We start from the raw sequence: 56,870 nt of genomic DNA on the forward strand, positions 1-56,870 counted from the left end.
GATGACCAGGGTCGGGGCCTGGATGCGGGGCAGCGCGGCGCGGATGTCCACCTTCAGGTCGGCGTCGATCTGGCGGAGCAGGTTCGCGCTCGGACGCATGCCGGTCGCCAGCTCCTCCACGGCCTCGCGGTCGATCGAGTTGAGGTAGGAGCGGCTGAAGGCCGTCAGCATGGCGTAGCGCGCGAAGGCCGTCGGGTTGTCGGCCAGCGTGCGCCACACGCTGAGGCCGTTCTGGATGTACGGGTCCTCCGGACTGCACCACCCGGAGAGCGTGATCAGGCGGCGCACCAGCTCCGGGTGCTGCGCGGCGAGCAGGGCGACGACGGGTGCGCCCAGCGAGTAGCCCAGGACGTCCACCGGGCTGCGCCCCAGGTCCGCCACCACGGCGGCCAGTTGGGCGGCGAGCACTTCGACGGTCAGCTCGCCGCCGTCGTCCTCGGCCGCGTCGCTGCCGGACAGATCCGGGAGGACGACGGTGTGCGCGCCGGTGAAGTACCCGAGCGCCGACTCCCAGGTCACCGACCCCCTGCCGGAGCCGTGTACCAGCACGAGGACGGGACCCGAGCCTTCCAGGCGGTAGGGGATGCGGGCGCCGTCGACGGTCACTGCGGGCATCGTTCCTCTTTCCGTAGAGGGTGGGGTCCGTGGAACACCGCCAACGATGCGATGCTCCGGCCCGGATGAGGAGCGGACCGCTCTGCCTAGGACCGGCGATCCCAGGGTCCGCAGGTTCTCGTGGCCTGCCGGTGCCGGATCATGGGGGCATGCCGAGCGAACTGAACCGCCGTGAACTCGCCGACTTCCTTCGCCGGTCGCGGGAGCGGCTGCGCCCGCACGACGTCGGGCTGGCCTCCGGGCCCCGGCGACGGACGCCCGGGCTGCGCCGCGAGGAGGTGGCCCAGCTGGCCGGGATGTCCGCCGACTACCTGATGCGCCTGGAGCAGGCACGCAGTCCGCAGCCTTCCACCCAGATGCTCGGCGCCCTGGCACGCGCGCTGCGGCTCACCGAGGACGAGCGCGACCACCTGTTCGTGCTGGCGGGGCACCGCCCGCCGGAAGGCCGCCGGGCCGGCAGCCATGTGCGTCCCGGGCTGCTGTACCTCCTCGACCAGCTGGCGCGCACTCCCGCGCAGATCCTCGGCGACCTGGGCGATCTGCTGGCGCAGAACGCCATGGCCGAGGCCCTGTTCGGCTGTGTGTGCACCGTGGAGGAGCCCGACCGGAACGTGGTGTGGCGGTGGTTCACCGACCCCTTCGTCCGCGAGGCGTACCCGGAGGACGAGCATGAGCGGCGTGGCCGGCTGGTCGTCGCCGACCTGCGCACGGCGGTGGCCCGCCGCGGATCCGGCGACGCCGAGGCGGCGGCGCTCGTCGCCCGGCTACGGGAGGCGAGCGAGGAGTTCGCCGCAATATGGGACCGCCACGAGGTGGCCGTCCGGCGGCAGAGCCGGCTGCGGGTGCGGCACCCGGAGGTCGGGCTGATCGAGTTCGACTACGAGGCACTCCTCAGCCCGGCCGAGGACCAGCGGCTGCTGCTCTTCACACCCCCGCCCGGCACACCGAGCGCCGAGGCCCTCGACCTGCTGCGCGTCGTCGGGCCCGAGACGGCGCACCGCAGCCACCGCTGATCAGGACCCGAGGGCCCACCTGCGGGGGTGGTGCGCGTGAGGAGCACCGCGTCGGTGCCGCCCACAGCCGTCCCCCAAACGGGCGAACGTTGTCCGATGCGGGCACTAGTGACATGGACGCGCACAGTTGCTTGGATGTGACAAGCGCTTTCCGGCCGAACCTTGGAGCGTGCCCGTGCAGCCTTCGCGTCGTGCTCTGTTGTCGGTGTTCCCCGCGGCGACCCTGCTGGCAGCGGCCCAGCCGCTGAGAGCATGGGGCGTGCCCCGGCCGGACGGGACCGGCGCCGACGCGGCCGCCGACCATGCCGTACTGATCGGTAACGTCGTTGCGATGTTCGCCGGCACCGCGGATTCCAACGCGCGGCCCGAGGTGGGCCCCAAGCTCGCGTCCATCGACTCGACCGCCCGGGCCCGGCTGACCGCGATGGACGGCGCCGGGCAGGGCGAGCTCTTCCGGGGCGTTGCCCTCGGCACGAGTGACGCGAACCTGACGACGTCGTTCCAGTACCTCTACGAGATCGCCCTCGCGACCCGCACGCCCGGCGCCACGGCGTCCGATCTCCGCGACAACGTGACCGTCCAGAGACGGGTCATCGACGGCCTGGCGCGGCTCTACGACGACTACTACGGCACCCAGTCGAAGGGCTACTACGGCAACTGGTTCAACTGGGAGATAGGCATCTCCTCCCACGTGAGCAAGACCCTCGTCCTGCTCGAGGACCAGCTCGCGGAACACCGGCCCGACCTCACCGCCGCCTACGTCGCCTCCATGGACGCCTATCTGCGCAACGGCAAGAACGGCGACGTCGACCTCGACTCACGCTTCCACACCGGCGCCAACCTCGCCGACATCACGACGAACCGGATCCTGCAGGGGGCCGTGCTCGACGACGGCGCCCGCATCGGCAAGGCCATAGCCGACCAGCTGACCGTCTTCGCGACCGTCGACCCGTATCACCCCCAGCACGGCGTCACCGACGGCTTCTACTCCGACGGTTCGTTCGTCCAGCACGCCTCCGTCGCCTACACCGGCTCCTACGGCACGGGACTGCTGACCCGCGTCGTCCAGACCCTCAAGATCCTCGAAGGCACGAGCTACGCCCAGGACATCGGCGGCCTCGTCGACACCGTGCAGCGATGGGTGGTCGACGGCTTCGCTCCGCTGATCTTCGAGGGCTGGATGATGGAGATCGTCAAGGGCCGCGCGGTGTCCAGGACCGCCACCGGGTACGACTCCGTCGCCTCCGTCGTCGAGGCCGTCGTCGACCTCTCCGGCTATGCGACCGGTGCCGACGCCACGGCACTGAAGGGCTACGTCAAGCACATACGGCAGACGTCGAAGGCCGTACTCGACCCGAAGAGCTTCGTCTCCCCGGTGAGCATCGCCCGCTACGCCGCCCTCTTCGCCGACACGTCGGTCCCGGCGAAGGACCTCAACCCCGCCGAACGGAACGTGGCGTTCAACGCGATGGACAGGACCGTCCACCGTCGCCCCGGCTACGCCTTCGCCCTGGCCCGCAGTTCCACGAGGATCAGCAAGTACGAGTACATGAGCGGCGAGAACCTCATGCCGTGGTTCCAGGGCGACGGTGCCCACTACCTCTACCTCTCCGGTCAGGACCAGACCCAGGCCTTCGGTGTCGACTACTTCACGGCCGTCTCGCCCTACCGTCTCGCCGGCGTCACCGCTCCCGTGGAAAGCCGCAAGACGATTCCCGAGCTCTACGGCACTCAGTGGTACGACAACCCGGAACGCGGGTTCACGTCCTCCTCCGAGTCGCAGAACACCTACGTGTATTTCCCCCGCGGCACCAACACCTTCTCCGGCGGCGCCGGCCTCGGCGCGTACGGCGCGGTCGGACTCGTCCAGGCCGACGACGCCGCGTACGCCGCGAAGCAGGCCGGCGACCTTCCCGACGACTTCGTCGCCTACCGCAACGCCCAGGCCACGAAGTCGTGGTTCATGTTCGACGACGAGATCGTCGTCCTCGCCGCGGGAGTGGGTGACGCCGCGGGGCGCCCGGTGACGACGACCATCGACAGCCGGATCGCCGGCCCGTCGGACGTCGTCACCCTCACCGGGGAGCTCCGGAACGGCAGGGCCTGGTCCGGCCCGGGTACGGCCCCGCTGGCCTGGCTGCGTTATGCCGATGCCGGCCAAGGCACCGCGGTCGGATACGTCTTCCTGGACGAGCAGCAACCGACCGTCGCGCTCGATGCGGTCAGCCGCAGCCGCCGTATCGTCCGCGCCTCCAATCCCGACACCGTGGTGAGCAAGCAGGTCTTCTCCGTCTCCGTCGAGCAGGCGGCCGGCGCACCGTCCACCTCCATGGCCTACGCCCTCGTCCCGAACGCCTCCGAAAGACGGTTGAGGTCGTACGCCCACGGACCGGTGTCCGTGCTGGTCAACACCCCGGGGATCCAAGCCGTGCAGCATGCGGGACTGCGCATCGTGGCCGTCAACGTCTTCGCACCCGGGACACATCACGCCGGGCCGCTTTCGGTCGACGGCCCGGCATCGGTGATCCTCCAGGAGGCGCGCGACGGCACCACCAGGGTCGCGGTGTCCGACCCGACGACGGAGCGGGATGCGGTCTCGGTCACCGTTCGCGGCCGGACCCTGAAGGCGCTCTCGGTGGACGACGGGGTCAGCGTCAGCCCGACCCGCGGCGGGACGCGCATCGACATCACCACGCGTCACTCCTACGGCCGGAGCTTCACGGCAACGCTGCGTCAGCATCGTGCGCCCACCCCGCTCACGGCAGCCGACCCGACGGCTACGAGTTGAGGTCAGCCGCTGGTTCCGACATAGAACCTCGTGAGCGCAAACAGGATCAGGAGATCGAGTGTCATCATGGGAATGGACCACGCCGGATAGTGCGGCACGAACATGAACTGGGTGATCAGGCTGATCGCTGCCACCGCGGCGCCGGCGCCGCGCCCCCAGCTCTTGTCCGCCAGGACCCCCAGGCCAGTGACGATGAGCACCACTCCGACGACGAGGTGTATGACGCCCCAGCTGGTCAGGTCGAACCAGTAGGCGTAGTCGGACGGGGTGACCAACAGGCTGTCCTGTGCAATGCCGGACACGCCCATGAGGATGCTGAGCGCCCCGCTGAGCGTCATCATGCCCGCAGCAGCCACCGAGGCGCCGCGCGGCGTCTTGACGCCGTCTCCTGGCTGCGTCTTGCCGGATATCGCTGTCATGAGCATCGTCTCCCTCCGAGCGCGGGTCAGCGACGCGCAGGGCACGCACGAAGCCGGCCACGCCTCCCTGCCAGGATCGGCGCAATCATCCGGTGCCGCGACCGCAGTCGAAGGAGGTGACCACCCGGCATCGGCTCCACCACCGCCCCGGAGAAGACCGCCGCTCATGAGGGGATGATCTCTTCCGGCTGGGCGCGGGTCGTGTCGACGCGGTCGAGCTGCCGCAGTGCGAGCAGCCCGCCGACGCCCGGAACGACGGCCAGGACCTTGGCGGTGGTCCGGGCCTGCTCGAGGCGCCAGGTCGCGATCACGACGTACAGGTAGGCGCAGCCATGGGTGGGGCCCGTCAAGGACGAGACGGGTTCGAGGTGGACGGTGAACAGGTTGGACAGCATCACGATGAGCGAGATCAGCTCTGCGTGAGCCGCGATGCGCAGATGGCGCGGAGACCACGGGTGCACGGTCACACCCCCGTCGTGGAGCCGGGACGGATGATCATCAGAACGGTGACGGTGGCCCACAGCAGATTGAAGATGCCGGTGAGCATGGCGAGAGGCCGCTGTGCCAACGGGGTCCGGGCTGACGACGACGGCGAGGCCGAACTCCCCGTTTCGGCCAGTGCGCGGTCCTGAGCAGGCAGGATCAGCAGGGCCAGGACGCCTGCGGCCGCCGCGGTCAGAACGATCGAGGTGATCAGCCAGGCGTCGCCGAGGACACCCAGACTGCTGGCCGTGGCCAAGCCGAAGAGCGGGACCGCGATGCCGATGCCCGCGTAGACCCGGCAGATCCGGTGCAGCGTCCGCAGGGTCGTCAGGGCGTCACCATCGCTGGAGTCGCTCAGGGCCCGGCGCAACGTCGCCGGGAACATGCTCGCGGCGACGGTGACCGGACCGACGGCCACGATGGCGGCCAACACGTGCAGGGACAGGAGGAGCTTGGTCACGCCTGGTGCTCCGGGGCGGTCCGACGCTCACCGATGACCTTTGAGGAAGGCAGCCGGCCGGCCTTGGACGTGCCCTGGAGCGTGTCGCCCTCGACCGTGACGTCGAACGCCAGGTTCAGCCGCATGGGCTTGGTGACGGTCTGCTTCCAGGTGAGCCGGTCGCCGTCGAGGGCGATGTCGTGCAGTGGTACCACCTCGCCGGCTCCGTGGGCGACGCCGGTCAGGATTCCGTCCTGGTCACGGAGTTCGACCGCGGCCTTCATCTTGCCGATGGGGGTGGAGATGGACAGGTTCCAGGTGCCTTCGACGGACATGCTGATGTTCTTCCTGACTGTGCGATGTGGACGGTGGGGTGAATGACCGGCGCCGGGAAAGAGCGCGGGCGGAGAGTTCAGAGGAGGGCGGGGATAGGGCCCTGGGCGCGCCAGACGGTGCCACGGCGCTCGTGAGCGAACAGTTCCTCGACGGCGTGCGCGACGCGGGGACCCACTTCACGCTCCAGCAGGTAGAGGCCCAGATCGAGTCCGGAAGTGACACCGGCGCCGGTGATCAGGTCGCCGTCGTCCACGACGCGGGCGCGGATCGCACGGGCGCCGGTGGCGTCCAGCAGGTCCAGGCCCATGTGGTGCGTGGTGGCGTGGCGTCCTTCCAGCAGACCCGCCAGGGCCAGGACGAGCGAGCCGCCGCAGACGGTGGCCACCGTCATGTCCGGGTCGTCCATCGCCTGCTTCAGGAGCGCGGGCAGCTCGGTGGCCAGTGTGCGGCCGAGAAGCACCGGGATGAACTCGTCCTGCTTCCATTCGCCGGCACCCGCGCCCGCCTCCTCCTCCGGAACCTCGCCGGGTTCTCCGACCCGGCCGGAGGCACCGGGCAACAGGAGCATGTCCGCGCGCTCGAGGTCGAGGGCAGCGGTGGCGCGCAGCGTCAGCCCTCCGGTGCCGCTGGTCACCTCGCGGGGCCCCTCCGCGGAGACCAGCTCCACGGTCACCGCACCCTCGGTTGCCGTGCCGCCGGCGTACAGCACCTCGTAGGGGGCGATGACATCGAGCGGGTCGAAGCCGTCGAACAGGACGACCTGGATGTGCATGGGTGTTCCTTCGGATGTCGATTTCTCTCGGGCGTTCCGAAGTCAACCCGCTGTGACCGTGACGGCCCAGTGGCACGAGTGACAGGTTTCAACGGGATAATGCCAAGCGGTTCCCGGCAGCTCGGACCTGCTGTGACATGGACTTGCCCCGGGTACCGGTCCGGACCCGTCGCACCGACGAGGAGGTACGTTCCGGCCATGCACACCGTCGCCGTACTCGCTCTGGATCAGGTGATCCCGTTCGACCTGGCCACCCCGATCGAAGTCTTCTCCCGGACCCGCCTGCCCGACGGGCGCCCCGGCTACCAGATCCGGGTGTGCGCCGAGTGCGACGAGATCGACGCCGGAGCCTTGACTCTGCGAGCCCCCTGGGGCCTGGACGGCCTCCAGGACGCGGACACGATCATCGTGCCGGGCGTCTCCGATCCCATGGCCCCGCTCCCCGCCGTCGTGCGTGACGCGCTGCGGTCGGCCGCAGCCGACGGCACCCGGATAGCCTCCATCTGCACAGGCACCTTCCCGCTGGCCGCCACCGGACTTCTCGACGGGCTGCGCGTCACGACCCACTGGCGTGCTGCCGGGCTTCTCGCCGCCACCCATCCGGACCTCAACGTCGACCCGGACGTGCTCTACGTCGACAACGGCCAGTTCCTCACCTCGGCGGGCGCGGCCGCCGGCATGGACCTGTGCCTGCACATGATCCGCCGCGACTACGGTTCAGCCGTCGCCGCCGACGCCGCCCGTCTGTCCGTGATGCCCCTCGAACGGGAGGGCGGACAGGCGCAGTTCATCATCTACGATCACACCCCCACGCCGCGGGGCTCCGAGCTGGAAGTGCTGCTCGACTGGTTGCGGGAGAACCTCGCCCGTGACCTCACCCTGGCCGACATCGCCGGACAGGCCGGGACCAGCACCCGAACCCTGATCCGGCGATTTCGCGACCAGACCGGCACCACGCCGCTCCAGTGGCTCCACCGAGCCCGCATCCGCCAGGCACAGCACCTGCTCGAGACCACGGAGCACTCCGTCGAGCGCATCGGCGGCCAGGTCGGCTTCGGCTCCCCCACGGCCTTCCGCGACCGCTTCAAACGCACGGTCGGCGTCAGCCCGCAAACCTACCGGCGCACCTTCAGCTGAGCTCTCGGCCACGCCGACCGCGTCATTTGGCCGGCGGCCGGTCATACGCCATCGCAGCGAGTGGTGGCCGCCGGGTTCTGCGCCCGGTCAGCGGACCGGCGGTCCCTGGTACGCACCGGCCGCGGGGCGTCGCTCCGGGATCGGGAAGCCGAAGTAGTCGTGACGGCCCGCGTCCGGCACGGGCGCACCCAGGCCGAGAGCGGAGGAGGCTTGGGCGATGCGGTAGGAGTCCGGGTCACCGGCGTCCGCGCCGGCCAGGGCTGCGATCAGCTTCGGGTCGGCGGTGCTGCCGCCGGGATTCGTGCCGCTGCCGTCGGTGTTGGCGGGCACTCCGCCCGGGATGCCGTACAGGACGTTGTGGTCGAAACGCAGGTCCGGCGTGGGGTTCTTGAAGCGGTAGCCGTCGGTGGCGGTGTCCCCCGGACCGGCGAAGATGTTATTGCGGACCGTCAGTTCGTGCCGGGTGGTGGCCGGCGAACCGGCGTCGTCCTGCACCAGGTAGGCGGGGACCGATTCCTTGTTGAGGAAAGTGTTGTTGTAGATCTGCGTGTTGAGGATCGGACCCCAGCAGTTCTGCAGCAGCCGGGCGCCGTCGTTGTGGCTGATGTTGTAGCGGGCGACGACATCGACGGTCTTCGCGCCGCTGTACGGGCAGTTCAGCAGGAAGCCGCCCTTGTTGTCGTGGCTGTAGTTGTACTGGAACACGGTGTGGTTCGAGGCGCCGTCGGCGTCGAAGGACATGCCGTCAAGGCTGTTGCCGCCGCCCGACACCTCGTTGTACTGGATGAGGGTGTCGTCGGTGTTGAACGTCCAGATACCGGCGTTGGCGACCTTGGAGCGCAGCTGGAACCCGTCCACCCGGTTGTGCTCCACGACCGCCCCGGAGGTGGTGTCGAGCTTCATCGCGTCACCGGCGATCGACGTCAGCGTGTTGTGGTCGATCCGGACGCGGGTGCTGGGCGTCCACGGGCCCGGGTACGCCGTGGGGTCCTGCTGGTTGCCCACCAGGTCGCGGCGGGAGAACGTCGACTTGAAGTAGATGCCTTCCCGGTCCACGTCCCGGATGTGGTTCCCGGTGATCCGCAGGCCGTCGAACGCGCTCGCGGTCGTCGTGCCGGCGACGTCGATCTGGATACCGCTGGAGCCGGTGAGCGTCTTGAAGTCGCCGCCGCGCACCGCGTGCACGTCCAGGCCGGAGAGCACGTAGTGATGGCCGATGCCGTAGTCGGCCAGCTCCAGCCGCACGCCGTTGCGCTCGGTGCCGGGCGTACCACCGGAGTTGGTGATCTCGAGATCGCGGACCTCGACGTACTCCATGTTGCGCAGCAGCACCGTGTCGTGCGCGCCCCCGCCCTCCAGATGCGGCCGCGTACCGGTGCCGTAGGCGCCGATGCGGATGGGTGCGGCGGCGGAGCCGGCGCCGGACGGGGCGAGGGTGCCGGTGCAGGTCGTGCCCCGGGCTATGCGCAACTGGTCGCCGGGGCCGTAGCGGTGCGCGCCGGCCTGCGCGAGGGAGTTCCAGGGGTGCGCATGGCTGCCGTCGCCGGGTCCGCTGTCCGCGGAGCAGTCGAGGTAGTAGCGGTGCCCGTCAGGGGCGGCGGATGCGAGGGCGGGGGACGCGGTGGCGGCCAGCGCGACTCCCACTGCGCCGGCGAGCACGGCGCGGAAGCGGGCACCGGAGGGGCGGTGGGGCATGTGAGGTCCTCTCTGGGGAGGGAGCGGCGGAGCTCGGCCCGAGCGGTGCCTCACCGTACGGAGACCGACTGATCTCGGTCAAGCAATATGAACAGTTCGCTCACATTGTGATCGAATGCTCAAAAAGGGGTCCCGAAATCAATTCACCGCCCGTCTCCCGTGCCGACGTGACGGGACGCCTGCCTACGGCGTGGTCATGGGCTTCAACCAGGAAACAACAATTCCCCACAGCCCAGAACGCGCCCCTCGATCCCTCCACTGCTTGATCCCGACGGCTCCGACCCAGGGCTGACCGAGGCCGCTGGTCTGAACCAAGAGGTCTAGACATCATGTTCGGTCCTGTGCAACGGTGATGAACAGGCCGCCACTTGCTCAGAACTGTCCGGCAACTCGACAGAGCCCGAGGAGGCTTGACGCGCCGCCGGAGACCCGGCCGCCCGTTCCGGCGCCGGCGGACGGCCGTGCCGTGAGACCCGGTGTCGGCTGCGCGGATCCAGACCTGGACGGCCCGACGGGCCGTCCACTCCTGCAACGGATCGGAGACCTGTGAAGAGATCTCGTTCCCTCATCAGCACATCGGTGCTGGTCGTCGGCCTCGCCGCCGGCCAGCTCGGTCTCGGACCGCTCGCCCACGCCGAATCCGCCCCCGAGGCCACGGCCGGACAGGTCCTCCCCGTGGTCTCCCCCACACCGCAGTCGATCGCCAGAGCGGGCGCGGACGCCGAAGTCACCGAGCGTGCGGTCGTCGTCGCGGACGACCACACCGACCCTGCCGCCCGTGACCGCCTGGCGAGCGAGTTGCGTGCCCACGGCGCCGACCGGGTCGACGTCGTCGCCCCCGGCACCCGGATACCGTCCGGGCTGCTGACGGTGCGTCTGGGACCCGGCGCCCGGGCCGACATCGCCGCGGGCCTCGACGGCACGACCACGCCCGGCCAGGCCGAGGGCTACGCGCTGCGGGTCACCTCGGACGGCTCACAGAAGCAGGTCGCTCTGGGCGGCACGGATGCCTCGGGTCAGTTCTACGCCGTGCAGACGCTGCGGCAGTTGTTCGTCCGAGCGGACGACGGCTGGCGCATCGCGGGAGCCGAGGTCAGTGACCACCCCTCGATGCCCCTGCGCGGAACCATCGAGGGCTTCTACGGCCAGCCCTGGTCCCCGGCCGAGCGCCTCGACCAGATGGACTTCTACGGCGACGTCAAGGCCAACACCTACGTCTACGCTCCCAAGGACGACCCGTACCACCGCGACAAGTGGCGCCAGCCGTACCCGGCTGACAAGCTCACCGAACTCGGGCAGCTGATCAAACGGGCGGCCGCCAACCACGTCCGGTTCACCTTCGCCGTCTCCCCCGGCGGCTCCATCTGCTACTCCGACCCCGCCGACCGGACGGCGCTCAAGGCGAAGCTCCAGGCCGTCTACGACCTGGGCGGGCGCGCGTTCTCCATCCCGCTGGACGACATCAGCTACACCAAGTGGAACTGTGCCGGCGACCAGACGGCATTCGGGGCTCCCGGCCGCACCGCCGCGGCGAAGGCCCAGGTCGACCTGCTCAACGACGTCCAGCGCTCCTTCGTCGCCACCCACCCCGGCACACAGCCGCTGCAGATGGTGCCCACCGAGTACGGAGATCTGACCGACACCACGTACAAGCAGACCATGCGGGCCACACTCGATTCCTCGGTCGTCGTCATGTGGACCGGCACCGACGTCGTCCCGCCCGCCATCACCAACCAGCAGGCGGACGCCGCCTCCCAGCTGTTCGGCCGCAAGGTCTTCGTCTGGGACAACTACCCGGTCAACGACTACGGCCACACCAGCGGCCGGCTGCTGCTCGCACCGTACGACAAGCGCGAGGCCGGGCTGTCCGAGCACCTCAGCGGCATCGTCGCCAACCCCATGAACCAGCCCTACGCCAGCAAGATCGCCGTGTTCGGCTCGGCCGGCTTCGCCTGGAACGACAGTGCCTACGACGCGAACGCCACCTGGCTGCAGGCACTCGCCTACCTGGCCGGTGGCGACCGCGAGGCGGCCGGGGCCCTCCGCGTCTTCGCCGACCTGGAGCACCTCGCCCCCACCTTCGGGGCGACGCCGTGGCAGCCGCAGGCTCCGGAACTGAGCGACCGCCTCGCCCGGTTCTGGACGCAGTGGAAGGCCGGGAAGCGGACCTCGGCCCTGGCGGACCTGCGAGCGTACGCCGTCGCCATCGCACAGGCCCCGGCGGAGATCCGCGGCGGCGCCGTGCAGGCGGGATTCGTCGCGGACTCCGGGCCCTGGCTGGACGCCACCGCGCTGTGGGGCAGGTCGGCGGTGTCCATGGTGGACGCCCTCGCCGCCCGGGTCGACGGTTCGCCGGACCGGTCGCAGGCCCTGCTCGAGGAGTCCCGCACGCTCCGGCAGCAGGCCGAGGCCATGCGCGTCGACCCCTCGCGCAACGCCTGGGGGAAGGCACCGGTCAAGGTCGGTGACGGTGTTCTCGACACCTTCCTCGTGCAGGCCGACACGATGCTGCAGCTGTGGGACTCCGCGGGCGGTGGCGAGAACCTCGCCCTGGCGGGCACCGCGAGCGCGTCCAGCGTGGAGCAGGACCTCGACCGGCTGGCCGCCCGCTACGTCAACGACGGCTCCACCACGACCCGCTGGGCCTCGGGATACGGCGACGACGAGTGGGTCCAGGTCAAGCTCGCCGCACCGGCGAAGGTCGCCGCGGTGACTCTCGCCTGGGAGGACGCCTGCGCGACCGAGTACCGTATCGAGACCTCCGCCGACGGCGTGCACTGGACCACCGCCGCCACCCGGACGCCGACTGTCTGCGGTACCGATGTCATCCGCCTCACCGGCGACCAGCCCGTCGACCACGTCCGCATGCAGGGCGTCAAGCGCCGCACCAGCTGGGGCTACTCCATCTACGAGATGGGGATATACGGCACTGTCGTGAGCAGCTGAACGCGTCAGGCCTCGCGGGGGCGGGACTGCTCTTCGCGACAACCATGACAAGGGGCGGACGGTCTTGCCGACCGTCCGCCCCTCGGCTGCCGGCGAGCCGGCGCAGCCTGCTTGAATGTCCCGGGGTTCGAGCAAGGGCGCGGACGGGTCCGCGCGCGAGGACGGTGGAGATGGACAGCGACCTGCACATCCGCATCGACGCCGTCGACCTGCCCGGCCTCACCTGCCCGCCCGGAGCACCCGCCGACGGCCATGTGCAGACGTACCGCAACGTCCACGTCGCCGTGCAGCGCCGGGCCCGCCGTGACGACCTCCTCGACATCCAGCCCGGAGACGCCACGTCCGCGACCTGGACACTGCCGTGCACCACGACCGCCGTAGCCACCGGCACCGACGTCAAGGGCCCCTATGTCCAGGGTCGCGCAGGTGAACGCTTCGTCCACCTGTCGTGGGGCACCGTCGACGAGCCCGGCACCTTCACCATGTTCCGTCGCGCCAAGCTCCTGCTCGGCGCCGTTCCCGCCGACGTACTCGACGCCGCGGTACGCACCGGCCTGCTCGTCGGGCGCCTCGGCCTGACCGACGCACACGGCTGCCCCCTGTGCGCACGGGTCGTTCCTCCGGCCATCACCTGGACCGCCGAACCGGCCGTCTGAGGGCGGTCACGGTCACGCGACGCTCATCGGGAAGCTGTCCGGCCGGAGAGGGAACGCGCACCGACCTGGGCAACCACGGCTCCAGGCGCCTACGCGGACATGGGGGATGGGCAGGCACACCTATTCGCATGATACATCCCACTGAATGAGCGTCAGGGGAGCTATGCGGAAAACACCCGAGGTTGCTCAGGATGCCGAAACAGTGGGTGCATATCGTCGACCGGGCGTGGCAAGGGACAAAAACCGAGAACGGCCACCATCTTTCTTGCACGGGTGGCCTGCGCCGGCAAGGAGGGAGCGACGTGGGTTGCTCGCACACCGTAGGATGCCCGCTTTTCCCCCTGCTCAGGGCGAGTTTGCAAGGCTGGCGAGACCACTACTGTGACAGCGAGGACCAGTGGCGCGAGTGCGCGCGCTACCAGATGGCCCTCACCGGGGAGCGCGTGCCCATCAGCCTGCTGCCCAACGGCGCCCGCGCCCGGCACCTCGAAGACATGGCCGGCACGGGCCGGTCCGGCGCGGCCGAACCGGGGCAGGCGCCCCGGCAGGCCCCGCCGGACCGGCCCGATGCGTGGTCACCGGACACCGGGTCCTGGTCACAGCCCGCACCGGCCCGGCCACCTGGGCCGTCCGGACCCATGATCGGGACGCCGCGGCCCATGGCCTGGATCGGGTCGGCACCCCCGTCGGCCCCGGTCTGGCCTGACAGACCGTCAGTGCCCGTACACGTGCCGAAGACTTCGGACCGCCCCGCTCGACACGCGCGGCAGGCGCCGGGCTCGAAGCGCGGCTGGTGGAATCGATTCGCCGAGTGGATGAAAGGTCCCGCATGACTACCTACTGGCCCTGGTGGGCGGGCGCCGCCGGCCTCGCTCTGGCCACCATCAACTACACCCTCATCTCCGATCGGTCCTTCGGGGTGTCCTCCGCGTGGGACCGTGTGCTGCACTGGCGCAGTGAACGCCGCCTCGAGCGGATGGAGGAGGAGTTCACCGACGAGCAGGCTCTGACCGAGGCACTCGCCGCGGCCACGGCGGAACACTTCGGCACCGCCGCCGGCACGTCCACCGTGCCCCCGGTTCCCTCCGGGCAGCCACGGCCGCTCGGAACGGAGACCGAACCGGCGGCGAGTGGGCGTCCCGCGGCGACGAGCCTGCGCCCGGCCCCGCTCGTCACCCAGGCGGCCCTTCTGGTGTCGATCTTCCTCGGTGGGTTCATCGCCGCGGTCACCTCCGGGCGGTTCCATCTCCGATACGACATGGGCCCGGGTTTCAAGAACCTGGTCACCGCCGATCCGATCACCATGACGGCCCTGCTGTTCGTGGGAGGCGTACTGGTCGGCTTCGGCACCCGGCTGGCCGGGGGGTGCAACTCCGGACACGGACTCAACGGCTGCGGCCGGCTGCGCCCGGTCAGCATCGTCGCTACCGCCGTGTTCTTCTCCACTGCAGTCGCGGTGTCGTTCCTGCTGTGGAAGGTGATCTGATGCGTACCCGAGGCGCGATCCTGCTGGCCAACATCATCACCGGACTGGTCCTCGGCTTCACCGTCGCCAACATCGGCTACGGCGACTACGCCGAGCTGAACCGCATGTTCACCTTCCAAAGCATGCGCATGTTCTACTCCTTCGCGGGTGCCGTGGTGATCATCGTGTGCGCGTTCGCCGTGCTGCGGGTCCCCCGCACCCCGGGGCGCATCCACGCCGGCGTGGTGCCCGGTGCGGTCCTGTTCGGTACGGGCTGGGCGATCTCAGGCGGATGCCCGGCCATCCCGATCACCCAGGTCGCCGGCGGATACCTGCCCGCCCTGGTCACCATCGCCGGCATCACCGTCGGCATCCGGCTGTGCCGCTGGACCAACGCCCGCTACTTCCACCTCGACCGCGGCTCCTGCGGCCTGTGACCGACACGGCGTCGTCTTCGCGGGGCAGCGGGAGCGCGCGTGGGGAATGACGGGAGCAAAAGTGTCGTTGGCACCTGTCATGCGCGCTCCTTCCCCACGGCCCCCGGCTCCTCGCATGCCGCTCGCCGTCTACGTCCTCGGTCTGTCCGTGTTCGCGCTCGGCACGAGCGAGTTCATGCTCTCCGGGCTGCTGCCGCCCATCGCCGAGGACATGGACGTGTCCATACCGCAGGCCGGCTTGCTGATATCGGCGTTCGCAATCGGCATGGTGATCGGCGCGCCGCTGCTCGCGGCGGCGACGCTGCGCCTGCCCCGCAAGACGACGCTCGTCGCCCTGATCTCGGTGTTCGGCCTCGGCCAGGTCGCGGGCGCGCTGGCGCCGACGTACGAAGTCCTGTTCGTCTCGCGGGTGGTGAGCGCCCTGGCGTGTGCCGGTTTCTGGGCGGTCGGCGCGGCCGTCGCCATCGCGATGGTGCCGGTGACGTCACGGGCCCGGGCGATGGCGGTGATGATCGGCGGGCTGTCGATCGCCAACGTCCTGGGTGTGCCGGCCGGTGCCTTCCTCGGCGAGCACCTGGGGTGGCGGTCGGCGTTCTGGGCGGTGGCCCTGGCGTCCGCGATCGCGCTGGCCGGTGTGCTGACCCGGATCCCACGCATCCCGCTGCCCGAGCGGCGCCCGGCGCTGAAGGGCGAGCTGGCGATCTACCGGGACCGCCAGGTCTGGCTCTCCATCGGGGTGACCGCGCTCGCGGCAGGCGGGGTGTTCTGCGCCTTCTCGTACCTGGCGCCGCTGCTCACCGACGTGGCCGGGCTGGCGGACGGCTGGGTGCCGACGGTGCTGGCGCTCTTCGGCGTCGGGGCGCTGGTCGGTACGACGATCGGCGGCCGGGTCGCCGACGCGCACCTGTTCGGCGTGCTGCTCTCCGGCATCACCACCTCCACCGTGCTGCTGGTCGCCCTGGCGCTGTTCGCGTCGAGCCCGGTGGCCGCGGTCGCCCTGTCGTTCCTGCTCGGCTTCTCCGCGTTCTACACGGCCCCGGCGCTCAACGCGCGCATGTTCAACGTGGCGGGCGCCGCGCCCACACTGGCCGGCGCGACCACGACGGCCGCCTTCAACCTGGGCAACACCGGCGGCCCCTGGCTCGGCGGCACGGTGATCGACGCGGGTCTCGGCTTCGCATCCACCGCTTGGGCGGGCGCGGCCATGGCCTCGGTGGCGATCGCGCTGGCGGCCGTGTCGCTGCGCCTGCACAGCCGGTCCCGCGTCGTACGGACCGGCGCGCCGCGCGGCGTTCGTGCGCGGGCCACGTCCGGTGGAGCGGACGTCGTGGAAGACGACGGCGCGCCGGCGCCGGCGGCGTGCATCGCCGTGTCCGGCGCCGACGGCGGCGACGAGCGGGCGGTTGCGGGGGTGCCCCGCCGCGACTGACGGAGGCGCGCCGCCGGTAGGGAGCGGATCGCCGATACCACGACTCCGGCACGAGCACCGCCACCACCCCTGCCACCGCCACTGTCGCTGTCTCGGCCACCGCCGACGGCGCGGCGATGGCGGGCACAGATGAGGGCGGTCACCGTACCGAGCGCCCCTTGAGCGCGCAGCAGGCCGCTTCGGACGCGCTCCACCGGAAGCGCCCTGAGGGCGCCGGGCAGCCCTCCGCCCTGGGGAGCGGGCCGCCCGGCGCGGACGTGTCCTTCTGTGTCAGTTCTGCCGCAGGGCCGGCATCGGGAGCGGGATGTTGTAGGCCGTCGCGCCTGCGCCGACGCCGCCTTCGCAGGTGTTGGGCGGGGTCGTGCCGGTGCCTCGGGTGGAGGGGCGTTCGGCGGCCCAGAACATGTAGCCGAGCATGCCGGAGGTGGTGCCGGCGCCGTTGGGGGCGACGGTCCGGGTGAACGAGCCGGTGGAGTTCTGCAGGGAGTTGGCGAAGTCCGTGCACTCGGGCAGCGACTTGCTCTGGTCGCTGATGTAGACGGAACCGGTGAACTTGGCCGGTGCCAGCGGTGGCACGGGCGGCGAGTACGTCGGCTTGCCGTCGACGTGCTCCTGCCAGTTGGCGATCGCCGAGCTGGTCGAGGGCTGGCGGGAGGGGACCATCGCGTTGGCGTAGTCGAGCACGGGGGTGTCCGTGCGCAGCCAGTCGGCGGTGGCCTTGCGGTCGAGGTCGATCAGCCACCGGTCACCGGCGGCGACGTCGATGGTCAGACGGGCCGTCGGGTCGGCTCCCGTGGCGTCGTAGGGGTGCACGGCCCGGTAGGCGCTGATGAACGACTGCAGGCCGGTGAGGTCCGGGCCGCTGTTCTGCTCGTAGTCGATCTCGATGCCGACGCCCAGGTCGCTCGCCAGGGCAGCGGCCCGCTGTCCGAGCAGGGTGGGGTTCTCGGCGAGCGCGCTGTCCCAGGAGTCCGTATAGGTGATGCCGCCGATGGAGAGCATCACGCGGATCCCGTGGGAGGTGAAGTACTGCACGATGTCCTTGGTCATGCCCCTGGGCACGCCGTTCAGCGTGGTCGCGTCGGTCGTGCCGTGCAGCAGTTTGAGGGGCTCGACGAAACTGAGCACGACCAGGTTGACGGAGGGCCGGCCGTCCCCGCGGTCGATCAGCCAGTGGTTCTGCGCGTCGAACTCGGCCACCGTGCGGACGGTGCCCCAGACACAGGCGTCGTTCGAGCAGTGCCAGGCGCCGTAGACCTGCGGCGGGGTACCGGTCGCGGCCGAGGCGGAAGCAGCGTGCGGGACGAGCAGGGCACCGAGCAACCCGAGCGCGACGAGCAGACGGTGGCGGAGTCTGTGGCGCATACATGCCTCCGGAGAAGGAGCGGCCTACGGGACGCGGGAGGTGGCGCGGGCAGCGTGGCAGGTTCAGACCAATCCGACAAGAGGGCGGGCAACCGGAGGCGGCACGGCAAGGACCCTTGCATCACCCGGTTCTTGGGGTGGCGTTCGCTTCGCTCCGACTCCTGGTGCTGCTGCTCGGGCCGCTCTACTGTCCTCTCTCATGACGTTTTCGATCGTGGCCCGGTCCGGTGAGGCCTTCGGTGTCGCAGTGGCGAGCAAGTTCTTGGCGGTCGGTGCCGTGGTGCCGGCGGCGGAGGCCGGGGCAGGGGCGGTGGCCACCCAGGCAGCGGCGAACCTGCGCTACCTCCCGCAGGGACTGGCGCTGCTGCGAACGGGCGTGCAGCCCGCGGACGTGGTGGCGGGTCTCGTGGCCATGGACCGGGATCGCGCGCACCGTCAGCTGGGGATCGTGGGCTCCCAGGGCCTCGGAGCGACCTACACGGGTGAGGAGTGCCTGGACTGGGCCGGTGGGACGGCGGGCGACGGCTATGCGATCCAGGGCAACATCCTCACCGGGCCGGAGGTGATCGAGGCGATGGAGTCCGCCTGGCTCTCCTTGCCGGACGTTGCGTTCGACCGGCGGCTGCTCGCGGCGCTGGAGGCGGGCGACGCCGCGGGCGGTGACCGCCGGGGCCGCCAGAGCGCGGCCCTGTATGTGGTGGCTCCGGGTGCCGGGTACGGCGGCGGCAGCGATGTCGCCTGCGACCTGCGCGTGGACGACCATGCTGACCCGGTAGCGGAGCTGAGGCGCCTGCTGGACGTTCACGAGCTGTTGTTCGGCAAGCCCGACCCGGACGCCCTGCTGGAGCTGTCGGGTGACCTCAAGGAGGAGGTCGAGAACCTGGTCACCGCCCGCGGTCACGCCTCCCTGGAGGTGTGGGCGGGGGTGGAGAATCTCGAGAACCGTCTGGTTCCCGGCAAGATCGACCCGGTGGTGCTCGCCTGTCTTCGGAACGGCCATGCCCACGACGAGGCCTGACCCCGGCACGACTCCCGGCTGCGGCAGACCTCCTCCCCCGCATGCTCGCGGCCGAACGTGTCACGGGTGGAAGTGCGTGAGGGACTGGGCGACGCACGCCGGTTTGGCCGCCCCTTCGAGTTCGAAGATGAAGGCACGGTGCATCTGGACACCGCCACGCTTCACCTCGTGCACCTCGGTGATGGAGGCGTGCAGGCGGATACGGCTGCCGAAGCTGAGGATCATGTAACCGTGGGCGATGGTCCGGCCGTAGGGTCCGTACGCGGCTCGCCCGGTGTCGGTGTGGATCCACTGGTGGTCGCCGGAGACATCGGCGAAGGTGTCGATGAGTTGCTGCGTGACCTCCTCCCATGCGGAGTGGCCGAGATCGCGACCGGCAAGCTGCTTGATCTCCGGGATGCCGTGGACCGGTCACTGTCATGCGTGATGTGTCTCCTCGTCAGGCGCCGCGCCCGGTCGAAGGGGGCGGCGCCGGCGGGTGCGTGTGTGCGGTGGGTGGGTCAGGCCGGCACGGCGACCGTGGCGGGAGCCGGCTCGTCCAGGGCCCGCTCGTCGTGGTTGAGGCGCTTGAGCAGCAGAAGCATGCAGCCGAGGGTCAGGGCGACCTGGAAGACGACGTATCCGATGACGACGCTGATCGATCCGGTTCGGTTCAGCAGGAACTGGCCGATGATCAGGGTGGTACCGCCGAGCAACGTGCCGCACGGCTGGTAGCACAGGGAGATGCTCGTGCAGCGCAGGCGGGCCCCGGTGAGGGCAGGGTGAAGTCGACGTCGCCGGACCAGCCGTTGTACCCGACGTACAGCGCGCTGCTGGGATCGGAGAACTCCGTGCCGTCGATGCGCCAGGCCAGCGCGTGGTTGCCGGGATCGGACCAGTACGTGGTGTCCGGGGCGCTCCCGGCCGGCGTGAACCACTGGAGCCGGCCCATGCCGTTCCCGTTGGTGTCGGAGGCGGTGTAGAAGGGGGCCGGACGCAGCGCGGGGTGGGCCTTTCGGAAACCGAAGACCTCCCCGCTCGTGGCCTCAGGGGTTCAATCGGGCCTCGATGCCGTCGAGCAGAAAGGTCAGGCTGATCTCGAACTGCTCGTCCATATCGGGCCCGGAGGGTGCGCTCATCCAACGTGCGAGCAGCTCGCAGCCTGCTTGTTCGGCCAGCCCTTGAGCTGCGGTGACGGCCTCGGTGAGCCGCTGCGGGGTGTCGAGACCGAGCCGACGCCGCATCGCGTGCTCCTCGGCCACCTGTTGTGCGCTGCCCAAGGCGTGACGGTCGAGGACCGCCGCGTAGGCGACGGCCTGGCCGAGTGTGGCGCCTTGGCCCGCGAGGACACGGAGCTGGAACTCGGTGCGGCGCATCGTGTGCGGACCCAGCGGGGGGCGGGTCGGGGCGAGCTGGGCGTACCACAGGTGCCGCTTCGCCATCTCCCAGGTCTCCATGACCACCGCCCGCAGGTCTGCCCGCCAGTCGGGCCCCGGCACCGGGGGCAGCGCGATCTCCGCGGTGGCGGCGTCGAGCATCAGATCGACGAGTCCGTCCTTGCTGAGGACATGTCGATAAAGCGACATAGGCGTGTAGGGGCCCAGCCGTCGGGCCACCGCGGACATCGTCAGCGCTTCCGCGCCGCCCTCGTCGGCGACGGCCATGGCCGCTCGCACGATGTCCTCGCGATCCAGCGGGCTGTGCCGGCGCCTGGGCGCGGGCTGGGTCCAGATCAGCGATACACCGGGCTCCCCGGCCGGCTGTCGTACCTCGTCCACGGCTTCAGTTTACGTCATCAGCTAAAGTATATGGCGTATACGCAAGCGCGAGGAGAGTGTGATGGAGAGGGAAGCGACGCCGCCAGGGATCCGGCTGGGTATCTGCCGCGGAATCAGCTACGGACTGTTCGGTGCGCCGGACGCCTTCGTGCCGCAGATCCGGGCACTGGGTGGCACGCTCGTACGGGTCTATGTGTACTGGGGCCAGGTCGAACCACAGCCCGGCCGCTACGACTGGACGGCGGTGGACGCCGTCCTCGACCAGCTGGACCCGGCCGCCGAGACCTGGATCACGGTCTGCTCCAGTTCGCCGTGGGCCACTCGGACCCCCTCGAAGTTCTTGCCGTCGTCCCCGGCGAACGACAGCGCGCACTACGCACGCTTCATCGATCGCCTGGTCTCCCGCTGCCGGGGCCGTGTCGAGTACTGGCAGTGCGACAACGAACCCAGCAACACCGGCCTGCTCTGGGACGGCACCGCCGACGACTACGTGGCGCAGCTCGCTTCTTTCGCCCGGGCCGTGCGGGAGGCCGAGCCCGGTGCCCGCGTCGTCCTCGGCGGCTGCGGTTACGACGTGCTGTCCAGCCCACAGGACAGCCCCGCCCGGGCCTTCTTCGACCATGTGGTGGAGCAGGCCCATGACGACTACGACCTGTTCTGCGTGAATCTGTACGGCGATCCGCAGGACATCCCGGCGTACGTGGAGGATGCCCGCGCCATGATGCGCAGGCACGGCTATGAACGCCCCGTGGTGGCCGGGGAGTACAACGGCCCGACACTCTTCGAGTTCCCCGAGGCGCAGGCCGCGTTCCAGCAGGAGATGATCGCGGCCTTCACCGCACCCGCCGCGGGTCCGGATGAGGAGCCGCCGGACCGCCGGACCATGCGCGCCCTGTACGAGCGTGTGGCTGAGCTCCCGGACACCCTGCGGATGTTCCTGGCGGACTGCCCGCCGGAGCTGGCCGCGCGGCGGGACCGCATCAACTGCCGCCAGATCGTGACCCGCAACATCCTCGCCCTGGCCGCCGGCGTCAGCCGAACGGTCTGCTGGAACCTCGCCCCGGAGATCCCCGGCTACCGCGACCGGCTCAACCTGATGGACTTCCTCTTCGGCAAGCTGGCACTGCTCGACTACGACGGCACGGACCTGACACTCCGCCGCCCGTCGGCGGACACGTTCGCGCTCCTGGCCGGGCAGCTACAGGGTGTCGCTCATGTGCGGCGCATCCTTGCCGAGCATCGTCCCGATCTCCGCCTCTTCCAGGTGGAGCGGCAGGGGCACGGTCCCCTGGAGGTCATGTGGAGCGCCGGTGACGTATTCGCCGGCGAGGAACAGCCCGTCACGAGCATCGAGCGTCCTTGGCCATACGCGGCCGCCCACGCTGTCGACGCCTTCGGCACACCGGTGCCCGTGGAACGCGACGGCGCACTGGTCCGCCTCCCGGTCTCGGTGACACCGGTGTTCCTGTCCACTGAGCCGACACCGGAGCCGACGGCGATCACGGTCGACCGACGCGCGGGAACCACTCGGTGACAGCGGCCGACGAGAGCTCGATCTTGCGTTCCTCGGCCGTGAGGCCGCGGAGTGTCCGGAGTCCGTACAGAGCCAGGAGCGGTTTGACGATCATCCACTCGCCGGGGCGGTAGTCGTCCGCACGCACGAGTCTCTCGGCAAGGTCGGGGCGCTGCCGCCGCAGGTACGCGCGGGCCTTGAGCGCGTGAGCCGGCTGAGAGGCGATCCTGATGCGGGCGACGCCCTCGAGCAGCGGAGCCACGTTCGTGATGTTCTCCCATGTCGTCCTCGATCGGTCTTCGAGGAGCACTGTGCCGTCGAACCCGAGCACCGATTTGGCGTAGTCAGCCATCAACTGGGCCTCAGTGGCGCCGCCGCCGGCCGCACCGCCGCTGAAGATCACACGTGTGTCACGCGCGCTCTCCGCGGCGATGGAGCGGATTCCCGCCCGGACTCGCCAGCGGTTGATGAAGTTCGCCGTCGCTTGAGGGTTCCGGAAACCCAGCACGACCACGGCCTCGGACGCGCCCCCACTCTCCGCCGTCCTCCCCACGAGAGTTCGGGACCAGCGCCAGTTCAACCACTCGCCCCAGGCCAGGGCCGCTGCCCCGGCTACCGCCAGTACGGTCCTTCGTCGCATGCGGCGACTCTAGGGGGCGTGTCGAGTCGTGATCAATCAGGTCTGGCAGGCGGGGAGCGCACGGGCGCAGCCGGCGCGTCGAGGCCGCCGTCGGTGCGAGAGGGGGAAATACCGCGGCGTCGATCAAGGTTGGATGCGGAGAAGTCAACTGTCCGACCTCTGGAGCGCACATGACCCGCTCGTTCCTCTTTCTCCTCGCCGGCGCGCGATCGGACGGCAACACCGAACAGCTGGCCCGAGCCGCGGCGGAACAGTTGCCGAGCGCCACCGAGCAGCGATGGCTGGACCTGACCCAGCTCCGCCTTCCCGACTTCGTCGACGCGCGGCACGCCGACGCGCCCTGGCCGGAGCAGGAGAACGAGGAGCTGCTGCGGCAGGCGACGCTCGCCGCCACCGACGTCGTGATCGTGTCCCCGTTGTACTGGTACTCCCTGTCGTCGTACGCCAAGCGGTACCTCGACTACTGGTCGAAGTGGCTGACCACCCCGGATCCGGGCTTCAAGGCGAAGATGGCCGGCCGCACCCTGTGGGGCGTGACGGCGATGGCGCACCGCGAGGAGGTGGTGGCTCAGCCGCTGGTGCTCAGTCTGCACCACAGCGCCGCGTACATGGGCATGCGCTTCGGCGGCGTGCTGCTCGGCAACGGCTCCCGGCCGGGGCAGGTACTAGACGACGAGCGGGCCGCCGTCCGGGCCAAGACGTTCTTCAGCAGGGAAGCCCCGCTCGTCCGCTTCCCCTACGAGGAGGACTGACGGGCTCACCCGCCCCGCCCGGTCGAGCGCGTCCCACCGGAAACGAAAGCCGCCGAGCGCTGACCCCGCCCGGCACCCCTGGTTATGCTGCCGACGAAGCGTTCAGCGAAGCGCTCAAACGAACAGCGGGTTGTGAGGGGGCCATCAGCATGCGCGAACCGGTCGATCTCAGGCGCCAGCGGATCCTCGCGGCGGTGCGGTCGCGGGGGGCGACCCGGGTCAGCGATCTCGCCGAGGAACTCGCAGTGTCGGTGGTGACCGTCCGCAGGGACGTGGAGGAGCTGGCCCGCGAGGGCAAGCTGCGCCGCGGTCACGGCGTGGCCCGCCCGGTGCTGCCCGAGACGGAGCAGGTCGCCGCACCCGAGCCGCCGCCGGCCGACGGCGGTCCGGTCGCGGTCGTGGTGCCCGAGCGCCACGCGTATCTGTACGAGGCGCTGCACGGCGCCCGGACCGCGTTCGAAGAGGCCGGGATCCGTATCGCGCTGCACATCGCGCCGACCGGCCCCGGGGCCGAACGGTCTCTTGTGGAGCGGGCGTTGGCGGACGGCGCGCGCGGCCTGCTGATCGCTCCGCGCTGGCGCACCCGCGCCACGGAGGAGGAGGACTACGCCTGGCTGTCGCGCCTGGAGGTGCCCGCGGTGGTGATGGAGCGCAGGCCGCGGCGCGGCAGTGCGCTCCACGCCGTGGACACCGTCTGCACGGACCACTGGTACGGCATCCATCTCGCCGTCGGCCACCTCACGGAACTGGGACATCGGCGCATCGTGCTCGCCGCGCGCGACGACAGTCCGACCGCGCGCGCCATTCGTGCCGCCTTCACCGAGATCGCGGCGGACCACCCGGACGTCGACAAGTGGCTCGTGACGCTCAGCTCGCCGGGTGCGGCGCCCGACCCGACGGCCGGGAGCGCGGCGGCGCCGGTCGAACTCCACTCCTTGATTGCCGAGTTGGGAGCGACCGCGGCCGTGCTGCACGGCGACGTCGACGCTCTGATGCTGGTGCAGTCACTGCGCGACAACGGCGTGCGGGTCCCGGAGGACTGCTCCGTGGTCGCCTACGACGACGTGGTCGCGGCGCTCGGCAGCACTCCCCTGACGGCCGTGTCCCCGCCGAAGGCGGACGTCGGCCGCGCGGCGGCGGAGCTGCTGCTGCGCCGGCTCGACCTGCGGGACCCCGGAGGGGCGGCCGCGCCCGTGCGGCGGGTGGAGCTGCTGCCGGCGCTGAAGGTGCGTGGTTCCACGCAGGCACCGAACACGCCGTCGAGTCCGGAGCCAACCGCCGTCCCGGAATGAGCGTTTGACCGTTTCATTTTCTTCTGATCGATCTATTGACCCGATCGGTTCAGTCGATCAGTATTCCCGTGACTCGAACATGCAGGAGCCGCAGGAGCCGCGGGAGGCGCCCATGCCTGGTCGACAGAGCCGTCGATCCGTGCTCGCCGCGATCACCGCGCTGCCGCTGACGGGTGCCCTGGGCGCCTGCAGCGGGAACGACAGCGCATCCGCCCGATCCGGGAGCAGCAGCAAGTCCGGTACCAAAGGCACGACCACCATCACCTTCTGGTCCGCACTGCGCGGCAGCCAGCAGGTGGTGGACGCGTTCAACAAGACCCACGACCACATCCAGGTCGACTTCGAGCAGATCCCCTCCGGCACGCAGGGTGGATATCTCAAGCTGAGCAACGCGGCACGCGCGGGCAACGCACCCGACGTCGCCACCATCGAGTACCCCCAGCTCCCGGGCTTCGCGATCGACGGCGTCGCCCGCGACATCACCTCGGTGATCAGCGACGAGCTGAGGGCCAAGCTGCTGCCCCAGTCACTGGGCCAGACGACGTTCGAGAAGCGCACGTACAGCGTGCCGCTCGACCTCGAGCCCATGGTGCTGCACTACCGCAAGGACCTGTTCGACAAGTTCGGCTTCGACGTCCCCACCACCTGGGACGAGTACGCCGAGCTGGCCCGCCGGGTGCGCCGCACAGGAGGGGGCCGCAGGATCGCCACGTTCCCCACCGACGGCATGTCGCAGATGGCCGCCTGGTGCTGGCAGGCCGGAGCACAGTGGTTCGACATCTCCAAGGGTGCCTGGAACGTGTCCATGGCGGACGCCCCGACCCGGAAGGTGGCCGCGTACTGGCAGCGGCTCATCGACGAGGGCCTCGTCTACTGCAACTCCTCCACCTCCCGCCTCTACGACGCGCAGATCGGCAACGGCCTGGTCCTGACCCGGCTCAGCGGCGCCTGGGACGCGGGCGCGCAGATGAACGCGCGCCCGGAGCAGAAGGGCAAGTGGCGCATCGCCCCGCTCCCCCAGTGGACCCCCGGCAGGCCGGCGCTCGGCACCCACGGCGGCTCGACGTTCGCCGTCACCAAGGACAGCAAGCACCCCGAAGCCGCCATGGAGTTCATCGAGTGGCAGGTAGCGCACCCCGACGCCCTCAGGGCCCGGCTGTCCAGCGGCGCGAGCAGCCAGTACCCGGCCGCGACCGGACTCATCCCCGTGGGACGCGCCGCCTTCGACCGGTCGTACTACGGCGGCCAGGACATCTACCGGCTGTTCGAGGAGGAGGCCCACAAGATCCGCGACGGCTGGGTGTGGGGCCCGCGCATGACCGCCACCGGCTACGTCATGCAGGACGCGTTCGCCCGTGCCGGAGCCGGCTCGGGCACGATCCTGTCGGCCATGCGCGCCGCGCAGGACGGCACGATGCCCGACCTCAAGGCGCTGGGCCTGACCACCACCCAGCACTCGACGTGAACGCCCGCACCCCCGAGAGGCAGGTGACCCCATGACCGCGACAGCCCACGTCCGAACGGCGCAGGCCGCCCCGCCGCAGGCGGCGGACGTCTCCCGGCGCAAGGCACAGCGTTCGGCACAGCGCCGCCGCAACGGCGCCGCGGGCGTTCTGATGGCGCCCTTCTTCCTCCTTCTCCTTCTCGTCTTCCTGATCCCGGTCGGCACGGCGGTGTGGCTGAGCTTCTTCAGCGACGACCAGCCGGGCCTCGGTTTCGGCCCCGAGCGCACCGTGTTCGTGGGGTTGCGCTCGTACGCCGCCGTGGTCACCGACCCGACGTTCCTGTCCGGGCTCGGTACGGTCGGGCTGTACTGCGTGATCTACATCCCGCTGATGGTGATCGGCTCCCTGGCGCTCGCCCTGCTGCTGGACTCCGGTGTCGTCCGGCTGCGCTCCTGGGCCCAGTTGGGCCTGTTCCTGCCGCACGCGGTGCCCGGCATCATCGCCGCCCTGATCTGGCTGTACCTGTACACGCCCGGCATCAGCCCGGTCATCGAGGCCCTCGGCAAGGCCGACATCACGGTCGACTTCCTCGGCCTGCACACCACGCTGCCCTCCATCGTGAACATCGCCCTGTGGAGCAACCTCGGCTACAACATGGTCGTCTTCTACGCCGCCCTCCAGGCGGTCCCCCGTGAGGTGCTGGAGGCGTCCGTGGTCGACGGCGCGGGACCGGTGCGCACCGCACTCCAGGTCAAGGCGCCGCTCGTGCGCTCCTCGATCGTCATGGTCGCGATGTTCACGCTGATCTGGGCACTGCAGCTGTTCACCGAACCGATGCTGCTCCACCAGTCCTCGCAGATGATCAACACCCGGTTCTCGCCGAGCATGTACATCTACGACGCGGCCTTCAGCCGCAACAACTACTCACTCGCGGCCGCCGCGTCGGTGATCCTGCTGATCATCACCATCGCCATCTCCTACGGGGTCACCCGCTGGACCAACCGCGTCGAGAAGGCCGAGGAGCACGCCCGATGAGCGCCATGGACTCCACCTTGCTGCGCCCGCGCCTGCTGGGCCGGGCGACCGTCAACGTCGTCGTCGCGATCTCCGCCCTGTACACGCTGCTGCCGGTGCTGTGGCTGCTGCTCGCCGCGTCGAAGTCCCGCGACGCCCTGTTCAGCAGCAGCATCCTGTCGTTCAGCGACTTCTCCCTCGTCCAGAACCTCAAGGACCTGTTCGCCATGGACGGCGGACTGTACGGGCGGTGGTACGGCAACAGCCTGCTGTACGCCGTCCTGGGCGCGGCGCTCGGCGCGCTGATCAGCATCGGCTGCGGGTACGCCTTCGACAAGTACCACTTCCGGCACAAGGAGAAGCTGTTCGGCCTCGTGCTGGCGGCCGTGATGGTGCCGCAGACGGTGCTCGCGCTGCCGCTGTACCTGATCGCGTCCGAGACCGGGGTCGTGAACACCTTCTGGTCGGTGTTCATCCCCGTCCTGTTCAACCCGTTCGGCGTGTACCTGGGCCGCATCTTCGCCCAGGGCTATGTGCCCGACGAGGTTCTCGAGGCGGCCCGGGTCGACGGCGCGGGCGAGCTGACGACGTACGTACGCGTGTCGCTGCGCATGCTGGGCCCCGGCCTGGTCACGGTCTTCCTCTTCCAGCTGACGGCGATCTGGAACAACTTCTTCCTCCCGATGGTGATGCTCTCCAACCAGGACCTGTATCCCGTGAGCCTGGGCCTGTACCAGTGGAACAGCCAGGCGTCCGTCTCGCCCGAGTACTACCCGGTGGTGATCACGGGCTCGCTCCTGGCGGTCCTCCCCCTCATCCTCGCGTTCGTCCTCCTGCAACGGTTCTGGCGGTCCGGTCTGACGGCGGGGGCGGTCAAGTGAGCAAGCCACGCGCGGCGCTGGCCATGTCCGCCGAGGCGGCTGCCGCCGTCTTCACCCCGCGCGCGCTGGCCGCGCTCCGGGACGTGTGCGACCTGGCGCCGCTGCCCGTCCTCGACGACCTGAAGACGGCACGCGCCAAGGGCGTCCTCGCCGATGTCGAGGTGCTCGTCACCGGCTGGGGGTGCCCGCCACTCGACGCCGGCGTCCTCGCGGCAGCACCCCGGCTCAAGGCCGTCGTGCACGCGGCCGGCTCGGTGCGCGGGCACGTCACCGACGCCTGCTGGGACCGCGGTATCGAGGTGTCCTCAGCGGCCGCGGCCAACGCGCTGCCGGTCGCCGAGTACACGCTCGCCATGATCCTGCTGCACGGCAAGCACGTGCTGGAACGGGCCCGCGACTACCGGCGCACCCGTGAGCGCGACGACTGGCTCCGCACCTCGCAGGGGCAGGTGGGCAACTACCGCCGCACAGTGGGCATCCTCTCCGCCTCCCTGATCGGCCGGCGCGTCATCGAACTGCTGCGCCCCTTCGACTACGAGGTGCTGCTGCACGACCCGTACGTCACCGTGGCGGAAGCCGCCGACATGGGCGTGGAGCGAGTGGACCTGCCCGATCTCTTCTCCCGCAGCGACCTGGTGAGCGTCCACACGCCACTGCTGCCCGCCACCCGCGGCCTCGTCAGCCGTGAGCTGCTGGGCGCGATGCGCACGAACGCCGTACTGATCAACACCTCCCGCGGGGCGGTCGTCGATCAGGACGCGCTCACCGACGTGGTGCGCGCGGGCCGTATCCGGGCCGTGCTCGACGTGACGGACCCCGAGGTCCTGCCCGCCGACCACCCGCTGTGGGACTGCCCGAACGCACTGATCACCCCCCACCTAGCCGGTTCCCAGGGCAGTGAGTGGGAACGGCTCGCCGACTCGGCCGTCGGCGAGGTGGCCCGCTGGGCCGCGGGCACGAAACTCGCCCATCCCGTACGACGCGAAAGGCTGGCGTTCCTCGCATGAGCATCCCCTTCGACCTGCCCGCCGAGAACCGGGAGCTGAGCCCGTACACGGGCTACACCCGGGCGCATTGGGAAGCCGTCGCCGACGGGCTGCTCGGCGCCGCCTGGCGCTGGGCGACCCCCGGCGGCGCCCTGCTGGACCTGCCGGGCCGTCCCTCCCGGTCCGGTGTCCGCTCGGACGGCCTGGAGGGCTACGCCCGTACGTTCCTGGCGGCCGGCTTCCGCGTCGCGGGCGCCGGCGGCAAGGACGGGCACGGCTGGCTGGAGCGGTACGCGGACGGACTCGCGGCGGGCACCCGCACACCGGGCCGCGACGACGCCGAGTCGTGGCCGCTGATCCTCGACCACCATGTGCAGGGCCAGCCGATGGTCGAGTCGGCGTCGGTGGCGCTCGGCCTGTCCCTGACCCGGCCGTGGCTGTGGGACCGGCTCGACGGCGACGTCCAGGACCGGGCCGAGACGTGGCTGCGCGGCGCCGTCACGCACACCCCCGCGCCGAACAACTGGTACCTCTTCCCGTTCATGGTGGCCTCGTTCCTGGAATCCGTCGGCCGCGGCGACCGGGCGACGGCGCGGGCCATGGAGCGGGCGCTGGACCTGATGGAGACGTGGTACCGGGGCGACGGCTGGTACGCGGACGGCGACGGGCGGGCCTTCGACCACTACAACGGGTGGGCGCTGCACCTGTATCCGCTGCTCCACGCCCATCTGTCGGACGACTCGGTGCTGTCGGGCCGGTTCGGGCCGCGGCTGCGCGAGCATCTGGAGGGCTTCTCCCTCCTCTTCGGCGCCGACGGGGCGCCGATCCACTTCGGGCGCTCGCTGACCTACCGGTTCGCGGCGGCGGCCGCGGTCGGCGTGGGTGCCGTCACGGGTCACACACCGCTGTCCCCGGGCACGTCACGCCGTCTGATCAGCGGCAGCCTGCGCTACTTCCTCGACCGGGGCGCGGTGACGGACGAAGGGCTCCTCAGCCTGGGCTGGCACGGCCCGCACGCCGCCACGCTGCAAAGCTACTCCGGCCCCGCGTCCCCGTACTGGGCGTCGAAGGCCTTCGTCGCGCTGCTCGCGCCGGAGGACCACCCGCTGTGGACGGCGACCGAGGAGCGAGCCCCGAGCGAGGGCCCCGACCGGGTGCTCGCGCTGCCCGCGCCCGGGCTGTTGGTGCAGTCGACCGGGGCCGACGGGATCGTGCGTCTGCACAACCACGGCAGTGACCACGTCCGGCCGTACGAGGGCGAGTCCGCGGCGGAGGACGACCCGCTGTACGGCCGCCAGGCCTACTCCACGCACACCGGCCCCACGTCCCGGGACAACATCGCGGACAACCATCTGTCCGTGGAGGTCGGCGGCATCCCCAGCGCGCGGCGGCGCGTCCGTCCACTCGGCGCGGGAGGGGGCGACGGGTGGGGCTGGGCGGCCTCCTGGCACCGGCCGGTGTTCGACTCGGGGCCGCCGATGGTGCCCGGGCTGCGCGTCGAGAGCGTGACCGTGGCGCGTGGGCGTCACGAACTGCGGATCCACCGCGTGGTCGGGGCGCCGTACGGGGCACGGGTCACGCTCACCGGGTGGGCCACGCAGGCGCTCCGCTCCGATCTGGTGGGGCTGCACGGCTGGGGTGAGCCGGATCAGGTGCGTGCGCCCGAGGGCACGGCGTACGAGCCGTGGGTGCGGATCCCCCGGCTCTCGGCGGACGTTCAGGGCACGGCGGTGTTCGTCGCGCTGGCCGGCTTGGGAGCGGACGCCGATGCCCCGCCACTCGCCGACGCCGTCGCCGAAGTGATTTGGGCGGACGGGGAGTTGCGGGTGCGCTGGGCCGACGGCCCGCAGACCGTCGTGACATTCGAACCGCTGCGCGTCACGACGGCACAGATCTGACGGAGCCGCCTGCGCCCCACCGCGGGGGCGTGGCGTGGCGGGATGCGGCCGGGGCCCGGGCGCACGGATTCGGACAGGCGCGCCCGGGACACGACCGCGCGAGGCGGTGGTCGGCGGGCCGGCGCCGGCCGGCGCTCCGGGGCATCCCGGAGACCGTGGTGGCGGGCGCCGGCCCGGTGGGTCAGAGGTGACCGCCTGGTGTCACCGTGAACGTCGCCGGACCGGCCGGCAGGTCCACCGTGTACTGGCGCAGGTAGGTGTCCAGGAACGGTGACCGGGCGCCGGGCGTGGCGACGTCGTCGGACGGGTCGTCCAGGGCCAGCCTGAGTTTGGCACCCTTGACGTCGATGGTCTGGCCCGACGGCGTGTCACGCCAGGAGCCGGTCTGGATGGAACCGATCTCCACGGCCAGAACGTGCCCGGCCGCCAGCGTCCAGTCGGTCGCCTTGAGATCGACGGTCATCCGTCCCGAGTCCAGCAGGGAGACCTGCTCGTCGAACATCACGGCAGTGCCGTCCGGGGCGACGTCGTACAGCTTGAGCATGACGTTGCCTTCGCCCTTGGCGGTCAGGGAGATCTGCGGAGTGCCGGTGACGCGTACGTTGAGCGCGGTCGGCTTCGACCACACGAAGAAGCTCGAGGTGACCTCGCCGGCCTTCTGGAGCTTCGCCAGCCCCTTGGCCAGCCCCTGGGGAGCGGGCTGATCGGTGTCCGGCGCGTTCTCCATGTCCCAGCGGCCCGACGGCTGTGCCTGCCGCGGCGCCGGGTCGACGTTGATGCCCAGGGCCTGGCGGGCGGAGGCTCCGCCGTCGTCGATGTAGGAGCCGTTGCCGAGGGGAAGGGTGACGGACCGTTCGACGACCGGCCAGGTGCGCTGGGCGCGCCAGGCGCCGGTGGAGTCCTCGACGGCGTAGGCGGGGTAGCGGACCGTCGGCCTGATGTGCTTGAGGTACTGGTCGTAGAAGGAGAGCGTCTCGTCGTACCAGCCCTCGCGGCCCATGGCCAGACGTCCGTCACCGACGCGGTCGCCGCCGCGCACGTGGTCCCACTGGCCGAGCCACCCGCGCTCGGGGCCCCGGTGGTTGTCCAGGTACTCCTGCATCTCCTCGGGCTTGGTGTTGTTCTCGATGAAGCCCTGGGTGACGAACAGCGGCGTGTCGGTTCCCCTGGCCATCCTCGCCAGGTCGCGCGCCTTCCAGTACGGGTCCGACCGGTCGGATATCCGGTACCCGGCGGAGTTCTCGGTGAGGCACTCCGGGTGTGTCTCCTCCCAGCGGGCGTTGGCCTGGTAGTGGGGGTCGTCGTCCGGCATCGGGGGCATGGTGGCGATGCCGTTGTAGGCGTTGGCGGTGCCGGTGACGTTCGGGCGGGGCACGCCGTTGGAGTAGATGTACGGGTACATGTCCCACAGCGGTTCCTGGGCGACGACGGCCTTGAGCGCGTCCTGGTCCAGGTCGTTGCCGATGAGGCCGGTGACGGCGTCGTACGACTTGCCGTACATGCCCACCGCGCCGGTGGACCACGGCTGGTGGGCGGCCCAGGACACGGCGGCCCTGACGTCCGCCTGTTCACCGGGGCCGCCCCAGTCCAGGCAGCCCGTGGAGCCGCCGAAGCCGCGCAGGTCCACCATGACGAAGGCGTATCCGTGGTGGAACAGGTCGGTTCCCTCGATGAAGTCCCCGAAGCGGGACGAGGGTCCCGTGTGTGTCCATCCCTCGGGGCCCGTCTGGCCGGTGTGCCCGAAGTACGGGCCGATCGACAGGATGACCGGCACCTTCTGGCCCGCTCTCATGCCCTCGGGCAGCAGAACGTCCGCGTGCAGTTCGGTGCCGGAGTGATCGGAGGACGGGAAGTAGTGCTGGGTCCACACCGAGCCCTCGGGGACACGGTCGTTCTGCTCGTGCGTGACGGGGTCGGTCGCGGTGGCGACCGCTGTCGTCTCGGCGTGTGCCGCGGCGCCGGGTGTGGCGGCCGCGGGGCCGGTGAGCGCGCCGGTCAGCGCCAGGGTGATGGCGAGCGCGGACGCGGCCCGGACAGCCGCGCGACGTCTGTTCACATGCTCCTCCCGAAAATGGCGAGTTACGGGGTGGTGCAGGTGGTGCCGGTGGTGCCGGTCGAACAGCGGCCCCTGGCCCGGTGTGGCGTGCGCGGGCCGGCGCCGGGCGCACGAACACACCCGGAAGCAGCGTGAAACAGGTACGGGCGCGAGCGGGAGCCGACGGACAGCGAGCCTATGATCGTGACGGAACACCGTCAATGCGGCGTCATGTCCCTTGTGTTACTGATGCGGTGGCCCGATGGTGGGCCGCGTCGGCGTCGGCGCGCGGCCGCGTCATGGTGCCGGGCGGCCGGAGTGAGCATGCGCAGCGGGGCGACCGACGGCCGGCGCCCGGTGCTTCGCGCGGAGTTGCGCTGTGAGCACCGGGCACCGTCTGTGGCGTACCGTCAGAAGTGCATCGCGGCCTTCTGTTGTGAGTCCTGGACCGCCGGGGCGGTGGCCCTGCGGGTGCGGTAGAGCGCCCCCACACATACCAGGCCCAGGGCGAAGACCGCCGCCGACCACCAGAAGGCGGTGGTGAAGCTGTGCAGTTGCGCCTGGGCGAGGACGCGCGGGGTGGGTGTCCTGCCGTTGAGGTAGTGGGTGGCGGCGCTGGTCGCCAGGGTGTTGAGGAGTGCCGTGCCGATGGAACCGCCGACCTGTTGCATGGTGTTGACGGTGGCGGAGACGACTCCGGCGTCGTTGGGTGCGACGCCGGCGGTGGCGGTGTTCATGGCGGGCGGCATCACGTGCCCCAGGCCGAGGCCGAGCACCAGGAGCGGCGGCAGCACATAGCCCGCGTAGGAGGTGTCGAGCCCGATGCGGGTCAGCCAGACCATGCCCGCGGCCGCCAGGGCCAGGCCCACCGGCACCACGACCCGCGGGCCCAGGCGTGGCAGGGTGACGTTCGCGGCGATCTGCGCGGACACGATGAGGGCGGCGATCATCGGCAGGAAGGCCAGCCCGGTGGACACGGGGCTGTAGTGCCGGGAGACCTGCAGGTAGTAGGTGAGGAAGAGGAAGATGCCGAACATGCCGGAGGCGGCCACCAGCACGGCGACGAAAGAGGCGGCGCGGTCACGGTCGAGCAGGATGCGCAGCGGCAGGAGCGGATGGACGGCGCGCGTCTGCCACGCGGTGAAGGCGGCGATGAGGCAGGCGCCGCCCGCGAGGTAGCCCCACGTCATGACGGAGTCCCAGCCGTGGGGCTCGGCGTTGGAGAGGCCGTAGACGACGCCGAACAGGCCGGCGGAGACGAGCAGGGTGCCCGGCAGGTCCAGGCGGGCGCCGGGGTCACGCCGGGTGCGCCGGAGCAGGACGGCGCCGCCGGCCAGGGCGAGTGCGGCGAAGCCCAGGTTCACGTACAGGGTCCAGCGCCAGCTGAGGTGCTCGGTGAGCAGGCCGCCGAGCAGCAGGCCTATGGCGCCGCCGGTCCCGGCGATCGCGCCGTAGACGCCGAAGGCCTTGGCGCGTTCCCTGGCCTGGGTGAAGGTGGTGTTCAGCAGCGACAGGGCGGCCGGGGCCAGCAGAGCCCCGAACATGCCCTGCAGGGCGCGCCCGATGATCAGCATGCCGAAACTGTCCGCTGCTCCCGCCAGGGCGGAGGCGGAGGCGAATCCGGCGACTCCGATGAGGAAGACAAGCTTGCGGCCCATCAGGTCGGCCAGGCGCCCGCCGAGCAGCAGCAGACTGCCGAAGGCCAGGGAGTAGGCGGTGACCACCCACTGCCGGTCCGAGTCGGAGAAGCCCAGGTCGTGCTGGGCCGAGGGCAGGGCGATGTTCACGATGGTGGCGTCGAGGACCACCATCAGCTGGGCCAGGCCGATGACGGCCAGGATCCACCAACGGCGGGCGGCTGACGGGCCGGGGCCGTCGGTGCCGGCCATGGGGGGCCGTGGCGCGGTGCTGGGCATGCGAGAGGACTCCTGGAGATGGAAGTGCACGAGGAGGAGCGCTGCGGAGCGTGAGCGCGCCCCTAGAATGAATTCAACGAGCGTTGAGATCTTTATTCTGCGCCCGATGAATTACTGCTGTCAACCATCCGGATCCCCCAGGAGGCCCCGCATGACTCCCGCATCCCGCGCCGGACGGCGCCCCGGCGACAGCGGCACCCGGGAGGCCATCCTCCACACCGCCCGCCGCCACTTCGCCGACCTCGGCTACGACCGCACCACGCTGCGCGGCATCGCGGCGGACGCCGGCGTCGACGTGGCGCTGGTGTCCCACTACTTCGGGCCCAAGCAGCGGCTGTTCGCCGAGGCCGCCCCCCTGCCCCTGGAGCCGGAGCCCCTGCTCGCCGACCTGCTGGAGGGCCCGCGCGAGACCATCGGCCACCGGCTGGCCGCACGCGTCCTGAGCCAGACGGAGACGGCCGAGGGACAGCAGAAGATCACCGGACTGATCCGCGCGGCCGCCTCCGAGGAGCTGGCCGCCCGGCAGATCCGCGAGCGGGTCACCGAGGCCCTGCTGCTGCCCCTGGCGGAAGGCCTCGGCTCACCGGACGCCCGGCTGCGCGCCGCGCTGGCGGGCTCCCAGATCGTGGGCCTGATGATGACCCGGCACATCGTGGGGGTGGAACCTCTGGCGACCAGCAGCGCCCAGACCCTGGCCGCGGCCATCGGACCGGTCCTCCAGCACTACCTCACCGGACCCCTCGCGGGCCCGGTCACCACTCCCTGACGGCCACCCGAGCACCGGTGCCGCGTGCCGCGTCCTGCGCGTGTGCCGACACGGAAGGGACGCCGTGTCGGCGCCGCGCGGCCGGCAGCCGTTCGAACTGACGTGGGCTCAGCCCGGCGAGAGGGGCCGGGACCAGGGCCGTCCAGGACGGCCCGAAGGCCGTCACCCCACCGGCCGCAGCGGGACCGTGCCGAAGATCGCCGCTGGTGGAACGATGACCGTCATGACAGGTCAGGTCTGGGTGTCACTCATATCGTTGGGCGGCGTCGTCCTCGGCGGCGTGTTGTCCTACCTCGTTCAGCACACGACTCAGCGATCAGCGGAGCGTTCCGAACAGCGGCGCCAGCGGATCGCGTTGTCGGAGGCCCGACGCGCGGAACGCCTGGCGCTGCTGGAGCGGTTCATCGAGGTATCGGCAGAGGCGGAACGATGCGCCTACACCAGGCCGTCCCAGTGGGAGGACACCGATGAGTGGTACCTCACGACCCGGGACGTCATGTACAGGTTGTGGGTCGCCGACCGTCTCCTGCGCATCCAGTTCCCCCGACCCGTGCACGACGCCGCACACACGCACTTCCTCGATCTCAACAGGACCGTGTGGCACGGCCTGCCCGACGGCGAGAGCGTGCGGGACCACCTGGAGGGCAACCGGTCGGCGTTCCTCGACACGGCCCGCGAGGCCATGGGCTGACGCGCCACTGGCATCGGTGTCGCGCGTGGACCAGCGGGCCACGGGCGAGTGACCGACGCGAGAAGGGCCCACCTCCGGCCGGGTAGGCCCAGTGGTGGCCGCGGATACACGAAGTTAACTTCCCCGACCCGGGCATGAGACCGGTCCGGTCGACGATCGCCATACCTGTCGAGCGACAGGTATCCGTCGACGGATCGGAGGTGCGGCGATGAGCCGGCCCCAACTCCCCCCAGGGCCAAGTCTTCACGGCGGCGCCACGACCAGCACCGCTCCCCCCGGCTATCAGCAGGAACTGCGCCGCGCGGTGGGCGGCTTCGCCTCCTTCGCCGCCGGCTTCTCCTTCGTTTCCATCCTCACCACCGTCTTCCAGTTGTTCGGGCTCGGCTTCGGCCTCGGCGGTGCGGCGTTCTTCTGGACGTGGCCGCTGGTGTTCGCGGGCCAGCTGCTGGTCGCGCTGTGTTTCGCCGAACTGGCGGCCCGCTGGCCCATATCCGGGGCGATCTACCAGTGGGCGAGCCGGCTGGCCGGCACCACGGTGGGCTGGTTCGTGGGCTGGATCATGATCATCGGGCAGATCCTCACCGTCGCGGCGGCCGCGATCGCCGCCCAGGCGGTGCTGCCGGGCATCTGGTCGGGCTTCCAGATCGTCGGGGGACCGGGCGCCGATCCATCGGTCGGTTCCCCGACCGGCGCGCGGAACGCGGTCCTGCTGGGCTGCGTGTTGCTGCTGGTCACCACGGTGGTGAACATCCTGGGCATCCGTCAGATGGCGGCCGCCACCAGCTTCGGCGTCACGGTCGAGATCATCGGCGTGGTCGCGCTCGTGCTGGTCCTGTTCTTCCTGCCCGAGCGGGGGCCGCAGGTGGTGGCCCACCACACCGGCTGGGCCGGACACAGTGGATACCTCGGGGCGTTTCTCGCGTCCTCGCTGATGGCGGCGTACGTCATGGTCGGCTTCGACTCGGCGGGCGAGCTGGCGGAGGAGACCCACAGCCCGCGCCGAACCACTCCCCGCACGATTCTGCGGGCACTGACCATCTCGGGCGTCGGCGGGGCGCTGCTGATCCTGTCGGGGCTGATGGCGGCGGGCAGCCTGACCGACGGGAAGCTGGCCGCGGGCGGTCTTTCCTGGGTGCTCACCGACCGGCTCGGCGGGGTCGTGGGCCGACTGCTGCTGTGCTGTGTGGCGGTCGCGGTGTTCGCCTGCACCCTGGCCGTGCAGACCTCCGGAGCCCGGATGATGTACTCCATGGCGCGCGAGGGTGCCCTGCCGTTCCACCGGCACCTGGCGAAGGTCTCGGCCCGCACCGGTACGCCGATCACCACGTCGATCGTGGTGGGCGTCGCAGCCGCCGCCGCGCTCGTCGTGAACATCCGCCAGTCGGCGATCTTCACCGCGCTCTCCAGCCTCTGCATCGCCATGCTGTACCTGGCGTATCTGGGGGTGACACTGCCGCTGCTGGTCAGCCGGATCCGGCAGCGGGCCGCCGGCGGGCTCCCGGAAGGCGTCGACGAGACCGGACGGCCTCTGTTCTCTCTGGGCCGGTGGGGAGTGGCGGTCAACGCGGTCGCGGTGCTCTACCAGGCCGGTATGACGGTCGATCTCGTCTGGCCTCGCGCGGAGATCTACGACCTCACAGGCGGCACCTGGTGGCTCCGGTGGAGCGCCCTGCTCTTCATCGGGCTCAGCCTCGCCGCCGGAGCCGGCTACTTCCTGGCCCGCGGACTGCACCGCCGTATCGAACTGCGGCACGTGCCCCACACGCACACCGAGCCGCCCCGCGAGGCCGAGGCCGTCGCCGAGCCCGCCTGAGGCGGCCGGCGACGCGAGCCGCGGCACCCGACCACGTACCGACGAAGGGACGACGGGACATCCATGACCACCGCAGAGAGTTCGACGGCCGGCGCGCCGCACGGCCGGTACCCCGCCGGGCAGGGTTCCGCCCGCGCCCGTGATCTGCATCTGACCGACAGCGTCCGCAGCGCCCGGCAGGACGCCCGTGCCCAGGGCGGGCAGTCCGGGCAGTGGATGCCGTACCTTCCGGCGTCCGGCAGCCCGTACTGCCCGCCGGAGGTGGATCCGTCCGCCCTGGTGTGGGCGGAGACGGTGGCGCCGGGCGGTTACACCCACAAGGTGCTCGCGCGCGGCACCCGGCTGCGCTTCGACGACCCGACCGGCGACGCCTGCGCCCACCTGCTGCTCTTCAACGCCCTGGAACCGATCGAGCGGCTCAACGTCGCCGACACCCAGAAGATCCCCTGGCAGGCCTACCTGGGCCAGAACCATCCGCTGCTGTCCGGTGACGGCCGGGTCCTGGCCGTCGTCAGTGGTGACTCCTCCGGCCGGCACGACGCCTTCTGCGGCACCACCACCGACGCCTGGAACGAGCGCAAGTACGGTGACGCCCGGCCCGAGGGGCCGTCCCCGTCCGGCCGCGGGCTCTTCCTCAAGGCGGCCGCCAAACACGGGCTCAGCCGACGCGACCTGCCGCCCGGCGTGTCCTTCTTCCAGGGCGTACGCGTCGAGTCGGACGGCACCCTCGGCTGGCAGGGCAGCGCCGGACCGGGCACGCATGTCGAACTGATCGCGGAGATGCCCCTGTTGGTGCTGGTCGCCAACGTCGCCCACCCGCTGGACCCGCGCCCCGGCTACGTCGTCGGCCCGCTGCGGGTGCACGCCTGGCGCGGCGCCCCGACCGGCCCCGGCGAGCCGCGGTTCACCGCCACGCCGGAACTGCACCGGGCGTATCTCAACACCGTCGACTACTGCGAAGCCAGGGGGCTGTGACATGGCGACCACACGGACCGGGAACACGCCGGTCACCCGTCCGACCGTCCCGGGCGGCCCCGTCGCCTCCACCGTCCCCGTCGGCGCGGTGTACGCGGAGGGCACCCGCCTGGAGTGGGGAGCGAGCCTGGTCGAGGGCTCCGTCGTCCTCGACGAGACGGTGGCCCCCAACGCGCCCTGGTCGGCGGTGGTGCGCCAGGGTCACGTCCTGACGATCGTCGACGTCGGCGGCAACCAGTCGGCCGACTGCCTGCTCTACAGTGCCGACGATCCCGAGGAGCGCTACAGCGTCCCCGACACCCTGTCCTGGCAGGGCAACGCCTATGTGCGCACCGGCACGGTGCTGCGCAGCAACGAGGGCCGGCCGCTGATGACCGTCGTCGCCAACGAGATCGACCGCCAGGACACCATCGGCGGCGCCTGCGGCAAGGAGTCCAACACCCTGCGCTACGGCCACCACGTGATGTTCCAGCACGGCTGCCGGGAGAACTTCCTCGCCGAGGCCGGCCGGCGTGGCCTAGGGGTGCGTGACCTGGTCTCCAACCTCAACTGGTTCATGAACGTGCCGGTCGAGGCGGACGGCGCGCTGGGCATCGTGGACGGCATGTCGGCGCCGGGCCGCCGGGTCGCGGTGCGCGCCGAGCGGGACGTCCTGGTGCTGGTGTCCAACTGCCCGCAGATGAACAACCCGTGCAACGACTTCAACCCGACCCCGCTGCGGATGCTCGTCGTGGACCCGACACCGGCCGCCCGCGAGACACGGCTCGCACCGCCCGTCGGCGACGCGCGGTCCGCGGCGGCCGCCGGCACTCCGGAGGGAGCCTCATGACCCGTCCCACCACCGTGCTCGTGGCCAACCGCGGTGAGATAGCCCGCCGCGTGATCCGTACCGCCAGGAGGATGGGGCTCGCCACCGTCGCCGTCTTCTCCGACGCCGACCGGGCCGCTCCGCACGTCCGCGAGGCCGACCACGCGGTCCGCCTGGGTGCGGCACCGGCCCGCGAGTCGTACCTGCGCGGCGACTCGATCATCGAGGCCGCGCTCGCCCACGGCGCCGGGATCGTCCACCCCGGCTACGGCTTCCTCTCCGAGAACGCCGCCTTCGCCCGCGCCGTGGAGGAGGCGGGGCTCAGGTTCGCCGGGCCGACCGCCGACCAGATCACCGCCTTCGGCGAGAAGCACACCGCGCGCGCCCTGGCCAAGGCGGCCGGGGTGCCGCTGCTGGCCGGGACGGAGCTGCTCGCGACCGCCGAGGAGGCGGTCACGGCGGCCGCTTCGATCGGGCTGCCGGTGATGGTCAAGGCCACCGGCGGGGGCGGCGGCATCGGCATGCAGGCCTGCGCCACGGCCGACGAGGTGCGCGAGGCCTTCGCGCGGGTCGCGGCGCTCGCGGAATCCCACTTCGGTGCCGGCGGGGTGTTCCTGGAGCGCCTGGTGCGTCCGGCCCGCCATGTCGAGGTGCAGGTCTTCGGCGACGGCACCGGCCGGATCGCCGTCCTCGGCGACCGGGACTGCTCGCTGCAGCGCCGCAACCAGAAGGTGATCGAGGAGGCCCCCGCCCCGGCCCTGCCCGCGCAGGTGCGCGCGCTGCTTCACGACTCCTCGCGCCGGCTGCTCGCCTCGGTCGGCTACCGGGGCGCGGGCACCGTGGAGTTCGTCTACGACCCGGTGCGCGAGGAGGCCGCCTTCCTCGAGGTCAACACCCGCCTCCAGGTCGAGCATCCGGTGACGGAGCAGGCGTACGGCGTCGACCTCGTCGAACTCATGCTGCTGCTGGCCCGCGACGGCAGGGTCGAGGACGCGGTGTTCGAGCGGGAGTGGACGCCCACCGGACACGCCGTGGAGGCCCGCGTCTACGCCGAGGACCCCGGGAAGGACTCGCTCCCGTCCTCCGGTCTGATCACGCAGGCCGCCTTCCCCGGCCAGGGCGCGGAGGCCATGCCCGGCGTCCGCGTCGACGGCTTCGCCGAGACCGGTCTGGAGATCTCGCCGTACTACGACCCCATGCTCGCCAAGGTGATCGCCGAAGGCCCCACCCGTGACGCCGCCTTCGACCTGCTCGGCCGGGCCCTTGCCGCGTGCCGGGTGGACGGCATCGTCACCAACCTGGGTCTGCTGCGCGCGCAGACCGTGCGGGGCGAGGTTCGCGAGGCGGTGCACAGCACCGGCACGCTCGACATCGTCCGCGACCCCGAGCCGCGCATCGATGTGCTGGTGCCCGGCGCGATGACCACCGTCCAGGACCTGCCCGGCCGGCTCGGCCACTGGCACGTGGGCGTTCCGCCGAGCGGTCCCTTCGACCCCGTCTCCTTCGCCGAAGCGAACCTGGCGGTCGGCAACCCGGAGACGGCGCCCGGCCTGGAGGTCACCGCGGGCGCGCTGACCCTGCGTTTCTCGCACGCCACCGTGGTGGCCGTCACCGGCGCTCCCGTCCCGGTCACGGTGGACGGCCGACCGGCGGCCCTGTGGGAACCGGTGCCGGTGCCGGCCGGCGCCGCCCTGGTGCTCGGCGCCTGCCAGGGACCCGGCCTGCGCAGTTATGTGGCCGTCCGGGGCGGCCTCGACGTACCCGCGTACCTGGGCAGCACCTCGACGTTCACCCTCGGTGGATTCGGCGGACACGGCGGGCGGGCGCTGCGCGCCGGAGACGTCCTGCGGCCCGGAACCGCCCAGGGCGCGGGCGGCGGTCCCACCCCGCCGCAGCGCCGGCCCGCGATCGTGGCGCACTGGCGGATCGGGGTGACCGAAGGCCCGCACGCGGCGCCCGAGTTCTTCACCCGCGAGGACATCGACACCCTCTACGCCACCGACTACCAGGTGCACCACAACTCGGCCCGCACCGGCATCCGCCTGATCGGGCCGAAACCCCGGTGGGCCCGCCAGGACGGCGGCGAGGCCGGACTGCACCCCTCCAACATCCACGACACCCCGTACGCGGTGGGCGCGCTGGACTTCACCGGCGACACACCGATCATCCTGGGCCCCGACGGGCCGTCCCTCGGCGGGTTCGTGTGCCCCGCCGTGGTCGCCGACGGCGAACTGTGGAAGCTCGGCCAGCTCCGCCCGGGCGACAGCGTCCGCTTCGTACCGGTCAAGGAGGACGAGGCGACCGGCCTCGATGCCCGCCGGTCCTCTCCCGCGCTGATCAGCGCGGGCGGTGACGGCGACGACGGCGTGCTCGGCCGTTCGGAGGCCACCGACGTCCGGCCCGCCGTCACCTACCGCCGGGACGGAGCCGACAACGTCCTGGTCGAGTACGGGCCCATGGTCCTGGACCTCGGCCTGCGCATGCGGGTGCACGCCCTGCAGGAGACCCTGGCCGCGCACGCGCCGGACGGCATCGTCGACATCACCCCGGGCATCCGCTCCCTCCAGATCCACACCGACGCCCGCCGCCTGAAGGCCCGTGACCTGACGGCCCTGCTGCGTGAGCTGGAGGAGGAGGTCCCGCCCAGCGACGAGCTGGTGGTGCCCTCCCGCACGGTGCGGCTGCCGCTCAGCTGGGACGACCCGGCGACCCGGCTGGCCATCGAGCGGTACATGGCCGGGGTGCGCGACGACGCCCCATGGTGCCCGTGGAACATCGAGTTCATCCGCCGCGTCAACGGCCTGGACACCGCCGACGACGTCTACCGCACCGTCTTCGACGCCTCCTACCTGGTGCTCGGTCTCGGCGACGTCTACCTCGGCGCCCCCGTGGCCACCCCGCTCGACCCACGGCACCGCCTGGTGACCACCAAGTACAACCCGGCCCGCACCTGGACCGCGGAGAACTCCGTCGGCATCGGCGGCGCCTACCTGTGCGTCTACGGCATGGAGGGCCCCGGCGGGTACCAGTTCGTCGGCCGTACCGTGCAGATCTGGAACCGCTTCCGCAGGGGCGGCCTGTTCCAGGACTCCCCCTGGGCGCTGCGCTGCTTCGACCGCATCCAGTGGTACCCCGTCACCGCGGAGGAACTGCTCGAACTGCGTGCCGAGACCGACGCCGGCCGCGGTGACTTCCCGGTCGAGGAGGGCATCTTCTCGACCGCCGAGTACAACGCCTTCCTGGCGGCCGAGGCCGACTCGATCGCCGCCTTCCGACGGCGGCAGAGTGCCGCGTTCGAGGCCGAGAAGCAGCGCTGGCGGGCCGCGGGCGAGTTCGACCGCGACGACGATCCGCAACCCGTCACCGCCGCCGCTTCCGCTGCGCTCGCCGTCACCGTCCCGGACGGCGCGGTCCCGGTCACCGCGCCGTTCACCGCCACCGTCTGGCAGCTCACCGCCGAACCCGGCGCCACCATGGCCGACGGCGATCCGATCCTCTCCCTGGAGGCGATGAAGATGGAGTCCACGGTGCACGCCCCGGCCGCCGGAACCCTGCTGGAGATCTACGTCAAGCCCGGCGAGCAGGTCGCGCCCGGCCAGGTCCTCGCGGCGGTCCGAGCATGAGCGTCATGACACCGGCCGCACGCGTGGAAGCCGCCTACGACCGCATCGCCGACGCCGGCCGGCCCGAGATCTGGATCCACCTCAGACCGCGCGAGCAGGTGCTCGCCGAGGCGGCCGGGATCGACCCGGCGCTGCCGCTGGCCGGTCTGGTGGCCGCCGTCAAGGACAACATCGACGTGGCCGGTCTGCCCACGACCGCGGGCGCGCCGTCGTACGCGTATGTCCCCGGGGCCGACGCGCCGGCGGTCGCGCGGCTGCGCGCGGCCGGCGCGGTGGTGCTCGGCAAGACCAACCTCGACCAGTTCGCCACCGGCCTGGTCGGCACCCGCAGCCCGTACGGCGCGGTACGCAACGCCTGGGACGCGGACCGCATCTCGGGCGGCTCGTCCTCCGGCTCCGCCGTCGCGGTCGCGCTGGGCATCGCCGATCTCGCCCTCGGCACCGACACGGCCGGCTCGGGGCGGGTGCCCGCCGCCCTCAACGGCATCGTGGGCGTCAAGCCCACCAAGGGACTGGTGCCGACGACCGGCGTGGTCCCCGCCTGTTACACCCTCGACTGCGTGACCGTGTTCGCCCGCGATCTGCGACTGGCCCGCACGGCCGCGGAGTTGATCGAGGGCCCGCACCCGGCCGACCCGCTCTCGCGCACCGGCACCCCGCTCCCGCCGCCTCCGGCGCGCTCCCGGATCGCCGTCCCGGCCCCGGAGCACCTCCAGGACATGGCCGACGGATGGCACGAGGCCTTCGACGCCGCGGTCGCCCGGCTGGCGAGCACCGGCGCGGAGATCGTCGAAGCCGACGTCACCCCGCTGCTGAAGGCCGCCGAACTGCTGTACGGCGGCGCGTTCGTCGCCGAGCGGTACGCCGCCGTGGGCGCGCACCTGGAGAAGCACCGCGACCTGATCGGCAGGGACCTCGACCCGACCGTCGCCTCCATCGTGCTGGCCGGCCGGGAGAAGACCGCCGCCGACTGGGCCGCCGACACCGCCCGCCTCGCCGCCCTGGCCGCCGCCGGGCGCGCGGTTCTCGACGGCTGCACGGCGCTGCTGACCCCGACCACCACCCGGCACCCCACCCTCGATCAGGTGGCGGCCGACCCGGTCGGCGCCAACGCCCGGCTGGGCCGCTTCACCAACTTCGCCAACCTGCTGGACTGCGCCTCGCTCGCCGTGCCCGCGGGATTCGTGGACGGCCTGCCGTTCGGCGTGATGTTCACCGGGCCGGCCTTCTCGGACCGCAGGCTGGCCGCCCTGGCCGAGCGGTTCGCCAACCCGGGGCTCGACCTGTTCGTGGTCGGCGCCCACCTCACCGGGCAGCCGCTCAACGCCCAAGTGGTACAGGCGGGCGGCACACTGGTGGGCCCGGCGCGTACAGCCGCCGGCTACCGGCTGTACGCCCTGGCCACCGCGCCGCCCAAGCCGGGTCTGCTCCGGGTCGCCGGGAACGGTGCCGGTGGTGCGGAACCGGGTGTCGAGGGCGAGGTCTGGCGGCTTCCGGCGGCGGGATTCGGGACGTTCATCGCCGCCGTTCCCCCGCCCATGACCATCGGCACCGTGGAACTGGCCGACGGACGGCACGTCAGCGGTTTCCTCGTCGAGGCCCACGCCGTCGAGGGCGCACCCGAGATCACCCGATTCGGCGGCTGGCGGGCCTATAAGGCCTCCGCATGACCGAAGCCGACGGCGCGGGCGCCCTGGCATCTGAGTGGCAGGATGGGCCCATGACGACGACGCGTCCCCGTCAAGGCAGGCCCCGGCACACGCCGCCCTCCGATCCCGGCACCCCCGCGCGGGAACAGATCCTCGACGCCGCCGGGGCGCTCTTCGTCGAACGCGGGATCGCCGGCACCAGCACCCGGATGATCGCCGAACACGTGGGCATCAGACAGGCCTCGTTGTACTACCACTTCGCCACCAAGGAGGACATCCTCGCCGAGCTGCTGGCCACGTCCGTACGGCCGAGTCTGCGGATGGTGGAGCGGATCCTGGCGCTGGTACCCGAACGGGCCGATCCGGCCGCCGCGCTCTACGCGGTGGCCGCCATGGACGTACGCACCCTGTGCCGCACCCCGTACAACATCGGCACGCTCTACCTGCTCCCGGAGGTGCGTGCCGAACGGTTCGACGCCTTCCGCGTCGAACGGGGCCGGCTCCAGGCGAGCTACGGCGCCCTCGGCGCCCTGGCGGCAACCGATGACGTCGCGCGGAGCCTGTCCGCCGAACGGATCGGCGAACTGCTGATCCAGCTGGTGGAGGTCGTCATCCAGATACGGCACTCGCGTGAACCGGACCCGGCCGACACGGACGCCATCGCGTCGTCGTGCCTGCGGCTGTGCGGACTCGACGAGCGGGCGGTGGCCATGGCGAGGGGCGAGGCGGGAATCCTGCTGAGCGGCCTGGATGCCATGTGATGACGGGCAGTCCAGCCCGTGAGGACGGTCATGCCGGCTGCCACGGGCGGAGCTTGTCGGGGTTGCGCACCGCCCAGATGCGCGTGATCCGGTCGTCGCCGGCGACCTCGAACGCGAACACCGTCTCGATCGTGCCCCCGGACTCGACCACCAGGCCCGGCAGACCGTTCACCGTGCGCTCGAGAATCGTCCGGGGCGGCGCGAACCGGGCGATCGTCAGGTAGAGGCGGGCGATCTGCTCCGCGCCCTCGATCGGCAGCAGGTGGGCAATGGCGCGGCCACCACCGTCGGCGATCGCGGTGGCGCTCGGGTCGAGCAGGCCGAGCAGGGCCTCGATGTCCTGCGCCTCCCAGGCCGCCTTGAACCGCCGGACGACGCTGGCCTGCCGGGCCGCGTTCGGGCTCGCCTCGGCCCGGGCGGCGGCGATGCGACGACGCGCCGAGGTCGCCAGCTGACGGCACGCCGCCGGGCTGCGGCCGACGATCTCGGCCACCTCGGCGAACGGGTAGCGGAAGACGTCGTGCAGCACGAACGCGACACGCTCGGCCGGGGTCATCGACTCGAAGACGACCAGGAAGGCCATGGTCACCGACTCGTCGAGGGTGATCCGGTCGGCCGGGTCCACGCCGGCGCCGCCCGCCGCCCCGGCGATCCACTCGGCCGGGTCGGGCAGCGGCTCCGGGATCCATTCTCCGAGGTACGTCTCCCGCCGGGCGCGCGCCGAGCGGAGCACGTTCAGGCAGATACGGCTGGCCACCTTCGTCAGCCAGGCGCCCGGGGACTCGATGGCCTCCTGCTGCGCCCGGGACATCGCGTACCAGCGGGTGTAGGTCTCCTGGACGACGTCCTCCGCGTCGGCCAGGGACCCGAGCATCCGGTAGGCGAGATTGAGCAGCTGTCGCCGCTCGCTCATGATCGCGCTCAGGCCCGGGTCCCGCTGCTCGTCCGCCTGCGGCTGTGCCTGTTCCGATGGGGTGGTCATTCGCTCTCCGGCTCCCTCGTTCACGTTCCCTCTCCATTACGACGCATCAGAGCGGCGAAATGTGAGGTCGGCGGCTCGCCTCACATTCGGCGGGGCTGCGTTGTCGGACCGGTGAACAGGAGCACACCATCCAAGGACAGGACGCTGAGCATGAACGACTTCCAGGAGATCGCCGACCGCGTCGAGATCGAGGCGCTGCGCGGCGAGTTCACCGACGCGGCGATGATGCGCGACCGTGCCCGCCTCGCCGCGCTGTTCACCCCCGACGGCGTTCTGCGCATGCCCAACGTCCCCATCGAGCTCATCGGCCGGCAGGAGATCCGGACCGGAGGCGAACGCCTGCAGAGCCAGTGGGACTTCTTCGTGCAGAACAGCCACCCGGGCACGATCCGGATCGACGGCGACACCGCCACCGGGCGCACCTACATGCAGGAGGTCGCGCGTCTGCTCGACGGCCGCTCGGGCCTGAACTTCGCCATCTACCACGACACCTACCGGCGTACGCCGCAGGGCTGGAAGTTCGCCGAGCGGGTCTACGAGGTCAGGTACGTCGACACCACCCCGCTGGGGGGTTCGGCGCCCGGCCCCGATACGCAGGCGCACGGCACCGGCGAGGCCGGGGACGCCGGCCAGGCACCGGACGCCGGTGAGGCGGACGCATCGACCACGGGGGCGGCCGGCGACTTCGGCGCACCGGCGTCCGCCGAACGCCTGGACCGGACGATCGAGGCGCTGCGCGCGAACGGCTTCACCGCCGAACTGCTCGACGACACCGCGGCGGCCCGCGCCCGCATCAAGGATCTGATACCGGAGGGTGCCGCCGTGTTCACCGGGGCCAGTGAGACGCTTCGGCTCTCCGGCATCGCGCAGGACATCGAGGCGGGCGACCGCTACCAGGCCATCCGGCCGCGCGTGCTGAAGATGGACCGCGCCACCGAGTTCGATGAGATCCGCCGGCTGGTGGCCACCCCCGACGTCTTCGTCGCCAGCGTCGCGGCCGTCATCGAGACCGGCTCGCTCGTCATCGCCTCGGGCAGCGGCAGCCAGCTGCCCGCCTCCGCCGGCGGCGCCGCACGGGCGATCTGGATCGTCGGGGCGCAGAAGGTGGTGCCCGACCTGGGCACCGCACTGCGCCGGGTCGAGGAGCACGCCCTTCCGTTGGAGACCGAGCGCGCCCAGGCGGTCTACGGACAACCGAGCGCGGTCAACCGTCTGCTCGTCCTCAACGCCGAGCCACAGCCCGGGCGCGGCACGGTCCTGCTGCTGCGCGAGGCCATCGGATTCTGACGTGGCGCGCGGCGAGGACGTCACTCGTCGGACGAGGTCGCCCCTGTGACAGGCAGGCCCAGCCGCCCGCTCTGCGGAGCTGGGCCGGTCACAGCAGGAGGCCGGCCGACTCCTCCAGAAGACACGTCGCCCGGCGGGCCCGGCGCACTGTGGAAGGGAGGTCCGGGCGCCGACGCCCCCGACTGGCTCCACCGACACGGCCGGCGACCTCGACTGCACGATCGCGCCCAACTCACCGCCTCCTACGGCCGCTCCACCCCCGAGCAGCAATCCGGCAGCGGCTTCATCACGGCCGTTCGCGCGGGCCACGGACCATCTCCGGGATGGAGGGGGCTCGTAACGGGGTTCGGCTGTGCCCCGCATGCTGGAACGCTGGTCACCGGTTACATGCTGGTCCGGTCCAACCGGTGGCGGCCACCACCTCTTGTGCGATGTCCACGACGGACCGTCCGTCCGTCACCACCCGCACCGCCTCTGCGGGAGCACGCCGGTCCAGGAGCCGTGCTTTGCGGATGCTGCCTTCCAGCTCATACTCCAGCTCCGAGCCGAGTTCACGTCCCTTCAGCCGCTCGAGGGCGGTGGCGTCGGAAGCGGTGAGCAGGACTCGTGTGATCCCCACGTCGGCTCCCATGGCGCGCTCGAACATGCCTGTCGCCTCAGGCAGCACACTCACGGTGTTCGTGTAGATCAGGCGTCGATACCCGCGTCGGGCGAAGTTCGCCCACACCGCGGTCAGATTGCTCTCGGTGATCTCCGCACGGTGCGGATCCCCCTCGGGCGCCGGATGCACCTGGCCCATGAAGTCACCCTCGATGATCGCGTGAGAGACCTCGAAGGCGCGCAGCAGCGCCGAGACCTCCCACCCCACCGTCGTCTTTCCGACGCCGGCTCGCCCTCCGATGAGCAGCACTTCTGCTTGATCCATGCCCGCAGAATACTACCACCGGGTAATATATCGTCGGAATACCGAAATCCACATACGCGCCGGCAACAGCACGCCACCTTGACTGGGGGCATGACCTAATGATGGCAGCCGCAGGACTGCCGCTTTCCGAAGTGATCGACCGGATGGTGTCGCTGACGTTGACTGGAAAAGCCGGTGCATGATGACTTCGTCTTTCTGGACGAGTTGATACCCGGCGTACGTTGGGATGCCGAGTACGCCACATGGGACAACTTCACCGGCAAACCGGTGGACGGATACCTGGCGAACCGAATCGTCGGCACGAGGGCTTTGTGCGCGGCGCTGGAAAGGGCGCGTGAAGAGGCCGCGTCCCTCGGCTTCGGTCTGCTGCTCTGGGACAGTTATCGGCCGCAACGCGCCGTGGACTGCTTCCTGAGCTGGTCACAACAGGCGTTGGAGCCGCGCACCTCGCGCTTGTCGGTGGAGGAGGCGCCGTAGGAGTACCACGCGTGGGCCCCGACTCGGACCAGGACGGTGGCGGCGACCAGGTCGCCCTGGTGACAGGCCAGGTAGAGCCTGATCCGCTCGGGGTCCTCGGCGCTCAGCGCCGCGAACATGGTCTCGAAGTAGCGCAGCGGCCGGGGTGTGAAGCGGTCGCGCTCGGCGGTGTGGACGTAGAGGTCGTGGAACGCCTTCAGGTCCTCACCACCGGACGTGACCGCACCGACCGTGACCTCGACGCCCTCCTTGGCCGCCTTCTTGATGTTGCGGCGCCATTGCTGGTTCATGCCCCTGAGCAGGTCTCGGTGAGACGCCTGATGCCCGGGGCGGCGATGCCCTCCTAGACCTGGTCGGCGCTCCAGGTGTTCGTGCGCACCGGCGGTCCGAGCCGGATCGCGAACGCGCCGTGTGCCTTGTGATGGGCCGCCAGCGGGTCGAGCCACGCGTCGATCTCACCGGTCCAGTCGATGACCGGGCCCTCGGGCAGATAGGCCAGCGTGCAGCGCTCGAGCCGCGGCACCGGGCGGTGCAGGACGAGCGCGGCGCCGACCAGGTGCCGACCGTGGTACCAGCCGAGGGACTCGCTGCGCCACTCGGTCTTGACGCGGCCCCATGCCGGGGTCTGCAGGAAGCTGACCGACCGCTGTGCCCGCACGAACGCCAGTTTGCCGGCACGTATGCGGTTTTCGATATGCGGACGATAGGTTCCGGGCCCGTGCCTCACGCGTGCGTCCCGGTGGCGGGACGGTCGCAGCGTGGGAGGGAATTCGTCACCTGTCGGTGTGCGGGACTGCCGCCGGTAGTTCCACGGTGATGCGGATCCCGCCCGCGGAGCGCGGGGTGAGGGTGAGGGTTCCGTCGTGTGCGCGGGTGATGGTCTTGACGATGGCCAGGCCCAGGCCGACGCCCGCATGATCGGTGTGAATGCGCTGGGTACCGCGCTGGAATGGTTCGGTGAGTGTCGAGACCAGTTCCGGGGCGAGTGTCTCGCCGGTGTTTTCGACAGTGAGGACCACAGTTCCGGGGCGGAAACCGGTGCTGACCCACACGGTGCCCTTTTCCGGCAGGTTGTGGATGATCGCATTGTGCACGAGGTTCGTCGTCAGTTGCAGCAGGAGCGCTTGCGATCCGACCGTCGGGGTGACGTCGCCGCAGGTCTCGATGGTGACGCCGTGCTTTTCCGCGAGCGGGAGGAGTGTTTCGGTCGCTTCTTCCGCTAGCAGCGACAGGTCGACGTGTTCTCGGGCGAAGGACCGCTGGTCGGCGCGGCTGAGCAGGAGCAGTGCCTCGGTGAGGTCGATCGCCCGGGTGTTGACGGCGTGCAGGCGGTCGATGAGTTCGCCGGTGGCGCGGCTCGGATCGGTGCGGGCCACATCGAGAAGTGTCTTCGTGATCGCCAGCGGCGTGCGCAACTCGTGAGAGGCGTTGGCTGCGAATCTCTGCTGTTCGGCGACGTGCGCCTCGAGCCGGGCGAGCATCGTGTCGAAGGTGTCGGCGAGTTCGCGGAACTCGTCCTGGCGGCCAGGAAGCCGGATCCGGTGGGAGAGCGATCCGTTCGCGACCGTACGGGTGGCGTGCGTGATGCGGTCCAGCGGAGCGAGCATGCGGCCGGCGAGGATCCATCCGCCCAGGAGACCGAACATCAGGAGGAACATCATTACGACGGCTGCCAGTGGTGCGAATCCGCGCACGAAGGTGGTGCCCGGCGTCTGTCTCCACGCACCCTCTGCGGTGGTTCGCAGCCATCCCTGTTGCAGGAGAAACACCCCAATGGCGGCGAGCAGCAAGGCGCCCGCGACCATGAGGAATCCGGCGTAGCTGAGAGTGAGCTTGAGGCGAACGCTCAGACCAGGCGGCCTATCCACGGTCCGCTTCCTCACGCCCGGAGCCGGATGCCGTGCCGATGCGGTAGCCGACGCCGGGCACGGTGGCGATGATCCAGGGCTCGCCGAGCCGTTTGCGCAATGCCGAGACGGTGATGCGCACGGCGTTGGTGAAGGGGTCCGCGTTCTCGTCCCACGCGCGTTCCAGGAGTTCCTCGGCACTGACGACGCCGCCTTCCGCGGCGACGAGGACTTCGAGCACCGCGAACTGTTTGCGGGTGAGCGCGACGTAGCGGCCGTCGCGGTACACCTCGCGGCGGAACGGATCCAGGCGCAGGCCCGCGATCTCCCGCACGGGCGGCCTGGTGTGCGCACGTCTGCGGTCGAGTGCTCGGAGCCTGAGCACGAGCTCCTGGAGTTCGAAAGGCTTGGTGAGGTAGTCGTCGGCACCGAGGCCGAAACCGGAGGCCTTGTCGTCGAGACGGTCGGCCGCGGTGAGCATGAGGATCGGCATGCCGCTTTCGGAGGCGACGATGCGTTTGGCGATCTCATCGCCGGAAGGCCCGGGAATGTCACGGTCGAGGACGGCGATGTCGTAGGTGTTGACGCTCAGCAGTTCCAGAGCGGTGTCGCCGTCACCTGCGATGTCGGCCGCGATCGCTTCCAGGCGAAGGCCGTCGCGTATGGCTTCCGCCATATAGGGTTCGTCCTCGACGATCAACACACGCATGCATTTGATGCTACAAGCCGGCACATATCGTCGGCGTATCGAAAAATTCATACGCTCCGGCAACATCACGCTGGCTTCACTGGCGGCATGCACCGTCCCGCACCATCCGCGCGAACAGCGACCCACCGGATTCGCCGGCTCCTTGCCGTCGGTCCGACGGTGGTCGTGGCAGTGATCACCACAGCCTGCGTCTCCCAGGACTCGAAGCCTTCGGCTTCCCCGCCCTCCGCCCCGACGTGGCTGTCCGGGCACGGCGCCACGTTCGGACTGTGCCAGATCCACCGCAACGAAGCCTGGCACTACGAACTGCGCCCCGGAGGGATCGTTCACGGCTGCCCGAACATGTACGCCGACCCCACCCAGGACCCGAGGATGCAGCAGTGACCGGCAGTGAGCGAGGAGTGACGAAGGTGCAGTCGGACACGGCGGAGGCCGGGCGGGACGGCGCCGACCGACCGGAAGCCGGCGCCGGTGCCGGGCGCGCAGGCATCCCCCGGGATGCCGACGCCGACGCCTGGACCTGGCGTGCGGGCATCCGCGGGGCGGTACGCGCCGCCTCCCGGCCGGGCCCCTGGAAGCGCGGCCGGCTGCTCGCGGCGCCGGCGCTGCTCCTGGGTCTGCTCATGCTGCTGCACGCGCAGATCACGGACCGCGGGGGCCTCGGCAGCCTGGTGGAGACCTTCCTGCCGTGGTTCGGCCTGTTCGTCCCCGTACTGCTGGCCGGGGCGCTGTGGCGTCGATCCGCCTCCGCGGTGGTCGCGCTGCTGCTGCCGGTCGTGGTGTGGCTGAACCTCTTCGGCGGGCTCCTCGGCGACAAGTCCCACCCGGGCGGCGACCTCACCGTGGCCGAGCACAACGTCGGCGACGCCAATGCCGACCCGGCCGGCACCGCTCGCGGCCTGGCCGACTCCGGTGCGGACGTGCTGGCCCTGGTGGAGCTGACCGAGCAGGCCCGGGGTACGTACGAGAAGGAGCTGGCGACGGCGTACCCGTACCACACGGTGCTGGGCACGGTCGGGCTGTGGAGCAAGCTGCCGCTGTCGGGCACCCGGCCGGTCGACATCAAGATGGACTACGGACCGCTGGCGGAGACCAAGCCGGCCGACGTCAAGCTGGCCTACAACCGGGCGCTGCGCACCACGGTGGCCACGGACCAGGGTCCGCTGGCGGTGTATGTGGCCCACCTGGGGTCCGTACGTGTGTTTCCCAGGAATGGCTTTTGGACGGACAGCCGGGACCGCGGCGCGACGGCGCTCGGCGAGGCCCTCGCCGCCGAGCGGAACAAGCGGGTGGTGCTGCTCGGCGACCTGAACGGCACCATGGACGACCGCGCGTTCGCCGGCATCACCTCGCAGCTGCGTTCGGCCCAGGACGAGGCCGGAAACGGCTTCGGCTTCACCTGGCCGGCGAAGTTCCCGGTGGCGCGGATCGACCAGATCCTGGTCCGCGGGGTGAAGCCGGACAGCTCCTGGGTGCTGCCGGCCACCGGCAGCGACCACCTGCCGGTGGCGGCCAGAATCAGCTGGTGAACACCGCGCAAGGTGCCGATTCCGACCGGATCCCCGACTGGGCCGGGGCCACCCGCGCCGGGCGGGCGGGTCAGGAGGGTGGGCATCCGAACCAGTTCACCGTGCCGTCGCCGGAGGTGTAGCCCAGGCATCGGATGGTTGTGTCGTGCAGGGTCTCGGTCCCGTCGATCGCTCCGTCCAGCGTGTCCCCCTTGTAGTGCCTCTGTACGAGGGTGTCGATCTCGACGGTGTACCAGCGGTGCCCGTCGGACGGGATGCTGCAGCGGTAGCCGGTCAGGTTGCGGCTGGGCCCGTCGCTCCACATGTCCTGTTCGGCGCGGTCGCAGTGCGCGCCGCCGAAGGCCCCGGCGGTACCGGCGCCGGTGCCGAGCAGGGCCGCGGCCCCTATGGTCACCGCAGCGGTGCCGCCGAGCATGCGCTTCAGAGTGAGGCTCATCGCTTGATCTCCTTCTGCCAGGTTGGTGACGGCACGGAGTCGCCATGTCACCTTGGTGCGATGGTCACACCGGTCCGGTGGGTCCGGCCTGCCGGCCGGTGGCGCAGTCCCCCGACCCGGTGGCGTCGGTGATGCCGATGCAGCAGCAGCGGTCGCGCTCCGGACCGGTCCGCGGCGGGCCTGGGGCGATGCGCGGGCATCGCCCACGCATCCGGGGGAACTCAGGACAGAGGAGGGGGAGGGCCAAGGTGCTTTCTTCGGGAGGCGGGAGGCAGGCCATGGCGGGCTCGGTCGGTCCGCAGGAATGGGTTGCCAGGGTTCTGGACGCCCTGGGTACGGGTGCCTACCTGTCGGACGAGCGGGGCTCGATCGTCGCGGTCAACACGCACGGCGCGCAGCTCCTGGCCCGTGCCGCCTCCGATCTGATCGGCCGGGACGCTCACGACCTGCTGCATCGCAACAGCCACGGGGAACCCGTGCCGAGGACCCAGTGCCGGATCCGGCAGAGCGTCCTCGGCCGACGCACGGAGCAGGGAGGCGACGAGTGGTTCCAACGCGGCGACGGCACGCTCCTGCCAGTGGCGTGGCTGGCCACTCCCTGCGAGATCGGTGTCCACCCGTCGGCCACGCTCGTCCTCTTCCACTCCGCCGGACGCGCCGGGCGACCCGCCCAGCGGCCACCGGCGGGCGGACGGCTCTCGGAGCTGGAACGGCTGGCGCTGCTCGCCGAGACGACCACCCTGCTCACCTCCACCCTGGACATCCACGAGGCGCTGCGCCACCTGATCGACCTCGCCGTGCCCCGCCTCGCCGACTGGGCTGTCATCGACCTGATCCGCGAGCGGGACGAGGTATGGCGCTTCGCCGTCGCCCACGCCGAGGGCGGCACCGTGGTGTTCCGGGAGGACCTCCAGGGGCCCATGCCGCCCGTGCCGCAGGAGTCCCCGATGCCCCTGTCCCGCGCCCTGCGCGGCGTCGCGTCGTCCTTCGCCGGGCCTGAGACCTATCAGGGGCCGCCCGACTCCGGTATCGCGGTCGAGCAGCGGCGCCTGTTCGAGGCGACCGGCATGCACTCCGCCGTCGTGGCCCCCATCCGCAGCCTGCACGACGTGCTAGGCGCCCTCACCCTCGGCCGCGCCGACCAGCCGGAGCGGTTCACCGCGACGGACACCGCCCTGCTGGAGGACATCGCCCGCCGCGCCGGCCTGGCCCTGGAGAACGCCCGCCTCTACCAGCGCCAGCGCAAGGTCGCCGAGACCATGCAGCGTCATCTGCTGCCGAAGCTCCCGGGTACGCCCGGCCGTAACATGACCGCCCGCTACCTGCCCGCGCCCGACGCCTCCCAGGTCGGCGGCGACTGGTACGACGCGTTCAACCTCACGGACGGCGCCACCGCCCTCGCCGTGGGCGACGTCGTCGGCCATGACCTGGACGCGGCGGCCGGCATGGCACAACTGCGCAACATGCTGCGCGCGTACGCCCTGTCCCAGCAGAAACCGCCGAGCAAGATCGTGGAATGGCTCGACCAGGCGATCCTGGACATCGCGGAGGTCTCCATGGCCACGCTGGTGTTCGCCCGCATGACGGACAACGCGACCGGCCGGTGCGAGCTGTCCTGGACCAACGCGGGCCATCCGCCTCCGCTGCTGGTCACCCACGACGGCGAGGCCCGTTATCTCACCGACGGCCACGGGGTCCTGCTGGGCGTCGCGCCCGAGCAGGTCCGCCCCGACGCGACGGTGGAGCTGCCGCCCGGCGCGACCCTGTTCCTCTACACCGACGGCCTGATCGAGTCTCCCGGTCACGCCTTGGACGAGGGCCTGGAGCGCCTGCGCCGGCATGCGATGTCCTTGGCCCACCGCCCCCTGGATTCCTTCACGGACGAGTTGCTGGCACGAGCACGCCCACCCGACAACGAAGACGACGTGGCCATACTGGCCGTGCGACACATGACCGACTCGTGTACTTGAGGCTCTCGGGCAGGAGGGCTCTCGGGAACCGGCGAAGGCTGCACGGCACTCATGTGTTCGTCCGCGAACTCGTCACAGAACCCCGCGGATCCGCATGGCGCCGAGCCGGGCGGCGCGGACGAGGGAGACAACGGCTGCCCCCCGTCGTCTCCCTCGTCCGCGCCCGCGGAACCCACGCTCGGCTCCCGAGGGTTTGCGCAGCCGCGCTCGGCCCCGGGATCGGCGCAGCCGCGCTCGTCGGTCAGTGCAGCAGCGGGGGGTTGGCGTTGTGGACCAGTTCCAGGGCCTGCTGCGGGAACCACTGGCCGGCCGCCGGGTCCTGGTAGCCGCGCTCGGGGTCGTCGGGGCCCGCCGTGCCTCGGGTGCACTGCCCGTCCGACTCACCGGGGATCTTCACCCACAGCTTGGCGTCGGCCAGCGGGTCCCCCGTGCTGAGGGTGGGCCTGGCGCCGGTGCCTCGGCCGGGCGGGTTGCACCAGT

Annotated in this window: 50 protein-coding genes and 2 pseudogenes (1 of these 52 running past the window's edge); 30 read left to right on the forward strand and 22 right to left on the reverse strand. The window is 71.0% G+C overall.

The genetic code is table 11. The annotated features are described in order from the left end of the window. Positions 1-615: alpha/beta fold hydrolase (locus tag IE318_RS04510; protein ID WP_189896614.1), on the reverse strand; the 615-nt coding region annotated here is incomplete at its 3' end. Between the two features lie 149 nt (positions 616-764). Between IE318_RS04510 and IE318_RS04515 the strand changes: the two genes are divergently transcribed. Together IE318_RS04515 and IE318_RS04520 are read left to right on the forward strand one after the other, a co-directional pair. Continuing rightward, entirely contained in the window at positions 765-1,628 is an 864-nt protein-coding gene (locus IE318_RS04515; protein WP_189896617.1) for a helix-turn-helix transcriptional regulator, read from the forward strand. A 175-nt stretch (positions 1,629-1,803) separates the two neighbouring features. Further along, positions 1,804-4,416, forward strand: coding sequence for a polysaccharide lyase family 8 super-sandwich domain-containing protein (locus IE318_RS04520; RefSeq protein ID WP_189897109.1), 2,613 nt, complete (start codon positions 1,804-1,806; stop codon positions 4,414-4,416). A gap of 2 nt (positions 4,417-4,418) precedes the next feature. Here IE318_RS04520 and IE318_RS04525 read toward each other — a convergent pair whose 3' ends face one another. From IE318_RS04525 to IE318_RS04545, 5 genes are all read right to left on the reverse strand, one after another. Further along, positions 4,419-4,835, reverse strand: coding sequence for a DUF7144 family membrane protein (locus IE318_RS04525; protein WP_229903331.1), 417 nt, complete (start codon positions 4,833-4,835; stop codon positions 4,419-4,421). A 164-nt stretch (positions 4,836-4,999) separates the two neighbouring features. Then, on the reverse strand, positions 5,000-5,302 hold the full coding sequence (locus IE318_RS04530; RefSeq protein WP_189896619.1) for a DUF3817 domain-containing protein: 303 nt from the start codon (positions 5,300-5,302) through the stop codon (positions 5,000-5,002). Then, a complete protein-coding gene (locus IE318_RS04535) occupies positions 5,299-5,778 on the reverse strand; it encodes a DUF2269 family protein (protein ID WP_189896621.1) in 480 nt (159 codons plus the stop codon). The genes IE318_RS04530 and IE318_RS04535 overlap by 4 nt, the downstream gene beginning before the upstream one ends. Continuing rightward, entirely contained in the window at positions 5,775-6,092 is a 318-nt protein-coding gene (locus IE318_RS04540; protein WP_189896624.1) for a hypothetical protein, read from the reverse strand. The genes IE318_RS04535 and IE318_RS04540 overlap by 4 nt, the downstream gene beginning before the upstream one ends. A 77-nt stretch (positions 6,093-6,169) precedes the next feature. Continuing rightward, positions 6,170-6,865 (reverse strand): DJ-1/PfpI family protein, encoded by a 696-nt coding sequence (locus IE318_RS04545; protein WP_189896627.1) that lies wholly within the window; start codon positions 6,863-6,865, stop codon positions 6,170-6,172. Positions 6,866-7,063: 198 nt separating this feature from the next. Here IE318_RS04545 and IE318_RS04550 point away from each other — a divergent pair, with 198 nt between their 5' ends. Next, the gene (locus tag IE318_RS04550; protein ID WP_189896629.1) at positions 7,064-8,002 is read left to right on the forward strand and encodes a GlxA family transcriptional regulator; all 939 of its coding nucleotides are present in this window, start codon (positions 7,064-7,066) and stop codon (positions 8,000-8,002) included. Between the two features lie 87 nt (positions 8,003-8,089). On the opposite strand, the gene IE318_RS04555 is transcribed toward IE318_RS04550, so the two are convergent. Then, positions 8,090-9,697 carry a right-handed parallel beta-helix repeat-containing protein gene (locus tag IE318_RS04555; protein WP_189896631.1) on the reverse strand — a complete coding sequence of 536 codons (1,608 nt, stop codon included), beginning with the start codon at positions 9,695-9,697 and terminating at the stop codon, positions 8,090-8,092. 546 nt (positions 9,698-10,243) lie between these two features. Between IE318_RS04555 and IE318_RS04560 the strand changes: the two genes are divergently transcribed. The 5 genes from IE318_RS04560 to IE318_RS04580 all read left to right on the forward strand — a co-directional run bounded on the left by IE318_RS04560 (position 10,244) and on the right by IE318_RS04580 (position 16,630). Continuing rightward, a complete protein-coding gene (locus tag IE318_RS04560; protein ID WP_229903332.1) occupies positions 10,244-12,643 on the forward strand; it encodes a glycoside hydrolase family 84 protein in 2,400 nt (799 codons plus the stop codon). A gap of 170 nt (positions 12,644-12,813) precedes the next feature. After that, complete coding sequence (locus tag IE318_RS04565) at positions 12,814-13,299, forward strand: DUF5990 family protein (RefSeq protein WP_189896633.1); 486 nt, start codon at positions 12,814-12,816, stop codon at positions 13,297-13,299. A gap of 829 nt (positions 13,300-14,128) precedes the next feature. Then, a complete protein-coding gene (locus IE318_RS04570) occupies positions 14,129-14,785 on the forward strand; it encodes a YeeE/YedE thiosulfate transporter family protein (protein ID WP_189896636.1) in 657 nt (218 codons plus the stop codon). Then, positions 14,785-15,201: a YeeE/YedE thiosulfate transporter family protein gene (locus IE318_RS04575; protein ID WP_030178445.1), complete on the forward strand. Its 417-nt coding sequence runs from the start codon at positions 14,785-14,787 to the stop codon at positions 15,199-15,201. Before IE318_RS04570 ends, IE318_RS04575 begins: the two co-directional genes overlap by 1 nt. Positions 15,202-15,316: 115 nt before the next feature. Then, positions 15,317-16,630: a Cmx/CmrA family chloramphenicol efflux MFS transporter gene (locus IE318_RS04580; protein WP_189896639.1), complete on the forward strand. Its 1,314-nt coding sequence runs from the start codon at positions 15,317-15,319 to the stop codon at positions 16,628-16,630. A gap of 270 nt (positions 16,631-16,900) precedes the next feature. Here IE318_RS04580 and IE318_RS04585 read toward each other — a convergent pair whose 3' ends face one another. Beyond that, entirely contained in the window at positions 16,901-17,995 is a 1,095-nt protein-coding gene (locus IE318_RS04585) for a glycoside hydrolase family 18 protein (RefSeq protein ID WP_189896641.1), read from the reverse strand. Positions 17,996-18,194: 199 nt separating this feature from the next. Between IE318_RS04585 and IE318_RS04590 the strand changes: the two genes are divergently transcribed. Further along, positions 18,195-19,013, forward strand: a complete 819-nt coding sequence (locus IE318_RS04590) for a DUF1028 domain-containing protein (protein WP_189896644.1) — start codon at positions 18,195-18,197, stop codon at positions 19,011-19,013. Between the two features lie 60 nt (positions 19,014-19,073). Here the strand turns inward: IE318_RS04590 and IE318_RS04595 are convergent, their stop codons facing one another. The 4 genes from IE318_RS04595 to IE318_RS04610 all read right to left on the reverse strand — a co-directional run bounded on the left by IE318_RS04595 (position 19,074) and on the right by IE318_RS04610 (position 20,770). Next, on the reverse strand, positions 19,074-19,412 hold the full coding sequence (locus IE318_RS04595; RefSeq protein ID WP_189897116.1) for a MaoC/PaaZ C-terminal domain-containing protein: 339 nt from the start codon (positions 19,410-19,412) through the stop codon (positions 19,074-19,076). A 101-nt stretch (positions 19,413-19,513) separates the two neighbouring features. Next, complete coding sequence (locus tag IE318_RS04600; RefSeq protein WP_229903333.1) at positions 19,514-19,708, reverse strand: hypothetical protein; 195 nt, start codon at positions 19,706-19,708, stop codon at positions 19,514-19,516. Beyond that, positions 19,687-19,944 (reverse strand): early set domain-containing protein, encoded by a 258-nt coding sequence (locus tag IE318_RS46480; RefSeq protein WP_373311067.1) that lies wholly within the window; start codon positions 19,942-19,944, stop codon positions 19,687-19,689. The genes IE318_RS04600 and IE318_RS46480 overlap by 22 nt, the downstream gene beginning before the upstream one ends. A gap of 94 nt (positions 19,945-20,038) precedes the next feature. After that, positions 20,039-20,770 (reverse strand): TetR/AcrR family transcriptional regulator, encoded by a 732-nt coding sequence (locus tag IE318_RS04610; RefSeq protein ID WP_189896647.1) that lies wholly within the window; start codon positions 20,768-20,770, stop codon positions 20,039-20,041. 61 nt (positions 20,771-20,831) lie between these two features. Here IE318_RS04610 and IE318_RS04615 point away from each other — a divergent pair, with 61 nt between their 5' ends. After that, complete coding sequence (locus IE318_RS04615; protein ID WP_189896649.1) at positions 20,832-22,304, forward strand: hypothetical protein; 1,473 nt, start codon at positions 20,832-20,834, stop codon at positions 22,302-22,304. Here the strand turns inward: IE318_RS04615 and IE318_RS04620 are convergent. Further along, a complete protein-coding gene (locus IE318_RS04620) occupies positions 22,270-22,923 on the reverse strand; it encodes a YdcF family protein (protein WP_189896651.1) in 654 nt (217 codons plus the stop codon). The two genes, IE318_RS04615 and IE318_RS04620, sit on opposite strands and share 35 nt — an antisense overlap. A gap of 170 nt (positions 22,924-23,093) precedes the next feature. On the opposite strand from IE318_RS04620, the gene IE318_RS04625 reads away from it, so the two are divergent. From IE318_RS04625 to IE318_RS04655, 7 genes are all read left to right on the forward strand, one after another. Continuing rightward, on the forward strand, positions 23,094-23,675 hold the full coding sequence (locus IE318_RS04625; protein ID WP_030184976.1) for a flavodoxin family protein: 582 nt from the start codon (positions 23,094-23,096) through the stop codon (positions 23,673-23,675). A 149-nt stretch (positions 23,676-23,824) separates the two neighbouring features. Then, positions 23,825-24,967: a substrate-binding domain-containing protein gene (locus tag IE318_RS04630; RefSeq protein WP_189896653.1), complete on the forward strand. Its 1,143-nt coding sequence runs from the start codon at positions 23,825-23,827 to the stop codon at positions 24,965-24,967. A 112-nt stretch (positions 24,968-25,079) separates the two neighbouring features. Further along, positions 25,080-26,432 carry an ABC transporter substrate-binding protein gene (locus IE318_RS04635; protein WP_189896656.1) on the forward strand — a complete coding sequence of 451 codons (1,353 nt, stop codon included), beginning with the start codon at positions 25,080-25,082 and terminating at the stop codon, positions 26,430-26,432. A 31-nt stretch (positions 26,433-26,463) separates the two neighbouring features. After that, a complete protein-coding gene (locus IE318_RS04640) occupies positions 26,464-27,447 on the forward strand; it encodes a carbohydrate ABC transporter permease (RefSeq protein ID WP_189896658.1) in 984 nt (327 codons plus the stop codon). Further along, complete coding sequence (locus IE318_RS04645) at positions 27,444-28,307, forward strand: carbohydrate ABC transporter permease (RefSeq protein WP_189896660.1); 864 nt, start codon at positions 27,444-27,446, stop codon at positions 28,305-28,307. Before IE318_RS04640 ends, IE318_RS04645 begins: the two co-directional genes overlap by 4 nt. Before the next feature lie 23 nt (positions 28,308-28,330). Continuing rightward, positions 28,331-29,314: a hydroxyacid dehydrogenase gene (locus IE318_RS04650; RefSeq protein WP_189897119.1), complete on the forward strand. Its 984-nt coding sequence runs from the start codon at positions 28,331-28,333 to the stop codon at positions 29,312-29,314. Continuing rightward, positions 29,311-31,191 (forward strand): DUF2264 domain-containing protein, encoded by a 1,881-nt coding sequence (locus IE318_RS04655; RefSeq protein ID WP_189896662.1) that lies wholly within the window; start codon positions 29,311-29,313, stop codon positions 31,189-31,191. The genes IE318_RS04650 and IE318_RS04655 overlap by 4 nt, the downstream gene beginning before the upstream one ends. Positions 31,192-31,372: 181 nt before the next feature. On the opposite strand, the gene IE318_RS04660 is transcribed toward IE318_RS04655, so the two are convergent. Beyond that, positions 31,373-33,247, reverse strand: a complete 1,875-nt coding sequence (locus tag IE318_RS04660; protein WP_189896664.1) for a CocE/NonD family hydrolase — start codon at positions 33,245-33,247, stop codon at positions 31,373-31,375. Positions 33,248-33,636: 389 nt separating this feature from the next. Then, entirely contained in the window at positions 33,637-35,142 is a 1,506-nt protein-coding gene (locus IE318_RS04665; protein ID WP_189896667.1) for an MFS transporter, read from the reverse strand. 151 nt (positions 35,143-35,293) lie between these two features. On the opposite strand from IE318_RS04665, the gene IE318_RS04670 reads away from it, so the two are divergent. The 8 genes from IE318_RS04670 (at position 35,294) to IE318_RS04705 (ending at position 46,228) form a co-directional block, all read left to right on the forward strand. Continuing rightward, entirely contained in the window at positions 35,294-35,908 is a 615-nt protein-coding gene (locus tag IE318_RS04670; RefSeq protein WP_189896669.1) for a TetR/AcrR family transcriptional regulator, read from the forward strand. A gap of 214 nt (positions 35,909-36,122) precedes the next feature. Beyond that, the gene (locus IE318_RS04675; protein ID WP_189896671.1) at positions 36,123-36,599 is read left to right on the forward strand and encodes a hypothetical protein; all 477 of its coding nucleotides are present in this window, start codon (positions 36,123-36,125) and stop codon (positions 36,597-36,599) included. Positions 36,600-36,807: 208 nt separating this feature from the next. Further along, positions 36,808-38,412, forward strand: coding sequence for an amino acid permease (locus IE318_RS04680; RefSeq protein ID WP_189896673.1), 1,605 nt, complete (start codon positions 36,808-36,810; stop codon positions 38,410-38,412). Between the two features lie 63 nt (positions 38,413-38,475). After that, positions 38,476-39,387, forward strand: coding sequence for an urea amidolyase associated protein UAAP1 (locus tag IE318_RS04685; protein ID WP_229903334.1), 912 nt, complete (start codon positions 38,476-38,478; stop codon positions 39,385-39,387). 1 nt (position 39,388) lies between these two features. After that, positions 39,389-40,216: an urea amidolyase associated protein UAAP2 gene (locus tag IE318_RS04690; RefSeq protein WP_189896675.1), complete on the forward strand. Its 828-nt coding sequence runs from the start codon at positions 39,389-39,391 to the stop codon at positions 40,214-40,216. After that, complete coding sequence (gene uca / locus IE318_RS04695; protein WP_189896678.1) at positions 40,213-43,818, forward strand: urea carboxylase; 3,606 nt, start codon at positions 40,213-40,215, stop codon at positions 43,816-43,818. Before IE318_RS04690 ends, uca begins: the two co-directional genes overlap by 4 nt. Before the next feature lie 5 nt (positions 43,819-43,823). Continuing rightward, the gene (locus tag IE318_RS04700) at positions 43,824-45,488 is read left to right on the forward strand and encodes an allophanate hydrolase (protein WP_189896680.1); all 1,665 of its coding nucleotides are present in this window, start codon (positions 43,824-43,826) and stop codon (positions 45,486-45,488) included. A gap of 50 nt (positions 45,489-45,538) precedes the next feature. Continuing rightward, positions 45,539-46,228: a TetR/AcrR family transcriptional regulator gene (locus IE318_RS04705; RefSeq protein ID WP_189896682.1), complete on the forward strand. Its 690-nt coding sequence runs from the start codon at positions 45,539-45,541 to the stop codon at positions 46,226-46,228. A 28-nt stretch (positions 46,229-46,256) separates the two neighbouring features. Here IE318_RS04705 and sigJ read toward each other — a convergent pair whose 3' ends face one another. Further along, positions 46,257-47,210 carry an RNA polymerase sigma factor SigJ gene (sigJ, locus tag IE318_RS04710; RefSeq protein ID WP_189896684.1) on the reverse strand — a complete coding sequence of 318 codons (954 nt, stop codon included), beginning with the start codon at positions 47,208-47,210 and terminating at the stop codon, positions 46,257-46,259. Between the two features lie 150 nt (positions 47,211-47,360). Between sigJ and IE318_RS04715 the strand changes: the two genes are divergently transcribed. Continuing rightward, complete coding sequence (locus tag IE318_RS04715; RefSeq protein ID WP_189896687.1) at positions 47,361-48,497, forward strand: LUD domain-containing protein; 1,137 nt, start codon at positions 47,361-47,363, stop codon at positions 48,495-48,497. Positions 48,498-48,873: 376 nt separating this feature from the next. Here IE318_RS04715 and IE318_RS04720 read toward each other — a convergent pair whose 3' ends face one another. Further along, positions 48,874-49,422 (reverse strand): nucleoside/nucleotide kinase family protein, encoded by a 549-nt coding sequence (locus IE318_RS04720; protein WP_189896689.1) that lies wholly within the window; start codon positions 49,420-49,422, stop codon positions 48,874-48,876. Positions 49,423-49,596: 174 nt separating this feature from the next. Here IE318_RS04720 and IE318_RS04725 point away from each other — a divergent pair. Next, a pseudogene (locus IE318_RS04725) lies at positions 49,597-49,869 on the forward strand (M15 family metallopeptidase); the annotation flags it as partial. Here the strand turns inward: IE318_RS04725 and IE318_RS04730 are convergent. The 3 genes and pseudogenes from IE318_RS04730 to IE318_RS04740 form a co-directional block, all read right to left on the reverse strand. Further along, positions 49,848-50,626: pseudogene (locus IE318_RS04730) on the reverse strand (lipid II:glycine glycyltransferase FemX); the annotation flags it as partial. The pseudogenes IE318_RS04725 and IE318_RS04730 overlap by 22 nt on opposite strands. Before the next feature lie 46 nt (positions 50,627-50,672). Further along, entirely contained in the window at positions 50,673-51,767 is a 1,095-nt protein-coding gene (locus IE318_RS04735) for a sensor histidine kinase (RefSeq protein ID WP_189897123.1), read from the reverse strand. Then, positions 51,760-52,455 carry a response regulator transcription factor gene (locus tag IE318_RS04740; protein ID WP_030174634.1) on the reverse strand — a complete coding sequence of 232 codons (696 nt, stop codon included), beginning with the start codon at positions 52,453-52,455 and terminating at the stop codon, positions 51,760-51,762. Before IE318_RS04740 ends, IE318_RS04735 begins: the two co-directional genes overlap by 8 nt. Positions 52,456-52,626: 171 nt before the next feature. On the opposite strand from IE318_RS04740, the gene IE318_RS04745 reads away from it, so the two are divergent. Both IE318_RS04745 and IE318_RS04750 read left to right on the forward strand, forming a co-directional pair. Next, positions 52,627-52,839, forward strand: coding sequence for a M15 family metallopeptidase domain-containing protein (locus IE318_RS04745; protein ID WP_373311069.1), 213 nt, complete (start codon positions 52,627-52,629; stop codon positions 52,837-52,839). A gap of 149 nt (positions 52,840-52,988) precedes the next feature. Then, positions 52,989-53,984: an endonuclease/exonuclease/phosphatase family protein gene (locus IE318_RS04750; RefSeq protein ID WP_189897126.1), complete on the forward strand. Its 996-nt coding sequence runs from the start codon at positions 52,989-52,991 to the stop codon at positions 53,982-53,984. Positions 53,985-54,054: 70 nt separating this feature from the next. Here the strand turns inward: IE318_RS04750 and IE318_RS04755 are convergent, their stop codons facing one another. Continuing rightward, positions 54,055-54,420 (reverse strand): hypothetical protein, encoded by a 366-nt coding sequence (locus IE318_RS04755; RefSeq protein ID WP_030174642.1) that lies wholly within the window; start codon positions 54,418-54,420, stop codon positions 54,055-54,057. A gap of 278 nt (positions 54,421-54,698) precedes the next feature. Here IE318_RS04755 and IE318_RS04760 point away from each other — a divergent pair, with 278 nt between their 5' ends. Then, positions 54,699-56,390, forward strand: a complete 1,692-nt coding sequence (locus IE318_RS04760; RefSeq protein WP_189896692.1) for a SpoIIE family protein phosphatase — start codon at positions 54,699-54,701, stop codon at positions 56,388-56,390. A 241-nt stretch (positions 56,391-56,631) separates the two neighbouring features. Here IE318_RS04760 and IE318_RS04765 read toward each other — a convergent pair whose 3' ends face one another. Next, positions 56,632-56,870, reverse strand: the 3' portion of a protein-coding gene (locus IE318_RS04765) for a glycoside hydrolase family 6 protein (RefSeq protein WP_189896694.1). It continues 1,003 nt past the right edge of the window; only the last 239 of its 1,242 coding nucleotides appear in the window; its start codon lies off the right edge, out of view — the gene reads right to left on this strand; its stop codon occupies positions 56,632-56,634.

It is taken from the genome of Streptomyces spiralis (assembly GCF_014654675.1).
GTDB classification, from domain to species: Bacteria; Actinomycetota; Actinomycetes; order Streptomycetales; family Streptomycetaceae; genus Streptomyces; species Streptomyces spiralis.

Excerpts from the sequence above, each read along its gene's own strand:
- IE318_RS04515 (WP_189896617.1), top strand. The coding sequence starts at position 765 with ATGCCGAGCGAACTGAACCGCCGTGAACTCGCCGACTTCCTTCGCCGG.
- IE318_RS04525 (WP_229903331.1), bottom strand. The coding sequence starts at position 4,835 with ATGACAGCGATATCCGGCAAGACGCAGCCAGGAGACGGCGTCAAGACG.
- IE318_RS04540 (WP_189896624.1), bottom strand. The coding sequence starts at position 6,092 with ATGTCCGTCGAAGGCACCTGGAACCTGTCCATCTCCACCCCCATCGGC.
- IE318_RS04545 (WP_189896627.1), bottom strand. The coding sequence starts at position 6,865 with ATGCACATCCAGGTCGTCCTGTTCGACGGCTTCGACCCGCTCGATGTC.
- IE318_RS04550 (WP_189896629.1), top strand. The coding sequence starts at position 7,064 with ATGCACACCGTCGCCGTACTCGCTCTGGATCAGGTGATCCCGTTCGAC.
- IE318_RS04555 (WP_189896631.1), bottom strand. The coding sequence starts at position 9,697 with ATGCCCCACCGCCCCTCCGGTGCCCGCTTCCGCGCCGTGCTCGCCGGC.
- IE318_RS04565 (WP_189896633.1), top strand. The coding sequence starts at position 12,814 with ATGGACAGCGACCTGCACATCCGCATCGACGCCGTCGACCTGCCCGGC.
- IE318_RS04570 (WP_189896636.1), top strand. The coding sequence starts at position 14,129 with ATGACTACCTACTGGCCCTGGTGGGCGGGCGCCGCCGGCCTCGCTCTG.
- IE318_RS04575 (WP_030178445.1), top strand. The coding sequence starts at position 14,785 with ATGCGTACCCGAGGCGCGATCCTGCTGGCCAACATCATCACCGGACTG.
- IE318_RS04580 (WP_189896639.1), top strand. The coding sequence starts at position 15,317 with ATGCCGCTCGCCGTCTACGTCCTCGGTCTGTCCGTGTTCGCGCTCGGC.
- IE318_RS04585 (WP_189896641.1), bottom strand. The coding sequence starts at position 17,995 with ATGCGCCACAGACTCCGCCACCGTCTGCTCGTCGCGCTCGGGTTGCTC.
- IE318_RS04590 (WP_189896644.1), top strand. The coding sequence starts at position 18,195 with ATGACGTTTTCGATCGTGGCCCGGTCCGGTGAGGCCTTCGGTGTCGCA.
- IE318_RS46480 (WP_373311067.1), bottom strand. The coding sequence starts at position 19,944 with ATGGGCCGGCTCCAGTGGTTCACGCCGGCCGGGAGCGCCCCGGACACC.
- IE318_RS04615 (WP_189896649.1), top strand. The coding sequence starts at position 20,832 with ATGGAGAGGGAAGCGACGCCGCCAGGGATCCGGCTGGGTATCTGCCGC.
- IE318_RS04620 (WP_189896651.1), bottom strand. The coding sequence starts at position 22,923 with ATGCGACGAAGGACCGTACTGGCGGTAGCCGGGGCAGCGGCCCTGGCC.
- IE318_RS04625 (WP_030184976.1), top strand. The coding sequence starts at position 23,094 with ATGACCCGCTCGTTCCTCTTTCTCCTCGCCGGCGCGCGATCGGACGGC.
- IE318_RS04630 (WP_189896653.1), top strand. The coding sequence starts at position 23,825 with ATGCGCGAACCGGTCGATCTCAGGCGCCAGCGGATCCTCGCGGCGGTG.
- IE318_RS04635 (WP_189896656.1), top strand. The coding sequence starts at position 25,080 with ATGCCTGGTCGACAGAGCCGTCGATCCGTGCTCGCCGCGATCACCGCG.
- IE318_RS04640 (WP_189896658.1), top strand. The coding sequence starts at position 26,464 with ATGACCGCGACAGCCCACGTCCGAACGGCGCAGGCCGCCCCGCCGCAG.
- IE318_RS04645 (WP_189896660.1), top strand. The coding sequence starts at position 27,444 with ATGAGCGCCATGGACTCCACCTTGCTGCGCCCGCGCCTGCTGGGCCGG.
- IE318_RS04650 (WP_189897119.1), top strand. The coding sequence starts at position 28,331 with ATGTCCGCCGAGGCGGCTGCCGCCGTCTTCACCCCGCGCGCGCTGGCC.
- IE318_RS04655 (WP_189896662.1), top strand. The coding sequence starts at position 29,311 with ATGAGCATCCCCTTCGACCTGCCCGCCGAGAACCGGGAGCTGAGCCCG.
- IE318_RS04665 (WP_189896667.1), bottom strand. The coding sequence starts at position 35,142 with ATGCCCAGCACCGCGCCACGGCCCCCCATGGCCGGCACCGACGGCCCC.
- IE318_RS04670 (WP_189896669.1), top strand. The coding sequence starts at position 35,294 with ATGACTCCCGCATCCCGCGCCGGACGGCGCCCCGGCGACAGCGGCACC.
- IE318_RS04675 (WP_189896671.1), top strand. The coding sequence starts at position 36,123 with ATGACCGTCATGACAGGTCAGGTCTGGGTGTCACTCATATCGTTGGGC.
- IE318_RS04680 (WP_189896673.1), top strand. The coding sequence starts at position 36,808 with ATGAGCCGGCCCCAACTCCCCCCAGGGCCAAGTCTTCACGGCGGCGCC.
- IE318_RS04685 (WP_229903334.1), top strand. The coding sequence starts at position 38,476 with ATGACCACCGCAGAGAGTTCGACGGCCGGCGCGCCGCACGGCCGGTAC.
- IE318_RS04690 (WP_189896675.1), top strand. The coding sequence starts at position 39,389 with ATGGCGACCACACGGACCGGGAACACGCCGGTCACCCGTCCGACCGTC.
- uca (WP_189896678.1), top strand. The coding sequence starts at position 40,213 with ATGACCCGTCCCACCACCGTGCTCGTGGCCAACCGCGGTGAGATAGCC.
- IE318_RS04700 (WP_189896680.1), top strand. The coding sequence starts at position 43,824 with ATGACACCGGCCGCACGCGTGGAAGCCGCCTACGACCGCATCGCCGAC.
- IE318_RS04705 (WP_189896682.1), top strand. The coding sequence starts at position 45,539 with ATGACGACGACGCGTCCCCGTCAAGGCAGGCCCCGGCACACGCCGCCC.
- sigJ (WP_189896684.1), bottom strand. The coding sequence starts at position 47,210 with ATGACCACCCCATCGGAACAGGCACAGCCGCAGGCGGACGAGCAGCGG.
- IE318_RS04715 (WP_189896687.1), top strand. The coding sequence starts at position 47,361 with ATGAACGACTTCCAGGAGATCGCCGACCGCGTCGAGATCGAGGCGCTG.
- IE318_RS04720 (WP_189896689.1), bottom strand. The coding sequence starts at position 49,422 with ATGGATCAAGCAGAAGTGCTGCTCATCGGAGGGCGAGCCGGCGTCGGA.
- IE318_RS04740 (WP_030174634.1), bottom strand. The coding sequence starts at position 52,455 with ATGCGTGTGTTGATCGTCGAGGACGAACCCTATATGGCGGAAGCCATA.
- IE318_RS04755 (WP_030174642.1), bottom strand. The coding sequence starts at position 54,420 with ATGAGCCTCACTCTGAAGCGCATGCTCGGCGGCACCGCTGCGGTGACC.
- IE318_RS04760 (WP_189896692.1), top strand. The coding sequence starts at position 54,699 with ATGGCGGGCTCGGTCGGTCCGCAGGAATGGGTTGCCAGGGTTCTGGAC.